The 45,724-nt window shown below is 71.4% G+C and carries 45 protein-coding genes and 1 riboswitch (1 of these 46 only partly in view); of the genes, 5 read left to right on the top strand and 40 right to left on the bottom strand.

The annotated features are described in order from the left end of the window. Positions 1-413 precede the first annotated feature (413 nt). Positions 414-1,673: a tyrosine--tRNA ligase gene (gene tyrS / locus KV100_RS19000; protein WP_301021520.1), complete on the bottom strand. Its 1,260-nt coding sequence runs from the start codon at positions 1,671-1,673 to the stop codon at positions 414-416. A 205-nt stretch (positions 1,674-1,878) separates the two neighbouring features. Between tyrS and KV100_RS18995 the strand changes: the two genes are divergently transcribed. Continuing rightward, complete coding sequence (locus KV100_RS18995; protein ID WP_220344692.1) at positions 1,879-5,256, top strand: BTAD domain-containing putative transcriptional regulator; 3,378 nt, start codon at positions 1,879-1,881, stop codon at positions 5,254-5,256. 13 nt (positions 5,257-5,269) lie between these two features. Here KV100_RS18995 and KV100_RS18990 read toward each other — a convergent pair whose 3' ends face one another. From KV100_RS18990 to KV100_RS18970, 5 genes are all read right to left on the bottom strand, one after another. Then, positions 5,270-5,638 carry a hypothetical protein gene (locus KV100_RS18990; protein WP_220344691.1) on the bottom strand — a complete coding sequence of 123 codons (369 nt, stop codon included), beginning with the start codon at positions 5,636-5,638 and terminating at the stop codon, positions 5,270-5,272. Next, positions 5,635-7,803 carry an MMPL family transporter gene (locus KV100_RS18985; protein WP_220344690.1) on the bottom strand — a complete coding sequence of 723 codons (2,169 nt, stop codon included), beginning with the start codon at positions 7,801-7,803 and terminating at the stop codon, positions 5,635-5,637. Before KV100_RS18985 ends, KV100_RS18990 begins: the two co-directional genes overlap by 4 nt. 129 nt (positions 7,804-7,932) lie before the next feature. After that, positions 7,933-9,162, bottom strand: coding sequence for a sugar ABC transporter permease (locus KV100_RS18980; protein WP_220344689.1), 1,230 nt, complete (start codon positions 9,160-9,162; stop codon positions 7,933-7,935). After that, a complete protein-coding gene (locus KV100_RS18975; protein ID WP_220344688.1) occupies positions 9,159-10,040 on the bottom strand; it encodes an ATP-binding cassette domain-containing protein in 882 nt (293 codons plus the stop codon). The genes KV100_RS18980 and KV100_RS18975 overlap by 4 nt, the downstream gene beginning before the upstream one ends. A gap of 81 nt (positions 10,041-10,121) precedes the next feature. Next, a complete protein-coding gene (locus tag KV100_RS18970) occupies positions 10,122-11,180 on the bottom strand; it encodes a sugar ABC transporter substrate-binding protein (RefSeq protein WP_301021524.1) in 1,059 nt (352 codons plus the stop codon). A 168-nt stretch (positions 11,181-11,348) separates the two neighbouring features. On the opposite strand from KV100_RS18970, the gene KV100_RS18965 reads away from it, so the two are divergent. Next, entirely contained in the window at positions 11,349-12,482 is a 1,134-nt protein-coding gene (locus KV100_RS18965; protein ID WP_220344687.1) for an ROK family transcriptional regulator, read from the top strand. A gap of 24 nt (positions 12,483-12,506) precedes the next feature. Here the strand turns inward: KV100_RS18965 and KV100_RS18960 are convergent, their stop codons facing one another. From KV100_RS18960 to infC, 21 genes are all read right to left on the bottom strand, one after another. After that, complete coding sequence (locus tag KV100_RS18960; protein WP_220344686.1) at positions 12,507-13,193, bottom strand: thioredoxin domain-containing protein; 687 nt, start codon at positions 13,191-13,193, stop codon at positions 12,507-12,509. Positions 13,194-13,203: 10 nt separating this feature from the next. Beyond that, the gene (locus KV100_RS18955) at positions 13,204-13,782 is read right to left on the bottom strand and encodes a DNA-3-methyladenine glycosylase (protein ID WP_220344685.1); all 579 of its coding nucleotides are present in this window, start codon (positions 13,780-13,782) and stop codon (positions 13,204-13,206) included. Continuing rightward, positions 13,779-14,189 carry a universal stress protein gene (locus KV100_RS18950; protein ID WP_220344684.1) on the bottom strand — a complete coding sequence of 137 codons (411 nt, stop codon included), beginning with the start codon at positions 14,187-14,189 and terminating at the stop codon, positions 13,779-13,781. The genes KV100_RS18955 and KV100_RS18950 overlap by 4 nt, the downstream gene beginning before the upstream one ends. After that, positions 14,186-15,703: a tripartite tricarboxylate transporter permease gene (locus KV100_RS18945; protein WP_220344683.1), complete on the bottom strand. Its 1,518-nt coding sequence runs from the start codon at positions 15,701-15,703 to the stop codon at positions 14,186-14,188. The genes KV100_RS18950 and KV100_RS18945 overlap by 4 nt, the downstream gene beginning before the upstream one ends. Then, complete coding sequence (locus tag KV100_RS18940; RefSeq protein WP_220344682.1) at positions 15,703-16,218, bottom strand: tripartite tricarboxylate transporter TctB family protein; 516 nt, start codon at positions 16,216-16,218, stop codon at positions 15,703-15,705. The genes KV100_RS18945 and KV100_RS18940 overlap by 1 nt, the downstream gene beginning before the upstream one ends. Beyond that, positions 16,215-17,225: a tripartite tricarboxylate transporter substrate binding protein gene (locus tag KV100_RS18935; RefSeq protein WP_255566306.1), complete on the bottom strand. Its 1,011-nt coding sequence runs from the start codon at positions 17,223-17,225 to the stop codon at positions 16,215-16,217. The genes KV100_RS18940 and KV100_RS18935 overlap by 4 nt, the downstream gene beginning before the upstream one ends. A gap of 108 nt (positions 17,226-17,333) precedes the next feature. Beyond that, positions 17,334-18,707: an argininosuccinate lyase gene (argH, locus tag KV100_RS18930; RefSeq protein WP_220344761.1), complete on the bottom strand. Its 1,374-nt coding sequence runs from the start codon at positions 18,705-18,707 to the stop codon at positions 17,334-17,336. Positions 18,708-18,778: 71 nt separating this feature from the next. Then, a complete protein-coding gene (locus tag KV100_RS18925; protein WP_220344760.1) occupies positions 18,779-19,987 on the bottom strand; it encodes an argininosuccinate synthase in 1,209 nt (402 codons plus the stop codon). Beyond that, positions 19,981-20,535 (bottom strand): arginine repressor, encoded by a 555-nt coding sequence (locus tag KV100_RS18920; RefSeq protein ID WP_220344681.1) that lies wholly within the window; start codon positions 20,533-20,535, stop codon positions 19,981-19,983. The genes KV100_RS18925 and KV100_RS18920 overlap by 7 nt, the downstream gene beginning before the upstream one ends. Continuing rightward, complete coding sequence (argF, locus tag KV100_RS18915; RefSeq protein ID WP_220344680.1) at positions 20,532-21,464, bottom strand: ornithine carbamoyltransferase; 933 nt, start codon at positions 21,462-21,464, stop codon at positions 20,532-20,534. The genes KV100_RS18920 and argF overlap by 4 nt, the downstream gene beginning before the upstream one ends. Next, a complete protein-coding gene (locus KV100_RS18910; RefSeq protein ID WP_220344679.1) occupies positions 21,461-22,660 on the bottom strand; it encodes an acetylornithine transaminase in 1,200 nt (399 codons plus the stop codon). The genes argF and KV100_RS18910 overlap by 4 nt, the downstream gene beginning before the upstream one ends. Then, positions 22,657-23,604, bottom strand: a complete 948-nt coding sequence (argB, locus tag KV100_RS18905; RefSeq protein WP_220344678.1) for an acetylglutamate kinase — start codon at positions 23,602-23,604, stop codon at positions 22,657-22,659. Before argB ends, KV100_RS18910 begins: the two co-directional genes overlap by 4 nt. Next, a complete protein-coding gene (argJ, locus tag KV100_RS18900) occupies positions 23,601-24,752 on the bottom strand; it encodes a bifunctional glutamate N-acetyltransferase/amino-acid acetyltransferase ArgJ (protein WP_220344677.1) in 1,152 nt (383 codons plus the stop codon). Before argJ ends, argB begins: the two co-directional genes overlap by 4 nt. Then, positions 24,749-25,786, bottom strand: coding sequence for an N-acetyl-gamma-glutamyl-phosphate reductase (gene argC, locus KV100_RS18895; RefSeq protein ID WP_220344676.1), 1,038 nt, complete (start codon positions 25,784-25,786; stop codon positions 24,749-24,751). Before argC ends, argJ begins: the two co-directional genes overlap by 4 nt. A gap of 76 nt (positions 25,787-25,862) precedes the next feature. Then, positions 25,863-28,358, bottom strand: coding sequence for a phenylalanine--tRNA ligase subunit beta (gene pheT / locus KV100_RS18890; protein ID WP_220344675.1), 2,496 nt, complete (start codon positions 28,356-28,358; stop codon positions 25,863-25,865). Next, the gene (gene pheS, locus KV100_RS18885; RefSeq protein WP_220344674.1) at positions 28,358-29,461 is read right to left on the bottom strand and encodes a phenylalanine--tRNA ligase subunit alpha; all 1,104 of its coding nucleotides are present in this window, start codon (positions 29,459-29,461) and stop codon (positions 28,358-28,360) included. The genes pheT and pheS overlap by 1 nt, the downstream gene beginning before the upstream one ends. 115 nt (positions 29,462-29,576) lie before the next feature. Next, positions 29,577-30,626 carry an ATP-binding protein gene (locus KV100_RS18880; RefSeq protein WP_220344673.1) on the bottom strand — a complete coding sequence of 350 codons (1,050 nt, stop codon included), beginning with the start codon at positions 30,624-30,626 and terminating at the stop codon, positions 29,577-29,579. Then, entirely contained in the window at positions 30,623-31,465 is an 843-nt protein-coding gene (locus tag KV100_RS18875; protein WP_220344672.1) for an RNA methyltransferase, read from the bottom strand. Before KV100_RS18875 ends, KV100_RS18880 begins: the two co-directional genes overlap by 4 nt. 22 nt (positions 31,466-31,487) lie before the next feature. Continuing rightward, positions 31,488-31,877: a 50S ribosomal protein L20 gene (rplT, locus tag KV100_RS18870; RefSeq protein WP_220344671.1), complete on the bottom strand. Its 390-nt coding sequence runs from the start codon at positions 31,875-31,877 to the stop codon at positions 31,488-31,490. A gap of 50 nt (positions 31,878-31,927) precedes the next feature. After that, positions 31,928-32,116 carry a 50S ribosomal protein L35 gene (locus KV100_RS18865; protein WP_255559395.1) on the bottom strand — a complete coding sequence of 63 codons (189 nt, stop codon included), beginning with the start codon at positions 32,114-32,116 and terminating at the stop codon, positions 31,928-31,930. A 10-nt stretch (positions 32,117-32,126) separates the two neighbouring features. Further along, on the bottom strand, positions 32,127-32,771 hold the full coding sequence (gene infC / locus KV100_RS18860) for a translation initiation factor IF-3 (protein WP_374106984.1): 645 nt from the start codon (positions 32,769-32,771) through the stop codon (positions 32,127-32,129). 389 nt (positions 32,772-33,160) lie between these two features. Between infC and KV100_RS18855 the strand changes: the two genes are divergently transcribed. Beyond that, a complete protein-coding gene (locus KV100_RS18855) occupies positions 33,161-33,454 on the top strand; it encodes a DUF4333 domain-containing protein (protein WP_220344669.1) in 294 nt (97 codons plus the stop codon). Between the two features lie 19 nt (positions 33,455-33,473). Here the strand turns inward: KV100_RS18855 and KV100_RS18850 are convergent, their stop codons facing one another. After that, the gene (locus KV100_RS18850; protein WP_308291482.1) at positions 33,474-33,947 is read right to left on the bottom strand and encodes an SseB family protein; all 474 of its coding nucleotides are present in this window, start codon (positions 33,945-33,947) and stop codon (positions 33,474-33,476) included. 65 nt (positions 33,948-34,012) lie between these two features. Here KV100_RS18850 and KV100_RS18845 point away from each other — a divergent pair, with 65 nt between their 5' ends. Continuing rightward, complete coding sequence (locus KV100_RS18845) at positions 34,013-34,477, top strand: hypothetical protein (protein WP_220344667.1); 465 nt, start codon at positions 34,013-34,015, stop codon at positions 34,475-34,477. A 47-nt stretch (positions 34,478-34,524) separates the two neighbouring features. Here KV100_RS18845 and KV100_RS20290 read toward each other — a convergent pair whose 3' ends face one another. The 11 genes from KV100_RS20290 to fmt form a co-directional block, all read right to left on the bottom strand. Further along, positions 34,525-34,941 (bottom strand): PH domain-containing protein, encoded by a 417-nt coding sequence (locus KV100_RS20290; protein ID WP_220344666.1) that lies wholly within the window; start codon positions 34,939-34,941, stop codon positions 34,525-34,527. Positions 34,942-34,979: 38 nt separating this feature from the next. Continuing rightward, on the bottom strand, positions 34,980-35,825 hold the full coding sequence (hisG, locus tag KV100_RS18835) for an ATP phosphoribosyltransferase (protein WP_220344665.1): 846 nt from the start codon (positions 35,823-35,825) through the stop codon (positions 34,980-34,982). Between the two features lie 99 nt (positions 35,826-35,924). Continuing rightward, complete coding sequence (locus KV100_RS18830) at positions 35,925-36,188, bottom strand: phosphoribosyl-ATP diphosphatase (protein ID WP_220344664.1); 264 nt, start codon at positions 36,186-36,188, stop codon at positions 35,925-35,927. A gap of 6 nt (positions 36,189-36,194) precedes the next feature. Continuing rightward, entirely contained in the window at positions 36,195-36,668 is a 474-nt protein-coding gene (gene ribH, locus KV100_RS18825; protein WP_220344663.1) for a 6,7-dimethyl-8-ribityllumazine synthase, read from the bottom strand. Then, positions 36,665-37,966 carry a bifunctional 3,4-dihydroxy-2-butanone-4-phosphate synthase/GTP cyclohydrolase II gene (locus KV100_RS18820; protein WP_220344662.1) on the bottom strand — a complete coding sequence of 434 codons (1,302 nt, stop codon included), beginning with the start codon at positions 37,964-37,966 and terminating at the stop codon, positions 36,665-36,667. Before KV100_RS18820 ends, ribH begins: the two co-directional genes overlap by 4 nt. Beyond that, positions 37,963-38,658, bottom strand: coding sequence for a nicotinamide riboside transporter PnuC (gene pnuC / locus KV100_RS18815; RefSeq protein WP_220344661.1), 696 nt, complete (start codon positions 38,656-38,658; stop codon positions 37,963-37,965). The genes KV100_RS18820 and pnuC overlap by 4 nt, the downstream gene beginning before the upstream one ends. Next, a complete protein-coding gene (locus KV100_RS18810; protein ID WP_220344660.1) occupies positions 38,655-39,272 on the bottom strand; it encodes a riboflavin synthase in 618 nt (205 codons plus the stop codon). The genes pnuC and KV100_RS18810 overlap by 4 nt, the downstream gene beginning before the upstream one ends. Then, on the bottom strand, positions 39,272-40,294 hold the full coding sequence (gene ribD, locus KV100_RS18805; RefSeq protein ID WP_220344758.1) for a bifunctional diaminohydroxyphosphoribosylaminopyrimidine deaminase/5-amino-6-(5-phosphoribosylamino)uracil reductase RibD: 1,023 nt from the start codon (positions 40,292-40,294) through the stop codon (positions 39,272-39,274). Before ribD ends, KV100_RS18810 begins: the two co-directional genes overlap by 1 nt. Before the next feature lie 117 nt (positions 40,295-40,411). Continuing rightward, a riboswitch (FMN riboswitch) is annotated at positions 40,412-40,542 on the bottom strand. Positions 40,543-40,639: 97 nt separating this feature from the next. Next, on the bottom strand, positions 40,640-41,311 hold the full coding sequence (gene rpe, locus KV100_RS18800; protein WP_220344659.1) for a ribulose-phosphate 3-epimerase: 672 nt from the start codon (positions 41,309-41,311) through the stop codon (positions 40,640-40,642). A gap of 300 nt (positions 41,312-41,611) precedes the next feature. Further along, positions 41,612-42,985 carry an RsmB/NOP family class I SAM-dependent RNA methyltransferase gene (locus tag KV100_RS18795; RefSeq protein ID WP_220344658.1) on the bottom strand — a complete coding sequence of 458 codons (1,374 nt, stop codon included), beginning with the start codon at positions 42,983-42,985 and terminating at the stop codon, positions 41,612-41,614. Continuing rightward, positions 42,978-43,901, bottom strand: coding sequence for a methionyl-tRNA formyltransferase (gene fmt / locus KV100_RS18790; RefSeq protein WP_220344657.1), 924 nt, complete (start codon positions 43,899-43,901; stop codon positions 42,978-42,980). Before fmt ends, KV100_RS18795 begins: the two co-directional genes overlap by 8 nt. A gap of 134 nt (positions 43,902-44,035) precedes the next feature. Between fmt and KV100_RS18785 the strand changes: the two genes are divergently transcribed. Next, positions 44,036-45,028: an LD-carboxypeptidase gene (locus tag KV100_RS18785; protein ID WP_308291480.1), complete on the top strand. Its 993-nt coding sequence runs from the start codon at positions 44,036-44,038 to the stop codon at positions 45,026-45,028. Between the two features lie 43 nt (positions 45,029-45,071). Here KV100_RS18785 and KV100_RS18780 read toward each other — a convergent pair whose 3' ends face one another. Further along, positions 45,072-45,724: the 3' end of a primosomal protein N' gene (locus KV100_RS18780; RefSeq protein WP_308291479.1), read on the bottom strand. Its footprint extends 1,369 nt past the window's final position; 653 of the gene's 2,022 nt are visible here — the last part of the coding sequence; its start codon lies beyond the right edge, outside the window; the stop codon is at positions 45,072-45,074.

The following is a 45,724-nucleotide window of genomic DNA, read 5'->3' as shown; positions in this document are numbered from 1 at the left end:
CATCATCAAGGTCGCTGATTATCTCGTCGACTTTTGACACACTGTTGAGTTCTCAAACATCAGACACACAAAACCCTCAACCCCACACAGGAGCATCAGACCAAGGCGCGACCCCCAAACCTACCAGAGCTTTGCTCGGCAGCCAAGATGGCCAGCCGGTCGGTGGTCTCAGAGAGAGGGGGGTGGTCACCAGGGCCGCGTGCCCGGCCTCTCGGCCTTGCCCGCCGCCGTCCCCGGCAACAAGAAGAACATTACGCGGCGGAAAACGGCCGGTCAAATCGGGGTCGTGTGGGCTGGCTCACAAACACTGTCTTCGCAGGTCAGGGGCGGTTTTGGGTCGGAAAGCCCGAGGCCCGGCGCCGCGTTGGGGTGCCGAGCCTCGGGGATCTCTCGGACAAGCCTGGACAGACCGGTCAGGCGCTGCTCACCTCGGCGCCTGCGACCGCCTTCTTGCCGCGCCGCAGGACCACCAGGCCCCCGTGCAGGCCGGCGTCGTCGAGCGTCGCCTCGGGATCCTCGGCGCGGACGTTGTTGACGTACGCCCCACCCTCGGTCACTGCTCGACGTGCCGCAGACCGGCTGTCGACAAGACCGGCGCTCACCAATGCGTCGACGACGGTGGTTCCCCGTGGGACGGCGACCAGGCCGGCCTCGCTCAGGGCTGCTCGCAGCGTCGACTCGGGCAGATCACCGAGCTCGGCCCGGCCGAAGAGTGCGGCAGAGGCCTGCTCGGCCGCCTTGACCTCGTCTGCTCCGTGCACCAGAGCCGTCACCTCGGCGGCGAGCCTGCGCTGGGCAATCCTCAACCCGGGCTTCTCGGCCGACTCCGCCGCGATCGCGTCGATCTCCTCGAGATCGAGGAACGTGAACTGCCGGAGGTACTCGACGACCTTCGTGTCCTCCGCCTGGATCCAGGTCTGGTAGAAGGCGTACGGCGAGAGCATCTCGGGATCGAGCCAGAGCGCTCCCCCGGTCGACTTGCCGAACTTGGTGCCGTCGGCCTTGGTGATCAGGGGCGTGGACAGTGCGTGGACCTTGGCACCCTCGGCGCGCCGCACCAGCTCCACGCCGGCCGTGATGTTGCCCCACTGGTCGCTGCCGCCGGTCTGCAACGAGGTGCCGTACCGGCGGTAGAGCTCGAGGTAGTCCATCGACTGGAGCAGTACATAGCTGAACTCGGTGTAGCTGATCCCCGACTCCAGCCGGCTCGCGACGACCTGGCGGTCGAGCATCCGGTTGACCGGGAAGTGCTTGCCGATGTCGCGCAGGAAGTCGATGACGTTGACGTCTTTCGTCCAGTCGAGGTTGTTGACGACGCGCGCGGCGTTGTCACCCTCGAAGGACACGAACTGCTCGACCTGCGCCTGGATCCGCTCGACCCATTCCGCGACGGTGTCGCGGCTGTTCATCGTGCGCTCCCCCACGTCACGGGGATCGCCGATCAGACCTGTCGAGCCGCCGACGAGGATCAGCGGCCGGTGTCCTGCCAGCTGGAGGCGCCGCGCGGTGAGCAGCTGGAGGAGGTTGCCCATGTGCAGGCTGGGCGCCGTCGGGTCGAAACCGACGTAGTACGTGACCGGCCCCGCGGACAGATCGGCGCGCAGGGCGTCTCGGTCCGTCGAGTGCGCGACGAGTCCGCGCGCCTCGAGGTCGTCCAGGACATGGGTGGTCACGTGATGTCTCCTCTGTCGGTGATCGCGGCCAGGAACGAGGCCGATCTCCCTGCAAGTCTGCCGCACGGCGCACGCAGCGCGCCGTGACGGCGCCCGACTCCGTGCCCCCGGTCGGCGGTCGCGGTGGTGGGACGATCCCTCGGGATCGGCTCGGCGTACGGGAGATCGCCGGTCCCGGGACCGGCACGCGCTTATGCTCAGGGCCATGTGGCTCGCTGTTCTCGGCCCGGTCGAGATGCACCGCGAGCAGGCCTCGTCGCCGGTCGCGCTCGGGACGCGCAAGCACCGCGTCCTGCTCGCCACGCTCGCGCTCGGCGCCGGGAGCGTCCAGAGCGTCGACACCCTGATCGACTACCTCTGGAGCGGCCATCCCCCCGCCGGTGCGCACGGCACGCTCCAGGCCTACGTCTCCGGCCTCCGCAGGGCGTTGGCGACCGTGGTGCCCGACGACGCGGACCCGCCGCTGCGGACCTCGAGCGGTGGGTACGTCCTCGACACGTCGAGCCTCGCGATCGACGCCGCCACCGCGAGCGACCTCATGCAGGAGGCCCACCGGCGGCTCGGTCCGCTCGTCCGGCACGCCATCCCCCGACCCGGTGTCACGACAGCCGACGTGCTGGAGCAGGCTGCGCGTGACCTCGACGCCGCCATCGGTCTGTGGCGCGGGCGTCCGTACGACGAGCTCGGCGAGCACCCTCAGGCCGTCGCCGAGCGTGCCCGTCTCGACGAGCTGCGTCTGGTCGCGTGCGAGGACCGCGCCGCCGTGCGACTCGCGCAGGGCGAGCACGCGACGGTCGCGGCCGAGCTCGAGTCGCTGACGACGCAGCACCCCCTCCGTGAACGGCTCTGGACGCTGCGCGCGGTGGCCCTGGCGCGCAGCGGACGTCAGGCTGACGCGCTCCAGGCCGTCCGGGTGCTCACCTCGACGCTCGACGAGGATCTCGGTATCCAGCCCGGGACCCAGGTGCAGGAGGTACAGGCGGCGATCCTGCGGCAGGACCCGGCGATCACCTGGACCGAGACGACTCCGTCGTCACCCTCGACGGCGACGGCCGCGCCGCAGACGGCGCCCGCTCCCCCTCGAAGTCTTCCCCCTCGAGGGCCTCAGCCCCGACTGCCGCAGCTGCCTGCGTGGCCGATGGTCGGCCGCGACCGCGAGCTGGCCGTCCTCCTGGACCGGTACGAGGTGGCCGAGACCGGGCGCCCGCAGTTCGCCTGCCTCGTGGGTGAGCCGGGGATCGGCAAGTCGCGCCTCGTCGCCGAGGTGCTGGCGCGCGCCCGCGAGCGCGGAGCGCGCGTCCTCGTCGGACGCTGCTCCCAGGACAGCGGCGCGCCGCCGCTGTGGCCGTGGGAAGCCGTTCTCGAAGGGCTGGGTGGCGACGTCCCGACCGCCGTGGGCGGCGACCCGGACAGCGAGAGGTTCGCCGCGTGGGAGCAGATCTGCCGGCAGGTGCTCGACGCCGCGGACGAGCAGCCGCTGGTCGTCGCGCTCGACGACCTCCAGTGGGCCGACCCGTCCTCGTTGGGCGTTCTGCGCCACCTCTGCGCCGTCGCCGACGAGGGCCGGTTGCTCCTGATGGTGACGATGCGCACCCACGCCGAGCAGGACGGGGCCGTCGCGGAGACGCTCGAGGCGCTCGCGCGCAGGCACGCGGTGTCAGTGGCGCTGACGGGTCTCTCCGCGGCGGAGACCGGGGAAGTCTTGACGGCCCTCTCCTCGCACCCCGTCGCCCCTGCGACGGCCCGGGTGATGCAGGAGCGTACGGACGGCAACCCCTTCTTCGTGGTCGAGTACGCCCGGCTCCTCGACGAGGCGGGTGGCGACGTGGCGCTCGAGCCGCCGACCGCCGTCACCGACGTCGTACGGCGCCGACTGGCCGCGGTGCCCGACGGCACGCTCGACGTGCTCCGTCACGCCGCCGTCGTGGGACGACGTTTCGACCTGCCCACCGTCGTGAGCAGCACAGGGCTCGACGACCTCACGGTCCTCGACCGCCTCGAGCCCGCGACCTCCGCGGGGATGGTGCGCGACGAGGGGGACGACCGGTTCCGCTTCTCGCACGCGCTCGTGCGGGACGCGGTGTACGCGACGCTGTCGCCGTCGCGCCGCCAGCGCATGCACGCCCGGATCGCCGAGGCGCTCCGGCTCGACCAGCGCGCCTCCAGCCGGACCGCGGAGATCGCGCGGCACTGGGCCGATGCGGGTGAGGACCATGCCGCGCAGGCGTGGACGTCGGCGTACCGGGCCGCGCTCGCCGCGCAGCGCCGCCACGGCCACGAGGAGGCCGCCGAGCTCCTGGCCCTGGCCCTCAGCCGCATCGACCTCGACCCCGATGCCACCCTCTCCGACCGGTACGAGCTCCTGCTGGCGCGCGCCGACGCGACGCGTTGGGCGGCCCGCTGGGACGACCTGACCGACGCCGTCGAGGAGGCGATCACGGTGGCGGACAAGCTCGGCGACCCCGAGCTGCTCGCCCGGGCCGCGGTCGCGACGACGCGCGGCGCGCTGTGGCAGAGCCCGACCTTCGGCGAGACGAAGGAGACCATCGTCGGCGCCCAGCGGCGCGCTCTCGCCGCGCTGCCGGGCGGGGACTCGCCCCTGCGGTGCACGCTGCTGATCAGCCTGGCCAACGAGGTGTACTACAGCGCCACGGAGTCCGAGTGCCAGCTGCTCGTCGCCGAAGGACTCGAGATGGCGCGACGGCTCGGTGACGACGCGCTCCTGATGGAGATGTGCTCCGCGGCGTTCCTGGCGGTCTGGCGTCCGTGGACGGCCGTTCAACGGCTGGCACTCGCCGACGAGGCGGTCGCGATCGCCCGCCGGCTCAGCGATGCCCGGGGTGAGGCGATGGCGCTCGCGCAGCGGGCCGCGGTCCACGGCGAACTCGGTCATGTCGAGGACCTCGAGCGTGACCTGGCGGAGGCCGACGGTCTCGCGGACGATCTCCAGCTGACCTACGTCCGGTGGTTCCTGGACTGTATGCGCCTGCCGTGGCTCGCGATGCGCGGCGAGCTCGAGGAGGCCCGAGCGACCCTGGACGGCCTCATGACGCTCGTCGACACCATCGCCGTGCCCCACAAGTACGACGCCGTCGGCGGCCTGATGCTCGTGCTCGCGATCTGGGGTGGTCTCGACGACCGCGAGGACGGCGTCCTCGATGAGCTGGTGGCGGCAGCGCGGGTGCCGATCCACATGGCCGCGACCGGCTTCCTGCTGCGACTCGGTCGTACGGACGCGGCCCGGGAGCTCTTCGAGACCTCACGGCCGACGCTCGACGACGAGAGCTGGATCGCTCCGTTGATCTGGGGGTTCGGGGCCGAGGTCGGGCTTGCTCTCGGCGACCGCGACCTCGCGGTGGCCGCCTACGATCGGCTCGCCCCGATGCGAGGTGGCGTCCTGAGCGCCGGCTCGACGATCGCCATGGGACCGGTCGACGCGTTCCTCGCGCTCGCCGCCGCTGCCGACGACGACATCGGGCTCGCGACGCGGCACGCCGACGACGCCGTACGGCTGATGCAGACGTGGCAGATCCCGTTGGCGGAGCAGTGGTTCCTCCGTCAACGGGACCTGCACGGCTTCTGAGCCTCGGCGGCGCTCAGGGCGTCACGGTGCCGCTGCCCGCGAGCAGACAGTCGATCCGCCGCCCGGTCTGCACGAGCCTGACGAGAAGCGCCGCCCGGATGTCGCGGTCTCCGTTGCCGGCCATCCACGCGAGCCCATCCCCGCACACCGCCATGGTCTCTGCCAGATCGGTCTCCTGGCGCATCAAAGCCTCGGTCTGCGGCGCGACGCTGAGCCGGCCCCAGCGGCGGTGCAGGCGTGCCCACGCCAGCCGGTCGCCGAGCGGCGTCGTCCGTGCGGCCTCGACGACCGCCGCGACCTCGTGCTGGAGGGTGTGCTCGCGCGTCGTGCCGTTCATGTCGTTCGTGCCGTTCATGTCGTTCGTGCCCTTCATGCCGTTCATGCCGGAGCCTGCTCTCTCTCGTCGGTCGCACCAGGACCGGACGGCGCCGGTGCGGTGACTGCGCCGGCGTCCAGCTCGGCGCTTACGTGCGGGAGCCGCCGGTCGATCCAGGGCGGCAGCCACCAGTTCGCGCGACCGAGCAGCGTCATCGTGGCCGGGACGAGCACGAGGCGGACCAGGGTCGCGTCGAGTGCGACGGCCACCGCCATCCCGAGTCCCAGCATCTTGACGAGGACGGTGTCCTCGGTCGCGAACCCGAGGAAGACCGCCACCATGATCGCCGCCGCACTCGAGATCACCCGTGCGCTCGCGCTGAGGCCGGTGACCACCGATCCCCGCGCGTCCCCCGTCCGCAACCAGGCCTCGCGGATCCGTGACAGCAGGAACACCTCGTAGTCCATCGAGAGCCCGAACAGGATCGCGAACATCAGGATCGGTACCCAGCTCGAGACAGGGACAGCGCGGTCCATCCCGAGCAGGGACGAGCCCCACCCGTGCTGGAAGACGAGGGTCACGACCCCGTACGCGGCACCGATCGACAGCAGGTTCATCGTGGCGGCCTTGAGCGGGATGATGACCGACCGGAACATCATCGCGAGCAGGAGCATCGAGACGAGGACCACGAAGCCGACGACCACCCACATCCGCTCGGACAGCATGGTCGAGATGTCGGCGAGGATCACCGTCGTGCCCGTCAGCTCGACGCCGTCAGGGAGCCCATCGGTCCGTAGAGACGCGATGAGGTCGCTGGTGCGCTCGTCCTGCGGACCCGTCGCCGGTTGGGCGTCGAAGACGGTGATCGCCCCGTCTCGCGACGTGGTCGCGGGACCGACCGACGTGATGCGGGGGTCGTCGAGGAGGTCGGAGCGGAGGCGCTCGGTGTCGGTGGGGTCGACCGCACCGGTGTCGCTCACGAAGGTCAACGGCCCGTTGGCGCCGTGGCCGAACTCCGCGGCGACGAGGTCGTAGGCCTGGCGGGTCGTGAACGAGGCAGGGTCCGCGCTGGCGTCCTGCGGGAAGGTCCGCATGCCGAGCGCGGGTGCAGCCAGGGCGATCAGGACGACGAGTGCCGCGAGCGCCCACGGGAGCGGTCGTTCGCAGACCTGGCGCGCCCACCGTCCCGTGAGGGTCCGGCGCACGCTGCGCGGGCCACCGTTCTCGTAGGGACGCCCACGGTCTTTCCGCGCCACGAGGCGATGGCCGGCGAGACCGCAGAGCGCGGGCACCAGCGTCAGCGCGGTCGCCATGACCGAGGCGACCGCGATCGCGGTCGCCGCCCCGAACGCCGAGTACGTCGGCAGACCGGCAAGGCCCAGGCCCGTCAACGACACGAGCACCGTGAGGCCCGCGAACACCACGGAGCGGCCGGCGGTCGCCACCGCGGTCCCTGCGGCGTCGACCCTGGACCGGCCGCGGCGGAGCTCCTCGACGAAGCGAGTCACGAGCAGCAGCGCGTAGTCGATGCCGACGCCCAGCCCCACCATCGTCGCGACGGTCGGGGCGGTCGAGCTGACGTCGATCACCGCGGCAAGCAGCGTGACCCCTGCGCTCCCGACCGCGAGACCCACGAGGGCGACCGCGAGTGGCAGACCTGCTGCCACGACGGAGCCGAACGTGAGCACGAGGATGACCAGAGCGACGCTCACGCCGATCAGCTCGCCACGGCCGCTCATCTCCATCGCCGACCCGGGGACCTCTCCCCCGTACTCGACGTCGAGTCCGTCGACCCCCGCGGCCGAGACCGCGTCCTCCAATGGTTCGAGCGCGCCCATGACGTCGTGGTGGGTGACCGGCACGTCGTAGCGCAGGGTGAGCAGTGCCGTGTCGGAGTCGGCCGACAGCCGCGGGGGCGAGACCTGGGCGACGTGCGGGACGTCCTCCAGCGTGCCGGCGATCCGGGACAGGTCGGCTCGGACGAGCGCGCCTCCGTCAGGGTCGTGGACGGCGACCAGTGCGCTCGCGCCACCGGACTCCGGGAGGTGGGTGCGGAGGGCGTCGAGGCCGACCTGGCCCTCGGCGCCGGGCACGTCCCAGTCGTCTTGGGTCGTGCCTCCGGCGCTCGCGGCGAGCGCGAGCACCCCGACGACCACGACGAGCCATGCGCTGACCGTGCGCCACGGGTGCGCCGCGGTCGCTCGACCGAGGCGGTACAACATGCTGGACATCACCAGTGCTCCTTGTCATCCGGTCTGGATGACAACGAGCCTCACGCGAGCCGCTTGCGGATCCCTTGGGAAAGCCTTGGGGCGTCGCCGCAGCAGCGACGACGCCCCGTTGAGACTCCCGGACGAGGGCTAAGCGGTGCCGGAGCTCCGGCGCGCCCGTCTCGACAGGGAGTCGATCGTGACGGCGAGCAGCAGGACCGCGCCGGTGACGATGTAGCGAACCTCGGCCTCCACGCCGATGAGGTTCAGACCGCTGGTGATCGACTGGAGCACGAGCATCCCGAAGAGCGCCGCGTACGCCGAGCCGCGACCCCCGAACAGGCTGGTCCCGCCGATGACCGCGGCCGCGATCGCCATCAGGTTGGTGTCGGTGCCACCGCTGGACTGGGCGACCGACTGCAGCCGGCCGGCGGCGAGGATCCCGCCGAGGACGGCGAACGTCGAGGCTGCGGCGAACACGGTGATGTAGACCCTGTTCACCGGCACGCCGGCGCGCCGGGCTGCCTCCTCGTTGCCGCCGACCGCGTAGACCGACCGTCCGAAGCGCGTCTTGCGGAGGATCAGGTCGACCGCCACGATCATCGCCACCCAGAACAACGGCATGTAGCCGACGCCGCGGTCCTGGTTGAGGTACCAGGCGCCGAAGAGAATCGCGGCCACCATCAGCACCGTCCGGATCACCGCGCCCCGCAGGGACGGCGCCGACAGGTTCGCCGCACGGCGGCGACGGATCGTGCGCAGCCGCAGCGCGAGATAGACGGCACCGATCGCGACGGCCAGGGCGTACGACACCGGGTCGGGCAGATAGGAGAAGTTGGCGAACTCGATGATCCACGAGTCGATCGGGAGGTTGACCGTGCCGCGGCTCCCGAGCACCCACAGCTGGACCCCGAGGAACGCGAGGAGTCCGGCCAGGGTGATCACGAAGCTCGGCACACCGAACTGCGTGAAGAGCAGGCCGTAGAACGTGCCGATCGCGACACCCACGGCGAGCGCGAGGAGGATCGCCGTCAGCAGCGGCCACCCCTGATAGACCAGCAGCACGGCCATGATCGAGCCGCCGACGCCGCTCACCGAGCCGACCGAGAGGTCGATCTCGCCGAGGAGCAGGACGAGCACGATCCCCAGCGAGATCATGCCGATCGTCGCGGAGTCGAGGCTGAGGTTGACGAGGTTGCGCGAGGAGAGGAACCGGTCGTTCTGGAGGAAGAAGATCAGCCAGATCAGGACCAGGCCGATGATGACCGGGGCCATGCCGAGGTCGCCCGACCGGATCCGTCGCCCGAAGCCGCTGAGGACGGCGCGGGGCGACTCGCTCTCGAGGAGCCGCTCGTCGGTCTTGTCGTAGGTCGTGGTCATGCGTCGCGCTCCTGGTCGGGGTCGGGGCTCACGTGCCCCGGCCCGCCGGCGCCGTCCGGCAGGACGGCGTACGGGTCGATGGCGTCCGGCGTGATCGGGGACCCCGAGCGGTCGCGGGCCGCACGCTCGGCCACAACGTTGTCGGAGGCGCCGGTGATGGCAGCGACGAGCTGCTCCGTCGTGACCTCGCCGATCGCGAACTCGGCGCTGTTGCGTCCGAGCCGGAGGACGTAGATCCGGTCCGCGACAGCCTGGACGTCGGCCATGTTGTGCGTGATGAGCACGACGCCGAGCCCACGCTTGCGCAACCGCTCGATCAGGTTGAGGACCTCGGCCGTCTGGGCCACACCCAGCGCCGCGGTCGGCTCGTCGAGCATGACGACCTTGGGCTCACCGACGAGGCTGCGGGCGATGGCGACCGTCTGGCGCTGTCCGCCGGACAGCGAGGCGATCGGGATGCGCACGGACGGGATCTTGGCCGAGAGCTGCTGCAGGAGCTCCCACGAGTGGCGTTCCATCTCCACCTCGTCCAGCACTCCGGCCTTGGTGCGCTCGTGGCCGAGGAAGAGGTTCGCGACGACGTCGAGGTTGTCGCACAGAGCAAGGTCCTGGAAGACCGTCGCGATGCCGAGGGCCTGCGAGGCCTTCGGCCCGTTGATCGTGACGGGGCGTCCGTCGAAGACGATCTCGCCGCCGTCGGGCTGGTACACGCCCGACATGATCTTGACGAGGGTCGACTTGCCGGCGCCGTTGTCGCCGACCAGGGCGACCACTTCACCGGGGCGCACGTCGACGGAGACGTCGCTGAGGGCTTGCACGGCGCCGAAGCGCTTGTCGATGCCGCGCAGCGAGAGGATCGGCTGGCTGCCGTCGTTCATGATGTCCTTCGCTGATGGTGAGGAACGGGAACAGCCCGGGTGGTCACGACGCGCGTGACCACCCGGACCCCGAAGGCTTGATCAGCTGAGGCCCGCAGCCTTGCACGCGTCGGCGTACTCGGGGGTGCAGATGTCCTCGACCGTGTAGAACCCGTCAGCCACGACCGTGTCCTTGATGTTGTCCTTGGTGACGACCGCCGGGTCGAAGATGAACGAGTCGACACCCTCGTAGTCGGTGGTCTCGCCGACGTCGTCGCCGTTGACGATGGCGACCGCCACCTCGGCGGCCTTCTCGGCCTCGGTCTTGATCGACTTGTAGATCGTCATGTACTGGTCGCCGCTGACGATGCGCTGGATCGCGGCGAGCTCGGCGTCCTGACCGGTGACCGGCGGGAACTTCGTCATGCCGTCGGCGCGGAGGGCAGCGATCACGCCACCGGCCTGGCCGTCGTTGGCGGCGTACACGCCGGCGAGCGCGGCGCCGTCGACGTTGTTGAGCTGCGACGTGACGAACTTCTGAGCGTTGTCAGGGCTCCAGTCGGGGTTGTCGTACTCCGCCGCGACGGTCAGTCCGCTGGCGTCGATGGCCTTGTGCGCGCCCTTCTTGAACTGGGCGGCGTTCGGGTCGGTGGGCGAACCGTTGAGCATCAGGATGTCGCCGGAGCCACCGGTGGCCTCGACCAGCGCCTGACCCTGGAGCTCGCCGACCTTCTCGTTGTCGAAGGACAGGTAGTAGTCCGCGCCCTCCATGAACCGGTCGTAGGCCACGACCGGGACCTTGGACGACTGCGCCGACTTCACGGCGCCGGCCGCGGCGTCGCCGTCGACCGGGTCGAACACCAGCACGGCGGCACCGTCGGTGATCGCCGACTCGGCCTGCTGCTGCTGCTTCGCCGAGTCCTGGTCGGCGTTGAGGTACTTGACGTCGCAGTCGTCGCAGAGCTCCTTGACCTTGGCCTCGAACAGCGGCTTGTCGAACGCCTCGTAACGGGTGGTCTTCGTCTCGGGGAGCAGCAGCGCGATCGTCTTGCTGTCGCTGCCACCTCCGTCGCCGTCGTCGTCTCCGCCGCAAGCGCCCAGTGCGGCCGTGAGAACCACGACCGACGCCGCCCCTACGACGGTGCGCGCAAACTTGTTCACGATGTCCTCCCAGATGATGTGGTGCGGACAGCTGCAGGTCCGCCGCCGACAGTCTTGGGACCTTCCGCGTAATCGTCAAGTCATGAACGAATGAGCGTTGCAGAATCGAAACATATCTGTGAAATGTTCACCTCTTGACGACTCACGAGATCTGATTAGGTTGTGCCCATGCCTCCCACCGGCTCGCCCTCGGCGCTGCGCTCTGCCAACCTCGAGCGCATCGTGGGAGTCCTCCGCACCGCCACGGAGGTGTCCCAGGCCGAGATAGCCCGCCGCACCGATCTCGCGCCCGCGACCGTGTCCAACATCGTCCGCCAGCTCGTCGCCACCGGGCTCGTCGAGACCTCCGGCGGAGCCGGCCGTCGAGGCCTCACGGTCCAGATCTCCCGTCGCGCCGGACTCGTCGCAGGACTCGACTTCGGTCACTCCCACCTCGAGGTCGCGCTCGGCGACCTCGCCGGCCGCCCGCTGGTCGGCGTACGCCGCCCGCTGGACAACGATCACCGGTACGCAGACGGCCTCGCGCTGGCGGAGGAGCTCCTCGACGACCTGCTCGCCGAGCTCGGGGAGAGCCGCGACGCCGTGCGCGCCGGAGGCCTCGGGCTCCCCGCGCCGATCACGAAGGACGGCCGCATCACGGCCGGCTCGATCCTCCCGGGCTGGGTCGGCGTGGCCGCGGCCGACGTGGCCTCGGCCGTGCTCGGCATCCCGATCCTGGTCGACAACGACGCCAACCTCGGTGCGCTCGCCGAGCACCACCACGATCCCGGGGTGACGACCCTGGCCTACCTCAAGGCCTCCTCCGGCATCGGCTGCGGACTGGTGCTGGACGGCCGCCTCTATCGCGGCGGGCTCGGCACCGCCGGTGAGCTCGGCCACGTGACGCTCGACGAGAGCGGACCCTTGTGCCGGTGCGGCAGCCGTGGGTGCCTCGAGGCGTACGCCGGGGGTAGCGGACTGATCGAGCAGCTGCGTGGACGGGCCCCGGACCTGGCCGTCCACGACCTGGCCGACCTCGCCGTCTCAGGAGACGCGGGCGCCCGGCGCCTCCTCGAGGACGCCGGCCGGGCGCTCGGGCAAGGGTCGGCGATCCTCGCGAACCTGCTCAGCCCTGAGGTGATCGTGGTGGGCGGGGACCTGGCCTGCGAGATCCTCGTCGACGGCATCCGTGACGGTCTGCGCCGTCACGCGGTCGACGGGCTCGAGGGAGCGATCGAGGTGCGGTTGTCCACGCTGGGCGACAAGGCCTCGGTCGTCGGAGCCCTCGTGACCGCGCTCGACGCGGTGGCGCTGACCGGGTGACGTCCCCGGCGCCCGACCATCCGCTCAGACCGTCGTACGGCCGAGCAGCGCGGTGAGCTCTACCGTCGTCGGCGTGCTCGTCAGCATGGTGCCGTCGACCTCGACGGCCGGTGTCCCGTCGATCTTGCCCATCGCGTCCTCGGTGAGCTCAGGGACCAGCCCGGCGTGCTGCCCGGTCTCGATGCAGGACCTCGCGTCAGCGGCGCCCACCTCGTCGGCGAGTCCGACGAGGTCGGTGTCGGACAGACCGCCCGGGCGCTGATGCTCCAGGAGAGCGGCGACGAACGCGGCGTACTCCGCCGCCCCCTCGGCGGCGGCGACGCACAATCCGGCGTTGACGCTCCGCGCGGAGGCGCGGTCGGTGCTGCCGTTGTCGAGGAACGACACCAACCGGTACTCGAGCGTGATCGCGCCCTCCGCGAGCCGCGCCTCGAGCAGCCGCCCCTGGTCAGCGGCAAACGCCTTGCAGTGCGGGCACAGCGGCTCGACGTAGACGGCCACCGCGGTCGCCTGCTCGGGGAACGAGCCCGCGGGGTCGAGGTCGCGGGCGGTGACGACCACGCCGCCGCCGTCGGTGAGCGTCGGGACGGCCGCCCCGGCACCGGCTGGTCCTGAGCGACCCGTCGCGACATCGGCGGCGCTGCCGCACCCGGCGAGGACGCACGACACGAGGCACACCATGAGTCCGGTCACGAGCCAGGAGCGAGTCATGCCGCCATCCTCACAGAGGCTCCGCGTCGCCGGCCCGGGGGCTGCGGCGGTAGGCCGAGACCGTCGGGTCGTTGGTCACCCAGAACCGCCACGGGACGTCGGCCGCCCGTGAGACCCCCACCCGGGGCCCGGCGCTGACGGCCTCGGCCGGGATCGGCGCGTCGCGGTGCAGCACGACCTGAGGTCCGTCCAGCGTGGCCCCGTTCTGCTCGATGGTGATCCCGAGCGCCGAGGTCAGGTTGGCAGGGCCTCGAGCGAGTCGGACGTCGGGCACTCCCCCACGCCGGTCACGGGCTGTCTCGACGCCCCGCACCACCTCACCGGCCCGCAGCAGCACGGCCGACGCGTCACCGTCGGCCCCCACAACCACGTTCGCGCAGTAGTGCATCCCGTACGAGAGGTAGACGTAGAGCACGTCGGGCGGTCCGAACATGATCCCGCTGCGCGGCGTCGGTCCACGGAAGGCGTGCGACGCCGGGTCGCCCGTCCCGCCGTACGCCTCGACCTCGGTGATCCGCACGGTCACGTCACCACGTGTCAGGGTCGCTCCCAGCAGGTGCCGCGCCTGCGTCTCGATCTCGTCCGTCACACTGCCGAGTGTGCCGGGCCGTCCGGCTTCACCGCGAGGACGGGGACGGGAGAGTCGAGGAGGAGTCGCTGGGCGACGCTCCCGGCGATCATCTTCCCGACCGGGGACCGGTGACGGATCCCGATGACGAGCTCGTCGGCACCCACCTCCGCGACGACGGCGAGCACCGCGCCGGCGACGTCGGGGTCGATCGGCTGACGGACGACCGCGTCGACGCCCAGCCGCACGAGCTCCTCACGGAGGTGGTCGGCCGCGCTGCCGGCGGCGAACCGCCGGTCGACGTAGGAGTCCCCGCGGGTCGCGTTGACGACCACGAGGTCGGTGTCCCGCAGCCTCGCCTCCGCCACACCGTGGGCGAGGGCGGCGCGTCCCTGGTCGTCCTCGCTGTAGGCCACGACGACGGTCATGGGCGGACCTCCTTCTCCAGGTCGTCGAGCTCCTTCTCCAGCGGGTCGGTGCCGCCACCGCGCAACCGGGCGACGAGAGGGACCAGCACGATCAGCGCGATCACCACGTACGCGACGACGGCGACCGGCTCGGAGAGCAGCGTGGTCCAGTCTCCCTCGGAGAGCTGGAGCGCCTGCCCGAGCTGGTACTCCAGCTGGGGACCGAGGATGACGCCGATGATGAGAGGCAGCACCGGCAGCGCGAACCGTCGCATCGCGAGGCCGAGGAGCCCGAACGCGAGCAGCACCAGCAGGTCGAACCACTGGAAGTTGACGCTGTAGGCGCCGAGCGAGGCAAAGAAGAGGATCCCGGCGTACAGGTACGGCCGCGGCGTGCGCAGCAGCTTCGCCCACACCGGCGCGAGCGGGAGGTTGAGCACGAGCAGCAGGGTGTTGGCGACGAAGAGGCTGGCGAGCAGGCCCCACACGAGCTCCGGCTCGTTGTCGAAGAGGCCGGGTCCCGGCTGCAGGCCGTAGCTCTGCATGGAGGCCAGGATCACCGCCGCGGTCGCGGTGGTGGGCAGCCCCAGGGCGAGCAGCGGCACCATGGTCCCGGCGGCGGAGGCGTTGTTGGCCGCCTCCGGACCGGCGACGCCCTCGATCGCGCCGTGGCCGAACTCCTCGGGGTGCTTCGAGAGCCTGCGTTCGGTGATGTAGGACAAGAACGTCGGCATCTCGGCGCCACCGGCCGGGAGCGCGCCGAACGGGAAGCCGTACGCGGTGCCACGCAGCCACGGCCTCCAGGAGCGCGACCAGTCCGCCCGCCCCATCCACGGCCGACCGACCGGCGTGATCTCGAGCGGGCGACGCCGCAGGTGCGCCGCCACCCACAGCGCCTCCCCGATCGCGAAGATGGCGACCGCCACGACCACGATGTCGATGCCGTCAGCCAGCAGCGAGTTGCCGAACGTGAGACGCGGCTGACCCGTCGACGTCCCGACCAGGCCGATCGACAGACCCAGCGACAACGAGATGAACCCGCGCAGCTTGGAGTCGCCGAGGACGGCGGTGACCGCCACGAGGGCGAGCAGCATGATCGCGAAGTACGACGGAGCACCGAGGTTCACGACCCAGTCGGCGACGCTCGGCGCGAGCGCCACGAGGAGCACGGTCCCGATGGTGCCGGCGACGAACGAGCCGATCGCCGCGGTGGCGAGCGCCTGGGCCGCGCGGCCCGCCTTCGCCATCTTGTTGCCCTCGATCGCGGTGATCACCGACGACGACTCCCCTGGCGTGTTGAGCAGGATCGAGGTCGTCGAGCCGCCGTACATCCCGCCGTAGTAGATCCCCGCGAACATGATCAGGGCGCCCTCGGGCGAGACGTTGTAGGTCACCGGCAGCAGCAGCGCCACGGTCATCGCCGGGCCGATGCCGGGCAGGACTCCGACCGACGTGCCGAGCAGCACGCCGATGCAGGCGTAGAGGAGGTTGATCGGGGTCAGCGCGGTCGCGAAGCCGTCGAGGAGCATGTCCATCAGAGCACCCCGTCCAGGATCCCGGCCGGGATCGGGATGCCCAGCCCGACGTAGAACCCGTACCAGGTGCCGACCGACATGACGGCGCCGATCGCGAGGTCGCGCACGTGCGTCCGGCTGCCCAGGACCCAGGTGCAGCCGGCGAACAGGAGTGCGCCGGTGATCGCCCAGCTCAGCAGGTCGATGAGGACGATGTTGACGACGAAGACGCCCACGAGCTTGGCGACGGTGAGCCAGTCGGCGCCCTCGGTCAGGTCGACGTCCTCGCCGGCCTCCGCCTCCGGCACGTCGCCTCGGGCGGTGACGACGGCCAGCAGCACCGCGAGCACGACGAGGGCGCTCCCGACGACGTAGGGGAACGCCGCCGGTGACAGCACCTGGTCGGAGAACCCGGCGCTCAGGGTCGCGGCGTCGTACAGCACGTAGGCGCCCACCACGGCGAGAAACGCCGCGAGGGCGTACTGGGCGCGGTCGACGACCCGCGTCGACGGCTCGTCCGCCTTCGCCACGCTCATACCAGCCCCAGCTCCTTCAGGGTGTCCTCGACCCGCGCGTCCTGCGAGACCAGGAATTCCTCGAACTCGGCCCCGGTCTGGAAGGCGTCCGTCCAACCGTTGCGCTCGAGCTCGTCACGCCATGCGTCCGTGTCCTGCATCTCCTCGAGCAGCGTCACCAAGGCGTCGCGCTGCTCGTCGCTGATCCCCGGCGGCGCGAGCACACCACGCCAGTTGCTGAAGGCGAAGTCAACACCGGACTCCTTGAGGGTGGGTGCGTCGACGGTCTCCAGCCGCTCCTCCCCCGACACCGCGAGGACCCGCAGGCTGCCTTCGGCGATCTGGCCCTCGAACTCACCGAGACCCGACGTCCCGACGTCGATCTTGGCGCCGAGGAGAGCCGTCGTCAGCGGGCCGCCGCCGTCGTACGCGACGTAGTTCACCTCTCGCGGGTCGACGCCGACCGCCTGGGCGAGCTGCATCGGGAAGAGGTGGTCGGGTCCCCCGGGCGAGGAACCGCCGCCGATCGACACGCTGCCGGGATCGGCCTTCCATGCCTTCACGAAGTCCTCGACCGTCGTGAATGGCGAGTCCGACGGCACGAGGAGGCCCTCGGACTCCTCGACGAGGCGCGCCAGCGGCGTCGCTCTGTCGACGGTGGCGTCGGACCGGTTGGTGTAGACCGCACCGACCACGCCGAGCCCCATCGTCAGCATGAGGTCGTCGGCCTCTCTCTCGTTGAGGAGGCGCTGCATCGCGACGGTGCCGCTGGCGCCGATCACGTTGGTGATCTCGAATCGGCCGGTCAGGCCGTCGTCCTCCATCACCCGCGCGGCGGCACGTCCGGTGAGGTCGTAGCCGCCCCCGGGGCTGTTGGGGATCATCATGCGGAGGCGTCGGTTGTCGGCCTCGTCGGCGCCGCGGGTCACCCCGCAGGCGGCGACGACGGCCGTCAGCACCGTGACCAGCACCGCGACCCAGGCGGCACGCGCCCGCCGCGAGCCTGGGTCCCTCACGTCAGTCGGCATCGTCCCTCGTTCCGTCGCGCGCGCCCGTACGGCACGTCCGTCCCCTGCGAGGATGGACCATCCCGTGGTCTACGTCACGTCGAGCCGACCACCGGCCGGTGTGCCGGCTCAGCCCAGCCGGGTCCGAAGCTCCGCCAGCTGCTCGGCGACGCGCACCGGTGCCGTACCCCCGCGGGCGTCCCGCGACGCGATCGATCCCTCGACGCTGAGCACGTCGCGGACCTCCGGCCTGAGATGCGGCGAGACGGCCGCGAGCTCGTCGTCGCCGAGATCCCACAGCTCCTTGCACTGAGACTCCGCGACGCGGACGCACGCTCCCGAGATCTCGTGCGCCTCGCGGAAGGGCACGCCCTCGCGCACGAGCCACTCGGCGATGTCGGTCGCGAGGGCGAAGCCCTGCGGCGCCAGCGACTCGAGCCGCTCGGTGTGGAAGGTCAGGGTGGCGATCATCCCGGTGAACGCCGGGAGCAGGACCTCCAGCGTGTCGACGGTGTCGAAGACCGGCTCCTTGTCCTCCTGGAGGTCGCGGTTGTAGGCGAGCGGGAGCGCCTTCAACGTCGCCATCAGGCCGGTGAGGTTGCCGATGACCCGTCCGGCCTTGCCGCGGGCCAGCTCCGCGATGTCGGGATTCTTCTTCTGCGGCATGATGCTGGAGCCGGTCGAGAAGCCGTCGTCGAGCGTGACGAAGCCGAACTCTTTGGTGTTCCAGAGGATGATCTCCTCGGCGAGGCGCGAGACGTCCACGCTGATCATCGCCGCGACGAACGCGAACTCGGCGACGTAGTCGCGCGCCGCGGTCCCGTCGATCGAGTTCGGGGCCGACCCGGTGAACCCCAGGTCGGAGGCCACCTGCTCGGGATCCAGCCCGAGCGACGACCCGGCGAGGGCGCCCGACCCGTAGGGCGACCCGGAGGCCACGCGCGCATCCCAGTCGGCGAGCCGGTCGAGGTCGCGGACCAGCGGCCACGCGTGGGCCAGCAGGTGGTGGCTCAGCAGCACCGGCTGCGCGTGCTGGAGGTGGGTGCGTCCCGGCATCGCGACGCCGAGATGCCGCTCGGCCTGGTCCGCGAGCGCGGCGACCAGCGCTCGCACCAGTCGGCCGATCTCGGCGGCGTGGTCCCGCAGGTAGAGCAGGCCGAGTGTCGCGATCTGGTCGTTGCGCGAACGGCCGGCGCGCAGCCGCCCTCCGAGCTCCGGGCCGAGTCGGTCGACGAGCCCTCGCTCGAGGGCGGTGTGCACGTCCTCGTCACCGGGCGCGGGAACGAACGAGCCCGAGGCGACGTCGGCCTCCAGCGCGTCGATGCCGGCCAGCAACGCCGTGAGGTCGTCCTCGCTCAGCAGCCCCGCGCGCCGAAGCACCCGGGCATGGGCACGCGAGCCCGCGAGGTCGTACGGCGCGAGGCGCCAGTCGAAGTGCGTCGAGCGCGACAGCGCCTCGAGCTCGGGCGAGGGGCCCGACGAGAACCTGCTGCCCCACAGCACGCTCCGCTTCGCCGCCTCCCCGCCCGCTGCGTCGACCGGCTCGTCTCCCGCGACGTGCTCACCGGTCACGGTCACTCCCCCGCCAACGCCCGGTCGCGCTTGCTGGCCAGCGTGCTCGACATGCCGAAGATCTCGATGAAGCCCTTGGCCATGCTCTGGTCGAACGTGTCGCCCTCGTCGTACGTCGCGAGGTTGAAGTCGTACAGGCTGGTGGCGGAGCGGCGACCGGTCACCGTGGCCTTGCCGGCGTGCAGCGTCATCCGGACCTCACCGGTCACCGCCTCCTGCGACGACGCGATGAAGGCGTCCAACGAGTCCTTGAGCGGCGAGAACCACAGCCCGTCGTAGGCCAGCTCTCCCCAACGCTGGTCGACACCGCGCTTGAAGCGGGCGAGCTCGCGCTCGACGGTCACGTTCTCGAGCTCCATGTGGGCCGCGATCAGGGCCGCCGCGCCGGGCGCCTCGTAGATCTCACGGCTCTTGATGCCCACGAGCCGGTCCTCGACCATGTCGATCCGGCCGACGCCCTGCGCGCCGGCACGGATGTTGAGCTGCTGGATCGCCTGGAGCATCGTCACCGGCTTGCCGTCGAGCGTGACCGGTGCTCCGGCCTCGAAGCCGATGACGACCTCGTCGGCGTCCCGCGGCTGCGCCGGGTCGGAGGTGTAGGAGTAGAGGTCCTCGATCGGACCGTTCCAGATGTCCTCGAGGAAGCCCGTCTCGACGGCGCGACCCCAGACGTTCTGGTCGATCGAGTACGGCGACTTCTTGGTGACGTCGATCGGGAGGTTGTGCTCGTCGGCGTAGGCGATGGCCTTCTCCCGCGTCCACGCGTAGTCGCGGACCGGGGCGATGACCTGGAGGTGCGGGGCGAGCGCCTTGGCGCCGACCTCGAAGCGCACCTGGTCGTTGCCCTTGCCGGTGCAGCCGTGCGAGATCGTCGTCGCACCGTGGTAGGTCGCCGCCTCCACGAGGTGCTTGACGATGAGCGGGCGCGAGAGCGCCGAGACCAGCGGGTAGCGGTCCTGGTAGAGCGCGTTGGCCCGGACCGCCGGAAGGCAGTAGTCCTCGGCGAACTCGTCCTTCGCATCGATCACGATCGACTCGACGGCGCCGCACGCCAGGGCGCGCTCGCGGACCACGTCCATGTCCTCGCCGCCCTGACCGACGTCGACGGCGACCGCGATCACCTCCGCGTCGGCCTCCTGGCCGAGCCAGCCGATCGCGACCGAGGTGTCGAGTCCGCCCGAGTAGGCGAGTACGACCCGTTCGCTCATGATGTCTCCTTGTTCTTCGCCGAGACACCGGTCTCGGCCGAGGTGAGTGTGTCGGGGCTTGCCAGGGCGCGGAACTCCTCCGCGACCTCCGGTCCCCCGATCGGGTTCTTGCAGATCACCAGCACGCTGTCGTCCCCCGCGATCGTGCCGAGCAGGGCGCCCAGCGCCGCGTGGTCGATGGCCGAGGCCAAGAACTGCGCCGCGCCGGGCGGTGTTCGGAGGACGACCAGGTTGGCCGAGCCCTCCGCCGACACCAGCAGCTCGTTGCACAACCGGGCCAGCCGCGCGTTCGCCGAGACCGGCTCGACGGCCGGGCGGGGCGTACGGTCTCCGCCCTCTCCCGGGACGGCGTAGACGAGGCCGCCGCCCGGGTGCCGCACTCGCACGGCGTCCAGCTCGACGAGGTCGCGCGAGAGCGTCGACGGGTTGACCAGCACGCCGTCCTCGGCGAGGAGGTCGGCCAGGTCGGTCTGGGACCGGACGACGCGCGTCCGCAGGAGCTCGACGACTCTCTGCTGCCGCGCCGCCTTCGTGGCCGGGATCGTCGTCACGAGGCACCGCCCGTACGAGCCAGCAGCCACACGAGGAGGGCCTTTTGCGCGTGGAGACGGTTCTCGGCCTCGTCCCAGACGACGCTCTGCGGTCCGTCGATGACGTCGGCGGCGATCTCGAGCCCTCGGTAGGCCGGCAGGCAGTGCAGGACGATCGCGTCGTCGGCGGCGCGCGCGAGCAGGTCCGCAGTGATGCCGTACCGGCTGAAGGTCGCAACCCGCTGCGCCTTCTCGTCCTCCTGGCCCATCGACACCCAGGTGTCGGTCGCCAGGACGTCGGCGCCCGACGCCGCCTCGACCGGGTCGGTGAGGACGGCGACGGAACCACCCGTGGAGGCGGCGATCCGGGCGGCGTCGTCGAGGACGTCGCCTCGGGGCGCATAGTCGTCCGGAGCACCGACCCGTACGTGCATCCCGGCGGTGGCACCGGCGAGGAGGTAGGAGTGCGCCATGTTGTTGGCGCCGTCACCGAGGTAGGTGAGGGTGAGCCCCGCCAGCGTGCCCTTGTGCTCGCGGACCGTCAGGAGGTCGGCGAGGAGCTGGCACGGGTGGAAGTCGTCGCTGAGCGCGTTCACCACCGGCACGCCGCTGACGGCAGCCATCTCGTCCAAGCCGGACTGGGCGAAGGTGCGCCACACGATCGCCGACACCATCCGCTCGAGCACCTTCGTGGTGTCCGCGACGCTCTCGCCCCGTCCCATCTGGCTGCTGCTTGCGTCGATGACCAGGGGACTGCCCCCGAGCGCCGCGACGCCCACGGCGAACGAGACGCGCGTCCGGGTGGAGGCCTTGTCGAAGATCACCGCGACCGTCTGCGGCCCGTCGAGCGGCCGCTGGGAGTACGGCGCCGCCTTGAGGGCGTCGGCCAGGTCCAGGACCTCGGTCTGCTCGGCAGGTGTCAGGTCGTCGTCCCGCAGGAAGTGCCTCATCCGTTCTCCCCCTCGCTGGCGTGCGTGTCGAGCACGCGCATGATCACCGCGACGGCCTCGTCGGCCTGCTCCGCGGTCAGGATCAACGGCGGCACGAGCCGCAGCCGTCGAGGAGTGGCGGCGTTGATCACGACGCCGCGCTCGAGAACTGCGGCCTGCACCTGCGGCGCCACCGGAGCGTGCAGCCCGATGCCGACGAGAAGGCCGGCGCCCGAGACATCGGTGACCATCGGGTGATCGGCCAGCGCGGCGCGCAGCCTCTCCCCTGTCGCGGTCGCCTGCGCCAGGAGCCCTTCACCCTCGATCGTGTCCAGCACGGCGTGGGCCGCCGCTGCGGCGACCGGGTTGCCGCCGAACGTCGTACCGTGGTTGCCGGGTTGGAGCAGCTCACCAGCCTCACCGACGGCGATGCAGGCGCCGATGGGGATCCCGCCGCCGAGGCCCTTCGCGAGCGTCACGACGTCGGGCACGATGCCTTCGGTGCTGTGCGCGAACCACGCGCCCGTGCGACCGATGCCGGTCTGCACCTCGTCGAGCCACAGCAGGGCTCCGTGGCTGCTCGTGATCTCGCGCGCGGCGGCCAGGTAGCCGGCACCGGGCACCACCGCTCCGGCCTCGCCCTGGATGGGCTCCAGCACGACCGCGGCCACGGTGTCGTCCACCGCTGCCCGCAGCGCCTCCACGTCACCGTAGGGAACGAACGTGACCTCGCCCGGGAGCGGCTCGAACGGCGCCCGGTAGGCCTCCTTGCTGGTGAGCGCGAGCGCACCCATGGTGCGTCCGTGGAAGCCGCCGGCGGCCGCCACGAGGCGGGTGCGACCGGTCCGCCGTGTCAGCTTGAACGCGGCCTCGTTGGCCTCGGTGCCCGAGTTGGTGAAGAACACCCTGCCGTCGGTCCCGAGCAGTGCCAGGAGCCGCTCGGCCAGGCTCACCTGGGGCTCGCTGGCAAAGAAGTTGGAGATGTGACCGAGGGTGCCGATCTGCGCGGTCACCGCCTTGACCACCGCAGGGTGGGCGTGCCCCAGCACGTTGACGGCAATGCCTGCGAGCAGGTCGAGGTAGCGGTTGCCGTCGGCGTCCCAGACGTACGCGCCCTCGCCACGCACGAGAACGCGCTGCGGAGGACCGAAGGTGTTCATGACTGCGCCGGAGTAGCGCTCGAGCCACTCCTGCTGGTTGGTGCGCTCGGCACTCACGCCTGCCTCCTCAACGCGGTCCGTACCTTGGTCTCCGCCTCGGGGAGGACCTGCGTCCCGACACCCTCGTCGGTGAAGATCTCCAGCAGCACGGCATGCGGCTCCCGGCCGTCGACGACCGTTGCTCGTGGCACTCCCCCTCGTACGGCCTGGGCGCACGCGCCCATCTTGGGGACCATGCCGGAGGCGAGGCTCGGCATCAGGTCCTCCAGTGCGTCCACGCCGATCTCACCGATCACGTCGTCGCTGTCGGGCCAGTCGCGGTAGAGGCCTTCGACGTCGGTCAGGACGAGCAGCTTCTCGGCACCGAGCGCGACCGCGAGCGCGGCGGCGGCGGTGTCGGCGTTGACGTTGTGGACCTGGCCCGACGCGTCTGGGGCCACCGACGAGACCACCGGGACGCGTCCGGCCTCGATCAGGTCGAGAACCGCCTCCGGACGCACCTCGCTCACGGTGCCTACGAGTCCGAGGTCGACCTCCTCGCCGTCGACGACGGCGCCGGTCGCGACCGCGGTGAAGAGTCCGGCGTCCTCGCCCGACAATCCGACGGCGACAGGTCCATGGGCGTTGAGGAGCCCGACGAGCTCACGGCCGACCTGGCCGACGAGCACCATGCGGACCACCTCCATCGCCTCGGGCGTGGTCACCCGCAGCCCGCCCCGGAACTCCGAGCGGATGTCGAGCCGGTCGAGCATCGTCGAGATCTGCGGCCCACCGCCGTGGACCACCACCGGCCGGAAGCCGGCGTAGCGCAGGAACATCACGTCCTCGGCGAACGCCCGCTTGAGCTCGTCGTCGACCATGGCGTTGCCGCCGTACTTCACGACGATGATCTTGCCGTGGTACTTCATCAGCCACGGCAGCGCATCGGCCAGGATCGCGGCCTTCTCGGTCTTCCGCTTCCAGTGGGCCGGGACGTTGGTCGTCAGGTCGGTGCCGCTCATGAGGAGTACGCCGAGTTCTCGTGGACGTAGGAGTGCGTGAGGTCGTTGGTCCAGATCGTCCCCGCGGCGGACCCGGCCTTCAGGTCGATCGTGACCGTGACCGCCCTCGGCTCCAGGTCGACCTTCTCCCGCGGGTCTCCTGGGCCACTGTTCCGGCAGACCCAGACCCCGTTGATCGCAACGTCGAGGTCGGCGGGATCGAACGCCGCTGCGGTGGTGCCGACCGAGGCGAGGATGCGCCCCCAGTTGGGGTCCCGGCCGAAGATCGCGGCCTTGAACAAGGCACTGCGCGAGACGGCCCTGCCCACCTCCAGCGCGTCGGCCTCCGAGGCCGCGTTGACCACGTCGATCGCGATGTCGTGGTCGGCGCCCTCGGCGTCGGAGAGCAGCTGGAGCGCGAGGTCGCGGCACAGCGTCTCCAGCTGGCCCTGGACCTCGGCGAGGTCCGGCTCTACGCCGGACGCGCCGTTGGCCATCAGGAGGACGGTGTCGTTGGTGGACTGGCAGCCGTCGGAGTCGAGCCGGTCGAAGCTGCGTGCGGTGGCGTGCCGGAGGACGGTGTCGCACTCCTCGGAGCTCAGGACGGCGTCGGTGGTGATGACGACGAGCATCGTCGCCAGAGACGGGGCGAGCATGCCTGCGCCCTTGGCCATCGCTCCGAAGGTGTATCCCGCACCCTCGAGCACGACCTGCTTCGGGCGGGTGTCGGTCGTCATGATCGCCCGCGCCGCGTCGGGCCCGGCCTCGGCGTCGAGGGACGCGACGGCCGTCCGGACCCCGGCGAGCAGGTCGTCGCGGTCGTTGAGCAGACCGATCAGGCCGGTCGAGGCCACCTGGACCTCGATCGGCGCGATCCCGAGCAGCCCGGCGGCCGTCTCGGCGGTCAGGTGGGTCGTCGCGAACCCTTCCGTCCCGGTGTAGCAGTTGGCTCCCCCGGAGTTGATGACGACCGCACGGGCGCTCCCGGCCTTGATCGCCTGCTCGCTCCAGAGGACGGGGTTGGCCTTGCAGCGGTTGGCCGTGAAGACGGCGGCGGCACCGGCGCGAGGGCCGTCGTTGACCACGACGGCGATGTCGGGCTCACCGGTCGACTTGAGACCGGCGACGACGCCGGCGGCACGGAAGCCTTGAGGTGCGGTCACGCTCACGGCGCCACCCCGACGACCGGCAGACCGAGCGTCTCGGGAAGCCCGAGCGCGAGGTTCATGGACTGGATCGCCGTGCCGGCCGTCCCCTTGGTCAGGTTGTCGATCGCCCCGACCGCGACGACCCTCCCGACCCTGGTGTCGACCGCGACCTGGACGTGGACGCTGTTGGACCCGAGCACGGCCTTGGTGGCCGGCCACTGCCCCTCGGGGAGCAGGTGGACGAAGGGCTCGTCGGCGTAGGCCTTCTCGTACGCCACCCGGACCGCGTCGACGTCGACTCCCGCTGCTAGCGGAGCGCTCGCCGTGGCGAGGATCCCCCGCGACATCGGGGCGAGGACGGGAGTGAAGGAGACGCGTGCGTCGGCGGCACCGGCGCGCCGCAGATTCTGCTCGATCTCCGGCGTGTGCCGGTGAACTCCCCCGACGCCGTAGACCGAGGCCTGCCCCATCACCTCCGATCCCAGGAGGTGCGGCTTGAGCGACCTGCCCGCGCCCGAGGTACCCGTGGCCGCGACAACGACCACCTCGGGCTCGACAAGGCTCTCGGCGACCGCCGGCAGGATGCTGAGCGTAGTGACGGCCGGGAAGCAGCCCGGCGCGGCGATCCGACGTGCGCCCGCCAGCCGGTCGCGCTGACCGGGAAGCTCGGGCAGGCCGTACGGCCACGTGCCGGCGTGCTCGCCGCCGTAGAACGCGGTCCACTCGTCGGGGTCGTCCAGCCGGAAGTCGGCGCCGCAGTCGACCACGAGGACGTCGTCGCCCAGCTCCCCCGCGAGCGCGGCGGACGCGCCGTGCGGGAGGCCGAGGAACACGACGTCGTGACCGGCGAGGGTCTCAGGCGTGGTGTCAACGAGCGTGCGTCCGGCGAGCGGGGTCAGGTGCGGGTGGTGGGCACCGAGCGCGGTCCCGGCGCTCGATCCGGCGGTGAGGGCCCCGATCTCGACCTCGGGATGGGCGAGGAGCAGCCGGAGGACCTCGCCACCGGCGTACCCGCTCGCTCCTGCGACGGCGATCGTGAGGGAAGCCATGTGCATAGTCTTGCAGTCGACTGCAAGGTCCTGCAAGGCGGGGTGGGGGTGGTGCCAGTCGTCCGGCCCCACCCCTCTCCCGTCAGGTGCGCTGAACCGCTCCGGTGACCTCGCCGGCGCGGGCAACGGCCGCGTCTCGTACGGTCGCCGTCTCGGCCTCGGTCAGCGTGCGCTCGGGCGCCCGCATCCGCAGCGCGAAGGCCAGGGACTTGTGCCCCGCGGGCACCTGCTCGCCGGTGTAGACGTCGAAGAGTCGCACCGACTCCACCAGGTCGCCGCCACCCTCGAGGAGGGCGTCGGCCACGTCCTGGCTGGGGACGGACTCCGCGACGACGAGGGCCACGTCCTCCTTGGCGACGGGATACGTCGAGAAGGAGGGCCGCGGGCCGAGCTCCGGCGCCGCACCCAGGATCGCGTCGAGATCGACCTCGGCCGCGACGGTGCGGGCCGGGACGCCGTAGGCGCGACAGACACGGGGGTGCAGCTCCCCGGCGAACCCGACCGGCGCACCGTCGACGCGCAGGACAGCCGTACGGCCGGGGTGCCATGGCGCAGGCACCTCACCGCCGCCGACCGCCAGGTCGACGTGCACCGCGGACGCCACGCGGCGGACGGCCTCGACGGCGTCGGCCCACTGCACGCGACGGCCGTCCCCCCACCAGCCGGCCCGCTCGCGACGACCGGTCGCCGCCAGCACCAGGTGCAGAGGCTGGTCGGGCAGAGCCTCGTCGAAGGCGGCGTACTCCTCCGCGCTCGGCGCCCGGTCGACGCCGTAGACCGGGGCCTCCGGTGCGGACTCCTTGGGCAGGAAGACGCGGCCGGTCTCGAAGATCGCCACGTCGTCGTGCCCGCGCCCGACGTTGAGGGCGAGGGCCTTCATGGCGCCCGTCATCAGGGTGGTCGTCAGGCCGGGCTCCTCCGCGGAGAGCGGGTTCTCGAGGAGGACCTGGTCGCGCCGAGGATCGTCCTCGGGGATGCCGAGCTGGTCGAAGTCAGCAGGCCCCGCGAACGGGAACGTCTTGACCTCGACGTAACCGGCTCCGGCGAGCACCAGCCCAGCACGCCGTCGCAGACGCTGCTGGGTGCTCAGCCCGCGGCCGGCCGGGGCGTGCGGCAGCACGGACGGGACCTTGTCATAGCCCACGTAGCGCAGCACCTCCTCCACGACGTCGTACGGGTCGGTGAGGTCCAGGCGCCACGAGGGTGGCACGACGTGGAGGGTGCCCGCCTCGTGCTCGACCGTGCACGCGTTGGCCTCTAGGGCACGCACCGCCGTCTCGGCATCGACGTCGACACCGGAGATCCGGGCCGGAAGATCGTCGGCGAGCGAGATCTGGGGCGCTGCAGGCGGCGTCCCGACCGATGTGAGGCCGTCGGAGATCCGACCTCCGCCGTGCTCCACGAGCAGCTCGGCCACCCGCTGGGCGGCGTACGGCGGCAGTGCCGGGTCGACCCCGCGCTCGAACCGACGGGACGCCTCGCTGCCGAGGCGCTGCAGCCGGGCCGTGCGCGCGATCGTCGGGGGGTCGAAGTGCGCCGCCTCGATGACGATGTCCGTCGTGCCGGCAGCGAGCTCTGTCGTCTGACCACCCATCACCCCGGCCAGACCGATCGGGCCGGAGTCGTCGGTGATCAACAGGTCGTCCGGCGTCACGTCGCGCACCACGTCGTCGAGGGTCGTGACCTTCTCCCCCGGACGTCCGCGGCGCACGGTGATCGGACCCGTCAACGCGCTGCGGTCGTAGCCGTGGATCGGCTGACCCAGCTCGAGCATGACGTAGTTGGTGACGTCGACCGCCAGCGAGATGGGACGCATGCCCATCAGCTCCAGCCGGCGTGCCATCCAGCGAGGGGTGGGCCGCGTCGGGTCGAAACCCGTGACCGTCCGGGTGACGAAGACCGGACAGGCGAGCGGGTCCTCGACGACGACCGGGTACGCGTCGGACCCGTCGCTCGGGACCTCGATCGCCGCCGGGTCGCGGAAGCCGACCTCGTAGCCCATCGCGGCGTCACGGGCGACGCCACGCAACGACAGCGCGTACGCACGGTCGGGGTTGACCTCCAGGTCGAGCACGTCCTCGCGGAGGCCGAGCAGCGCGATCGCGTCGTCACCGACCTCGGCGGAACCCTCGGGCAGCACGATGATCCCGTCGGGGTCACCCGCCGTCCCCAGCTCGGCACCCGAGCAGATCATGCCGTCCGAGACGTGGCCGTACGTCTTGCGCGAGCTGATCGCGAACGGTCCGGGCAGCACCGACCCCGGGAGGGCGACGACGACCAGGTCACCGGGACCGAAGTTGTGGGCGCCGCAGACGATGCCACGGGGCGCGCCGTCGGCGGCGTTGTGGTCCGGGCCGACGTCGACCGAGCACCAGTTGATCGTCTTGCCGTTCTTCTGCGGCTCGGGCTCGGCCGACAGCACCCGACCGACGACGATCGGACCCGAGATGTCGGCGCCGACGGCGTCGATCTCCTCGAGCTTGAGGTCGAGCATGGTGAGCCGGTCGGCCAGTGCGGCAGTGCTCAGGTCGATCGGCAGGTCGGCGTACTCCCTCAGCCACGAGACTGGGACGCGCATCAGATCTCCACTCCGAACGGTTCGGTGAACCGGACGTCTCCGTCGAACAGGTCGCGCAGGTCGGCGATGTCGTACCGGCCGGTGATCGTCCGGTCGAGCCCGATCCCGAAGGCGAAGCCGGTGTAGCGCTCGGGGTCCACGCCGTTGGCGATCAGCACCCGCGGGTTCACGACGCCGCAGCCGCCCCACTCGACCCAGCCCTCGCCCTTGCACGTCCGGCAGTCGGCGACCGTGGCGGGATCGTTGTGGCAGACGTAGCAGAGCAGGTCCATCTCGGCGCTCGGCTCGGTGAACGGGAAGTAGGAAGGACGGAACCGCGTCGTCATGCCCTCGCCGTAGATCGCCTGCGCGAAGTGGTCGAGGGTGCCCTTGAGGTGGGCCATCGACAGACCCTCGTCGATCGCGAGGCCCTCGACCTGGTGGAACACCGGCGAGTGCGTGGCGTCGAGCTCGTCGGTGCGGAAGACCCGCCCCGGCACCACGACGTAGATCGGCGGCTTCCGGGTGAGCATGGTCCGCGCCTGCACGGGCGAGGTGTGCGTGCGCAGCACCATCGCGGCCTTGTGCGGGGCGACCCAGAACGTGTCCTGCATCGTACGAGCGGGGTGGTCCGGTCCCAGGTTGAGCGCGTCGAAGTTGAGCCACTCGGCCTCGACCTCGGGTCCCTCGGCAACCTCCCAGCCCATCGCCACGAAGATGTCGGCGACGCGCTCCTGGATGGTCGTCAACGGGTGACGCGCACCGACGGGCTCTCGGTCGGTCGGCAGCGTGACGTCGACCGTCTCCTCGGCGAGCATGCGCGCCTCGGCCTCGACCTCGAGCACGGCCGTACGCTCGGCGATCGCCTCCGCGAGGGCCTTGCGGGCCTGGCCGACACGCATGCCGGCGTCCTTGCGGGCCTGCGGCGGGAGCGCGCCGATCTCGCGGTTGGCGAGCGCCAGCGGCGAACGGTCTCCGGCGTGGTCGAGGCGCACCTGCTTGAGCGCCTCGAGCGAGTCTGCGGCCGCGACCGCAGCGAGAGCCGCGTCACGCATCGCCGCGACCTCCTCAGGCTGCAGCGGCGAGACCTCGACCGGGTCGTAGTCGCTGTTGGGTCCGGACATGGTCACCTTTCTTCGGCACGGGACGTCGGCCCCGGCGCTGCTCGCGCGGCACCGAACACGTCCTCGGCTCCTGCGTCGTCCCGTCTGGTCAAGTCTAGGGAGGTTGTCGAACCCGTTATCCCCGCGGGCCGTCGCGGAGCACCTCGGGCACGTTCTCGGGGAACCAGACCCCCACGCACGCGCCTCCCTTGTCACCGTCGCAGACCTCGATCTCGCCCCCGTGGGCGTCGACCACGCCCTTGACGATGTAGAGGCCGAGGCCCGTGCCGCCCCGGTCGCCCGAGCGCCAGAAGCGGGTGAACATCCGCGCGCGGATCTCCTCGGGGATCCCGGGTCCGAAGTCGAAGATCTCGAACGCCACTCCGTCGGGGAAGCGCGACGGGCGCCTCACGACGATCTCTCGGACACCCATCCCGTGCCGCTGGGCGTTCTCCACCAGGTTGGTCACGACCTGCGCGAACCGGTCGGGGTCGACCCACACCTTGGGCAGGTCCTCGTCGGCGGTCACCTCGAGCGTGAGGCCGCTCCCGGCCGCGACGTTCTCCAGGATCCGTCGTGTCTCCTCGGCCAGGTCGACCGGCTGCGGGCGCAGCGTGAGCCGCCCGGAGTCGATCCGTGCGGCGTCGAGAAGGTCGGTGATCAGACGCGAGAGGCGGTCGGCGTCGGAGTCGACGGTCTCGAGCATCAGCTGACGCTGCTCGTCTGAGAAGCGGTCCCAGTTGTTGAGGAGCGTGGCCGTGAACCCCTTGACGCCGGTCAACGGCGAGCGCAGCTCGTGGGCCACCGTCGCGACGAGGTCGGATCGTGCGCGGTCACGGTGGGCTCGTGCCTTCGCGGTGCGCAGGCACACGACGACCTCGCGGACGGGCTGGCGCGGGGCGTCGCGGTGGAGCGTCGCGGTCACGAGGATCTCGACCCCGGACTGGGTGTGCCAGCTGGACTCCGAGAGCCGGGTGCGCGTCGACAGCCCGGTGTAGGGGCGCATGCAGTCGAACCAGCAGTTGCCGGCCAGGTCGTCGAGCGGGAGGGCGTCGGAGAGGTGGAGCCCGATCAGCTCCTCGGCGCTGCGCTGGAGCATCCGGGACGCCGCCGCGTTGACACGGAACACCGTGCCGTCGGCGTCGGCGAGCACGACCCCGTCGGGAAGCAGGTCGACGTCGATCATGGCCGCCGTCCCTCGGCCGGGGTCGTACGACCGGCGCGGGCGGAGGCGTACAGGCAGACCGCGGCGGCGGTGGCCAGGTTGAGGCTCTCGGCGCGGCCGAAGATCGGCACCGCGACGACCGTGTCGGCGAGCGCGCGGGTGGCGGCGGGCAGCCCCCAAGCCTCGTTGCCGAACAGCCACGCCGTCGGGCCGTCGAGCAGGCCGCTCTGCTCGGCGGCGAAGAGATCGACGTCGGCGACCCCGTCTGCGGCGAGGACTCGGAGTCCGACGGCCTGCAGCGCCGACACGGCCGCGGCCGTGTCGCGCTCCACCACCACGTCGAGGTGGAAGAGGCTGCCGACGCTGGCGCGGACCGCCTTGGGATTGTAGGGGTCGACCGAGTCGCCCAGCAGGATCACCGCGTCGGCACCAGCGGCGTCCGCGCACCGTACGACCGCGCCGGCGTTGCCGGGGTCGCGAACCTCCGCGCAGACCGCGACCAGGCGCGGGGAACGCTCGAGCACCGAGGAGAGCGGGACGTCGAGGTAGTCACAGACCGCGACCACGCCCTGCGGCGACACCGTCTCGCTGATCGCCGCGACCACCTGGTCGTCGACGACCTGCCAGCGGGATCCCGCAGCTGCGACCAGCTCGGGGTAGCGGGCGGTGACGTCCGGGGTCGCGTAGACCTCGCGGACCTGGCCGGCCTCTCGCGTCCCGGCGTCGAGCGCCTCGCGGACGGCCTGCGGCCCCTCGGCGAGGAAGGCCCGCTCCTTCTCCCGGAAACGCCGCGTGGCGAGCCTGCGGGCAGCCTTCACCCTCCCCGTACGGGGGGTGAGGACGTGCTCGGGACTCGCCACGTTGCGTACGCAGAAGCCTGAATCAGGCCGCGGCGTCCTTCGGCTTGTTGACGTCGTCGGGGAGGCTGGCCTTCGCCGACTCGACCAGAGCCGCGAAGGCGCCCGGATCGCTGATCGCCAGGTCGGCGAGGATCTTGCGGTCGACCTCGATGCCGGCCAGGCGAAGACCCTGGATGAAGCGGTTGTAGGTCAGGCCGTGCTGACGGACACCGGCGTTGATGCGGGTGATCCAGAGGCGACGGAAGTCGCCCTTCTTGGCGCGGCGGTCACGGTAGCTGTAGACCAGCGAGTGGGTGACCTGCTCCTTGGCCTTGCGGTACAGGCGCGAACGCTGTCCGCGGTAGCCGGATGCGCGCTCCAGCGTCTCGCGGCGCTTCTTGGCTGCGTTGACGGAACGCTTGACGCGTGCCATGGGTTACTCCTCGTTCGGTGTGACTCGGGTGCGGCGTGCGAGGTCTCGGCTCAGAGGCCGAGCATCTTCTTCACGCGGGGGACGTCAGCCTTCGCGATCGGCTGGTCGCCGCTCTCGAGGCGGGTGCGCGCCGTGTTGGACTTCTGCATCAGGTGGGTACGACGACGGCCGTGCTTGTGCACGAGCTTGCCGGTGCCCGTCACCTTGACGCGCTTCTTCATGCCCGAGTTGCGCTTCATCTTCGGCATCTCATGCCTCCATGTCGGGGTCGATGTTCTCCGAGCGCTTGCGCGGCTTCTTGGCCGACACAGGCTGCTCGCTCGCGTCACGCTGCGCCTTGTCGAACTCTCGGTCGGCGTCGCGCTCGGCTGCCCGCTCGGCTGCGAGACGATCCTTCGCCTCCTTGGCCTCCACACGGGCTTCGGACTTCTTCTTGTGCGGTGCCACGACCATCGTCATGTTGCGGCCGTCCTGACGAGGGGACGCCTCGACGAAGCCGAGCTCCTCGATGTCGCCGGCGAGGCGCTGGAGGAGACGGAAGCCGAGCTCGGGCCGGCTCTGCTCGCGACCGCGGAACATGATCGTGATCTTGACCTTGTCGCCCTGCTTGAGGAACCGCTCGACGTGACCCTTCTTGGTGTCGTAGTCGTGCTGGTCGATCTTGGGGCGCAGCTTCATCTCTTTGATGATGGTGTGCGTCTGGTTGCGCCGGGACTCGCGTGCCTTCTGGGCGGTCTCGTACTTGAACTTGCCGTAGTCCATCAGGCGGCAGACCGGCGGGCGGGCCGTCGGAGCGACCTCGACCAGGTCGAGGTCGGACTCCTGAGCCAGCCGCAGGGCATCGTCGAGTCGGACGATGCCGACCTGTTCGCCGTTGGGTCCGACGAGACGCACCTCGTTGGCGCGAATGCGGTCGTTGACGCGCAGTTCTGTGGTGATGGGTCCTCCTGAGTTCGTACCGGTCGGTTCGTCGTGCGACGACCACCGTGAACGAAAAAATGGCCTTCGCTTGCGAAGCGAAGGCCAGGGTCCCCACGCATGAGATGCGCGCTGTCTCCTCGACGGTCCGGAGGACGTCTCGGTGACGAAGAACCCGACGATCCGAAGATCGCCCAGGTGGGAGTGGTCTCCACTTCGACGGCCCACAGTAGCAGACGGTCCGAACCGACCGAAATCCGACGGGGATCGTGCCGAGCACCACCGTCCAGGGTCAGAGCCTGCGACAGATTTGTTAGGCTTCCGCGCGTCCCCGGCCCTCCCCGGGACATGACCGAGGAGCAGTCGTGAGGATCCCCCTGCGTGTCGTGGCCGCCTGCGGCGCAGCCGCCCTGCTCTCCGCCTGCGGGAGCGAGCCGATCGACGCCGACCGCCTCGAGCAACGCATCAGGACAGGGTACGAGCGCCAGGTCGAAGGGACCACGGTGAAGTCCGTCACGTGCCCCAGCTCGCTCAAGCGGGAGCCCGGCGTCACCGCCACCTGCCGCCTCACGCTCTCGACGGGTGTGTCCGGGACGGTCGACATCCGTGTGCGTGACGACAAGAAGATCGAGTGGAAGGTCGCCGGCGCCGCGGGCTGAGGCCAGGGACCCGGTCGGGCTAGGAGTGCCGGGTCCAGCCCCACGAGCCGCCGACCAGGACCAGCTCGTCGCCGGCGGCGAGGTGCTCGAGGTCGTCGGTCTCCACCACCACCGGCACGGTCCCGGCGAGGTCGAGAAGCAGCGCCGTGGCGCCCTCTGCGAGCGCGGCGCGTGCCGCCTCGCGGGCCCACACCGGCACCGGACGCGCCTCGGGGCGCCAGCGCCGGAGGGTCTCGAGCGCGCTGAACGCGAGGAGACCCTTGCGGCCGTCCGCCCCCGTGAGCATGACCGTCGCCATGTCGGCTTCCTTGTCGCCGTCGGTGGCCGTCTCACCCCGTACGGCGACGACCGGGACCAGCACCCGGGCGCGGGCGAGGGCGACCAGGACAGGCCCGAGGTCACCCTCGGCGTCATACGCCGTCAACGCCGCAGCGAGGCCCGGATCGACCGAGCCGTCGTCGCCCGGGAACGCGGGTTCAGCCAGAGATGCCACACCCACCACGCTAACCGGTGGGCACGACCGCGCCTGCTCCGAGGTCGGTGCGGCAGACTGGGGGCATGACCGCCGATGCCGTCACCCTGCTCCCCTGGGCAGCCCTGCTGTCCGCGATCGCCGTCTTCTTCGCGTGGCGGGCGTGGAAGGCAGGCGACCGTGCCGCCGTGGTCCGGCGCGTCGGATGGGCGCTGGTGCCATGGGCGCTCTGGCTCGTAGGGGCGCTCAAGCTCGTCGTACGCATCGGGTCCGCCGTCGCCGACTGGGCGGCCGGGTTCGTCTTCCGGCCCTCCGTCTGGCTCGGCATCGCCCTCGCGATCGTCGCGGTGCTGTTGATCGTCGCGGGGTCGCGGGGCCGCGGCAAGAGTCGTGCCGTCGAGGGCGGTGCGCCCACGAGGGACGCCCCGGCGGTGGGGGCCGCGCCGAGCACGCGCCGGAAGAAGGGCAGCCCGAAGAAGAGCGGCGCCACGGCGCAGGACGACGACCTCGCCGAGATCGAGGACATCCTGCGACGGCACGGCATCGAGTAGCCGTCGCAGGTCGCCCTCACCGGTGCGTTCGCGTGAGCGTCGGCGGCTCAGCGCCCGGCGTCGAGGATCCGCTCGCGCAGGTACCAGACCGCGTCCCGTGCCCGCGGGCCGTCCGACGCCGGGATGCCCATCATCATGATGCGCCGGTCGTCCCGGGTCGCCAGCACGGGCCACGGGGCACCGGACGAGTAGGCGACATCGACGATCTCCGACCACCGGAGGTCGTGGTTCCGATAGCCGTTGCGGACGTGCAGCCCGTCGTTGTCGGCGATCACGCGACTGCGCCCGATCCCCCACATCGCGGCGTCGAACGCCAGAAGGAACAGGGCTAGCGTCGCCGTCTGCGGCCAGGTGAACTGCGCGCGGACCTCGGCGGGCAGGGTCAGCGCGATCGCGAAGAACAGCACCCACAGGCACACGATGGCCACGATCCCGACGACGCGGGGTCCGACAGGTCGGAACACCCGTCGACCGTCAGCCGCCGCGCCGGACGTCTCGCCGCTCACAGCCGGCACGCCAGGATGTCGGTGACGAGCGTGCCGCGTGCGCCGAGGGTCCACAGCTCGTCCATGACCTTCTGGGCAGCGTCGCGACGCACCATCGAACGGACCGCGACCCACCCTTCGCGATGAAGCGGCGACACCGTCGGCGACTCGATCCCGGGGGTGAGCGCCACGGCGGCCTCGACCTGCTCGACCCGGATGTCGTAGTCCATCATCACGTACGACCGGGCGACCAGGACGCCCTGGAGACGACGCTCGAACACCGCGAAGCCGTCCGGCTCCGGGCGGTCCTTCGGACGGATGACGACGGCCTCGGAGGTGAGGATCGGCTCACCGACCACCTCGAGGCCCGCCTGTCGCAGGGTCGAACCGGTCTCGACCACGTCGGCGATCACGTCGGCCACGCCGAGGCGTACCGACGACTCGACCGCACCGTCGAGGCGGATGACCTTGGCGTCGAGTCCTCGTTCCTCCAGCCAGGCGCGCACGATGCCCGGGTACGAGGTGGCGATGGTGCGACCGCCGATCGCATCGAGGCTCGGCAGCTGACCCAGCGGTGCTGCGAAGTGGAAGCTGGATCCGCCGAAGCCCAACGACACCACCTCGTCGGCTGCCGCCCCGGAGTCGAGGAGCAGGTCGCGGCCCGTGACTCCGACGTCGAGCGTGCCCTCGCCGACGTAGATCGCGATGTCACGCGGACGGAGGTAGAAGAACTCCACGTCGTTGTCGACGTCGAGGGTGACGAGGTCCCTGGTGCTGCGGCGCTGGCGGTATCCCGCCTCGACGAGCATCTGGGCGGCGGACTCGGACAGCGAGCCCTTGTTGGGTACGGCGACTCTCAACATGGCGGTCTTCCCGATCGGTTCTGGTGCTCGCCGGACCCGGAGGCACGGCGGTCGTCTGCAGGCGAAGGCACGGGCAAGGGTGACGTGGCAGCTTGCCCGTCACAGATGCGCGTAGACGTCGTCCAGCGTCAGTCCCTTGGCGAGCATCATCACCTGCACGTGGTAGAGCAGCTGGCTGATCTCCTCGGCCGTCCGCTCACGGGTCTCGTGCTCAGCCGCCATCCACGACTCGGCGGCTTCTTCGACCAGCTTCTTGCCGATCGTGTGCACGCCGCCGTCGAGCTCGACGACGGTGCGCGAGCCCTCGGGGCGGTTCACCGCCTTGTCGCTCAGCTCGGCGAAGAGTGCGTCGAAGGTCTTCATCGAGGCCTAGCGTACCGAGGCGAGGACGCGCGCCGTCGCGACGGCTGCCTGCGCCGCCTCCCGACCCTTGTCCTCCCTGCTGTGGGGCAGGCCGGCACGGTCCAGCGCCTGCGCCTCGTCGTCACAGGTCAGCAAGCCGAACCCGACCGGGACCCCGGTCTCGAGGGCGACACGGGACAGGCCGTCCGTCGCGGCCTGGCAGACGTAGTCGAAGTGCGGCGTGCCACCTCGGATCACGACGCCGAGCGCGACGACCGCGTCGTACCCGCTGCGGGCGTAGGCCTGGACGACGGGTGGGAGCTCGAACGAGCCGGGAACCCGTACGAGGACAGGCTCGGCGCAGCCCATCGCCGAGAGCGCGTCCTTCGCGCCGGCGATCAGTCCGTCCATCACCACGGTGTGCCACGACGACGCGACGATCGCGATCTTCAGGCCGTGTCCGTCGGCGCTGCTCAGGTCGGGCGACCCCTGTCCGCTCATCGTGCGTTCTCCTCCATGTCGGCAGCCTTCTCCTCGATCTCGACCAGGTCCGGAAGGTGGTGTCCCATCCGCTCGGCTTTGGTCTGCAGATAGCGCAGGTTGTCCTCGGTCGGGTTGATCGCCAGCGGGACACGCTCGGTGACGGCGACCCCGAAGCGCTCCAGCGCCGCGACCTTGTCCGGGTTGTTGGTGAGCAGCCGCACCGAGGACACGCCCAGGTCGCGCAGGATCTGCGCTCCGTCGGCGTAGTGCCGGGCGTCGATGGGCAGCCCGAGCGCCAGGTTGGCGTCGACGGTGTCCTGACCGTCGTCCTGGAGCGCGTACGCCCGCAGCTTGGCGAGCAGTCCGATCCCCCGTCCCTCGTGCCCCCGCAGATAGACGATGACGCCGGCACCGTGCTCGGTCACTGCGGCCATCGACGCCTGCAGCTGCGGGCCGCAGTCGCAGCGCTGGGACCCCAGCACGTCCCCGGTCAGGCACTCGGAGTGGACCCGGACCAGCACGTCGTTCCCGTCACCCAGGTCGCCGTGGACCAGCGCGACCTGCTCGTTGCCGTCGACGACGTTGCGGTAGCCGTACGCGGTGAACGTGCCGAACTCGGTGGGCAGACGCGTCTCGACCTCCCGCGCCATCTGCGACTCGTGCCGCCGGCGGTAGGTGATGAGGTCCTCGATCGAGATCATCGCCAGGTCGTGCTCGTCGGCGAACTCCCGCAGGCGCGGCGCCCGCATCAGGCTGCCGTCGTCGTTGATGAGCTCGCCGATGACACCGGCAGGTGTCAGGCCCGCGAGGCGGGTGAGGTCGACCGCCGCCTCCGTGTGCCCGGCTCGCGCCAGGACGCCGCCGGGCTTGGCGCGCAGCGGAAGGATGTGGCCGGGCTGCACGAGCTCACGCGGCTCGGTCGCGGAGTCGGCGAGGACTCTGACGGTGCGTGCCCGGTCGGCGGCAGAGATGCCGGTGGTCACGCCGTCGCGGGCGTCGACGGAGATCGTGTACGCCGTCTTGAGCCGGTCGCGGTTGTGCGGCGTCATCAGCGCGATCCCGAGCCGGTCGAGGATCTCGCCGGTCACCGGCGCGCACACGTACCCGCTGGAGTAGCGGACCATGAGCCCCATCAGCGCCGGGGTCGCCTTGCTGGCCGCGAAGATCAGGTCGCCCTCGTTCTCGCGTCCCGGGTCGTCCACGACCACGACCGCCTTGCCGGCCGCGATGTCGGCGACCGCCCGCTCGACCGTGTCCAGGCGTACGGCGTCCAGCGCCTCGTACGGGTCGGGATCCTGCTTCGCCGCAGTCCTCATGCCACCGCCTCCGCTCGCGGGTCGTCGATCCTCGGTGCCTCGTCGCGTGCCGCCCGCCGCCACACCACGAAGCCCCAGACGACGAAGCCCGCGTAGACCGCGTAGAGCACCGCCGACGGGTAGTACTGGAAATAGATGAGCTCGGGGACGCCGACCAGGTCGACGGCGATCCACACGAGCCAGAAGTCCACCCACCCTCGGGCCATCGCGAAGGTGGCGAGGATGGAGCCGACGAAGATCCACGCGTCGGCGACGTAGTACCAGCCCGGAGCCGGCCAGCCGGCGCCGATCTGGGTGAACAGCCACGCGCAGAAGACGACGGCGATCGCGCCGGCGAGCAGGTACGCCGTCCGCTCGCGGCGGGTCGCCCAGCGCGGGACCACGGCCGGCGCATCGGGCTCGGTCCGGCTGCTCCGCCAGCGGTACCAGCCGTAGACCGAGACGGCGACGAAGAACACCTGGCGCGCGGCCTGCCCGAAGAGCGGCGCACCGTAGCCGCCGAGCGCGGTCCCGAGGAACACGGTGAACAGCAGCACGTTGCCGACGATCCCGACCGGCCACGCCCAGACCTTGCGGCGCATGCCCCCGATCGCGGACGCCAGCCCGAACCCGTTGCCCGCGATCTCGCGCCACGCGATCGGGTGCCCGCCGATCGTCAGGTGGGCGTCGTAGAGGTCGATGAGGACGCTCATGAGCGCGGTTCCCCCTCGGTCGCGCGGCCAGAGACGAGCAGACGCTCGACGTACTTCGCGAGCACGTCGACCTCGAGGTTCACCGGGTCGCCCGGCTGCTTCGTGCCGAGCGTCGTCGCCGCCAGCGTGGTCGGGATCAGCGAGATCGTGAAGGTCTCGTCGTCGACGTCGACGACCGTGAGCGACGTGCCGTCGACGGTGACGGAGCCCTTAGGAACGAGGTAGCGACCGAGCTCGCGGGGATAGGCGACCGCGACGACCTCCCAGTGCTCGCTCGCCGTCCGCGACGCGATGGTCCCGGTACCGTCGACGTGTCCCTGGACCACGTGACCGCCGAAGCGTCCGTCGGCTCGCATCGCACGCTCGAGGTTCACCGGGTCGCCGACCGCCAGCGCACCGAGCGAGGTCTTGTCGAGCGACTCCTTCATCACGTCCACGGTGAAGGTGTCGGCATCCTGGTCGGTCACGGTCAGGCAGCAGCCGTTGACGGCGATCGAGTCGCCGTGGCCGGCGTCGGAGACCACCAGCGGACCGCGGAGGGTGAGCCGGATCGCGTCGTCCTGCTCCTCGATGCCGGCGACGCTGCCGAGCTCCTCGACGATTCCTGTGAACATCAGGCGCCTACTTTCCGGGTGGATCCGGCCCGCTGAGGGCGGGCGGTCAGCCTCAGGTCGGGGCCGATTCGGGTGATGTCGGTGACGTCGAGCCGTACGGTGTCCGCGATCGTGTCGATGCCGGTCCCCCGCAGGGCGTTCGGGCCGGCGCCGAGGAGGGCGGGTGCGAGGTAGGCCACCACCTCGTCGACGAGTCCAGCAGCGATGAACGCACCGGCGAGCACCGGGCCGCCCTCGAGCCACACGTGGCGGATCTCCCGCTCGGCGAGCGCAGCCATGGCGTCGTCGACGTCGCGGGTCCGCAGGTGCAGGAACGGTGCCTCGTCGTCGCGGACTCGCGCGTCGGCCGGGACGGAGCGCTCACCGATCACGACCCGCGCCGGCTGCTCGTCGTACGGCAGGGGCGCGTCCTCGTCGTCGCGGAGGGTGAGTCGCGGGTCGTCGGTGATCACGGTCCCCGTGCCGACGACGATCGCGTCGCACACGCTGCGCAGACGCTGCACGTCCAGACGCGCGGCCGACCCGGTGATCCACCGGCTGGTGCCGTCGGCGGCAGCGCTGCGCCCGTCGAGGGTCGCGGCGAACTTCCAGGTCACGAACGGCCGGCCGGTGCGTACGGCGTGGGCCCACGCTGTGTTCAGCGCCTCAGCCTCGTGGGCCAGCACTCCGCCCTCGACGTCGACGCCCGCCGTACGGAGCCGATCGGCACCGCCGGCACCGATCGGATTCGGGTCGTCCATCCCGTAGACCACCCTGACGACCCCTGCGGCGATCAGCGCCTCCGAGCACGGACCCGTGCGGCCGGTGTGATTGCACGGCTCCTGCGTGACGACGACCGTCGCCCCGCGAGCCGCCTCACCGGCGTGCGTCAGCGCATCGACCTCGGCGTGCGGCGTCCCCGCACCTCGGTGGGCGCCCACGGCGATGACGGCTCCGGACGGGTCCAGGATCACGCAGCCCACGCGCGGGTTGGGCAGCGCCGTGTGCACCGCGTCTCGGGCGGCGGCGAGCGCGCGCCGCATCGCCGTTTGCTCGTGATCGTCTGCCACCGGTCCGCCCTCTCGTCTACTGACGCGGGCTCCGGGGTCGTCGAACGGACGCCTCTGCGTGCGGACCCACGGGTCCCACGTCAGAGGTGTCTGCGTGATCCTCCCATCCGGACTTTCACCGTCGGTCCTGGAGTTCCACCAGGTCAACCAGTCGCCCGGAGGCTTCTGGGTCGCGGACTGTTACCGCCGGCTCGGAATTACACCGACCCCGGAGCACGCAATGCTCTGGAGCCAGTGTACGAGAGGCCCCGCGACACCCGCACCATCCCGCCGGTCGGTGAGACGTACGCCACGCGCCCAGGGGTGAGCCGGGGCTCCTCAGGCGTGACGGTGGTTCGCGGCCGCGGCCTGCTCCCGCAGCTGGTCGACCATCGCCGCCGGGTCGTCCGCGCCGAAGACCGCGGAGCCGGCGACGAACGTGTCCGCACCGGCCTCGGCGCACCGCTCGATCGTCGTCGCGGAGACTCCGCCGTCGACCTGGAGCCAGATGTCGCCGCCGTGCTTGTCCAGCAGCGCCCGGGTGCGCCGGATCTTGGGGAGCATGATGTCGAGGAACGCCTGCCCACCGAATCCCGGCTCGACGGTCATCAGCAGCACCATGTCGAGCTCGGGGAGAAGATCCTCGTACGGCTCGATGGGTGTGGCGGGCTTGAGCGCCATCGACGCCCGTGCGCCACGCGCGCGCAGCTCGCGGGCGAGGCGTACGGGCGCGGCCGCCGCCTCGACGTGGAACGTCACGCTGCCCGCCCCGGCCTCGGCGTACGCAGGCGCCCAGCGGTCGGGGTCCTCGATCATCAGGTGCACGTCGATCGGGGTCTCGGTGACCTTGCCGATCGCCTCGACCACGGGCAGGCCGAGCGTGAGGTTGGGGACGAAGTGGTTGTCCATGACGTCCACGTGCAGCCAGTCGGCGTTCGCGATCCGCGTCACCTCGCTCTCGAGGTTGGCGAAGTCGGCGGAGAGGATGCTCGGCGAGATGCGCAGGCCCATGGCGTCAGGCTAGCCGGACCCGCCGATGTGCCCGACACGTGAGTCCCCGTCCCCTGCCGCTCGCGGGTCACCGTCGCGCACTCGCGGGTCACCGCCGCGCGCTCGCGGGTCACCGCCGCGTGCTCGCGGGTCACTCTCTGGCGCTCGCGGGTCACCGCCGCGTGCTCGCGGGTCACTCTCTGGCGCTCGCGGGTCACCATCCGCGCGGAGAGTGACCCGCGGACCCCAGAGACCGACCCGCGGACGCCAGAAACTGACCCGCGGGCGCCAGAGGGTGACCCGCGAGCGGAGAGGAAGGGGTCAGCGGGTGCGGCGCAGGGCCGCGACGAACATCGCGTCGGTCCCGTGCAGGTGCGGCCAGAGCTGGACGTACGGCTCCGAACGCTCGAGGTGGGGCACACCGGCGAGCACGCTGGTCGCGTCGACGAGCTCGACGTCGTCACGTGCGGCGAGCACGGCCTCCACGACCTCGCGGGTCTCGCGCCGGTGCGGCGAGCAGGTCGCGTAGGTCACCACCCCGCCAGGTCGCGCAAGGTCCACCGCATGGTTCAGCAGGTCTCGCTGGAGCACCGTCAGGTCGTCGAGGTCCGACTGCTGCCGGCGCCACCGCGCCTCGGGCCGCCGCCGCAGCGCCCCGAGACCGGTGCAGGGCGCGTCCACGACCACACGGTCGTATGCGGTGCCGGTCTCCAGCGTGCGTCCGTCCTCGACCGACACATCGACGTTGTCGAGCAGCCGCACGGCCGATCGGACGAGCTCCGCACGGTGCGGCGTGACCTCGTTGGCGAGCACGTGCGCGTCACGTCCGCCGGCGATGGCGCCGAGCAGGGCCGCCTTGCCGCCGGGGCCGGCGCAGAGGTCGAGCCAGTGCTCGTCGGCCCCGTCGACGGCGAACGACGCGGCGGCGATCGCGACCAGCTGCGACCCCTCGTCCTGGACGCCGATCCGACCCTCGCGCACGGCAGGCACGGCGCCCGGGTCGCCGCCGGCGAGCCGGAACGCGTACGGCGACCACTCCCCCGCCTCGCCCTCGAGACCCTCGAGGTCTTCGGGCTCGGCGAGTCCCGGGCGAGCCACCAGCGTGACCCGCGGAGGTGCGTTGTCAGCCGCCAGCAGCGCCGCGAGCTCCTCCGGCGCGGCGTCGCCGAGCGCATCGCGGAACGCCTCGACCACCCATCGCGGGTGTGCGTGGACGACCGCCAGGTGGCCGACCGGGTCGTCGTCGTACGGCGGGGCGACGCACGACACCCACGTGTCCAGGTCAGCGGCGGCGACCTTGCGCAGCACCGCGTTGACGAACGAGGCGGGCCGGTGCCCGATCACGGCGCGGGTCAGGTCGACGCTGGTCGAGACCGCCGCGTGGCTCGGCACCCGCATGGCGAGGAGCTGGTGGACCCCCAGCCGCAGGACGTCACGCACCGGGGCGTCGATCCCCTTGGGAGCGAGCCGGTCGAGCACCGCGTCATAGGTGCGGGACCTCCGGATCGTGCCGTGGGTCAGCTCGGTGGTGAAGGCCGCGTCCCGTCCCGTGATGCCGTTCTCGCGCAGGAGGCCGGGCAGCAGGAGGTTGACGTAGGCGTCCTGCTCCTCGACCGCGCGCAGCACCTCCCACGCGACCCGGCGGGTGGGGTCGACGCGCTGGCGTGTCTGCGGACGGTCGCGGCGCTCAGCCAAGGCGGGTCCCCGACTCGAGACGGGCGCCTCGCGCCCAGTCCGCGGCCGGCATCGCCTTCTTGCCGTGCGGCTGGACGTCGCCGAGCACCACGTCGGTGGTGCCGGTGCCGACCCGGACCTCCGTCTTCGAGACACCGAGCGCGCCCGGCTTCAGCTCGGCGCTGTCGAGCACCGTGACCGGCCCGACCTTGAGGCGCTCGTCGGCGTAGGTCGTCCACGCGCCCGGGGCGGGAGTGCAGCCGCGGATCCGCCGGTCGACCCCGAGGGCGGGCGCGGACCAGTCAACCCTCGCGTCCTCGGTGGTGAGCTTCGGCGCGTACGACAGCCCGTCCTCCGGCTGGGGGCGCGCCTCGATGTCACCGAGGGCGAGATGGTCGAGCACGTCGACGAGCAGGCCTGACCCCACGTCGGCCAGCCGCGCCAGCAGCGTCCCCGCGGTGTCCTCGGGCCGGATGCGCTCGGTCAGCAGCCCGAAGACCGGACCGGCGTCGAGCTCGGGGACCAACGAGAACACCGACGCGCCCGTGACCTCGTCCCCGGCGATGAGTGCGTGCTGCACAGGTGCGGCTCCACGCCAGGCGGGCAAGACGGAGAAATGGAGGTTGACCCAGCCCAGGCGCGGGATCGCGAGCACGTCGGCCGGGATCAGCCCGCCGTAGGCGACGACGGGTGCGCAGTCCGGAGCGATCTCGCCCAGGCGCGCCACGAAGTCGGGATCGCTCGGACGCGGCGGCCGCAGGACCTCGATCCCGAGGTCGAGCGCCCTCGCGGCCACCGGAGACGGGCGCAGCGTACGGCCGCGGCCGGCGCGCGCGTCGGGTCGGGTGACGACAGCGGCCACCTCGTGGTCGCTCTCGACGAGGGCATCCAGGGCAGGCAGCGCGACCTCGGGGGTCCCGGCGAAGACGAGTCTCACAGGACCAGCGTAGGGGGCGCCTCCTGCCGAAATCCGGTCGCTCCGCGCCACCGGCGTGATGGGGTGGAGATATGACTCAGCAGCCGCACCCCGTCGTCCATCCCCCGAAGCCCCGACAAGGCGACCGTGTCGCGGTGCTCTCCCCCTCCTTCGCGGCCCCCGCGCACTTCCCCGCCGTCCACGAGCAGGCGATGGTCCGGTTGCGCGAGGTGACCGGTCTGGAGCCGGTCGAGTACGCAACGACACGGGCCGACTCCTCCGCAGAGGCACGGGCGAGCGACATCAACGCCGCATTCGCCGATCCCGACATCCGCGCGATCCTCGCCACGGTCGGCGGCGACGATCAGATCACGGTCGTCCGCCACCTCGACCCCGCCCTCGCCCGCGCCGACCCCAAGCCCTTCCTCGGCTACAGCGACAACACCAATCTCCTCAACTGGCTCTGGGTGAACGGCGTCGCCGGCTTCTACGGCGGATCGACGCAGGTCCACCTCGGGGCGGGACCCGGCGTGGACGCGATCCACGCGGCCTCGTTGCGCGCGGCGTTGCTGTCCGGCGGCACCCTCGAGCTCAGCGAACCCGGGGAGTCCGAGGACACCGGGAGGCCGTGGGACGACCCGACCGCGCTGACCGCGTACGGCGAGCGCGAGGCCACGGAGCCGTGGACCTGGCACGGCCCGGCACGCTCGGTCACGGGCCGCACCTGGGGCGGGTGCCTGGAGGTCCTCGAGTGGATCCTCACCGCCGACAGATTCCCTTTCCCGCCGAGAGTGCTCGACGGGGGTGTGCTGCTCGTGGAGACCTCCGAGGAGCTGCCCTCGGCACAGACGGTGGGTCGCATCCTCCGGTCGATCGGCGAGCGCGGGCTGCTCTCGGCCGTCGACGCGGTCCTCGTCGCGCGCCCACCGACGTCCGACCTGGAGCACCGACCCCCGACCGACGAGCGTCGACGCCTCCGCGACGCCCAGCGAGACGTGGTCACAGCGACCGTCGCGACCTACAACCCGGAGGCGGTCGTCGTCGTCGGCATCCCCTTCGGACACACGCGTCCCCAGTGGATCGTGCCCTACGGCGGCACGATGACCGTCGATGGCGAGCGGCAACGGGTGGTGGCCGACTACTCGTGACACCGCCTGCTCACCGGGGTCCGCCTCACCGGGCCGCAGCCTGTCAGCCGAGAGCCTGGGGATCGATCGCGATGCGGTACGGGCGAGCCTTGTGCACCGCCCGCTCCGACTGCGCCACCTGCAACCGGCGCGCGAGGGCAGCACCCTCCGTACGGGGCACTGCCACGATCAGCCGACCCCACGGGTGGTCCTCGTCCTCCCCTGCCGGCCGGAGCTCCACAGGCCCGAGGACCTGAGCGTGCTCCGGCCACGGTCCACCCGCGAGCTCGCGGAGGGCGGGCAGCTCGCCCTCGACGGCTGCGAGCCGGGCCGCGGGCGGGAGCCGGGTCTCGATCCGGGCGACCAGCTCTCGCTCGGCGTGGCCGACGGGATCGGCCCGCACCAACGCCTGGAGCACGGGCAGCCCGGGATCTCCGACGGCGACGACCTGGCCGCCGTCGGTCGACGACCGCACCAGCGCGGAGGCGTTGAGCCAGCGGCGCAGCGACTCCTCGTGCGTCCGCAGGTCGGGTCGGGAGAGGGAGGCGGCGGTGTCGAGGAGCAGCGCGGCAGCGTATCCGCGCTCGGCGCGCGGCTCCGCCCCCGGCGTCGCGACGACGATCGCCGGCTCGTCGGGCACCTCGCGCAGCACCGCGTCACCGGCGGAGCTGCGGACCCGCACGCCGGGGAAGGCGCGCCCGAGCTCTTCTGCGGTAC

This window comes from Mumia sp. zg.B21 (assembly GCF_019550855.1).
GTDB lineage: Bacteria > Actinomycetota > Actinomycetes > Propionibacteriales > Nocardioidaceae > Mumia.
This window is presented reverse-complemented; position numbering and strand designations above follow the sequence as displayed.

Bases quoted from the DNA above. Each gene is read 5' to 3' on its own strand.
- argC (WP_220344676.1), bottom strand. From the start codon at position 25,786: ATGCACATGGCTTCCCTCACGATCGCCGTCGCAGGAGCGAGCGGGTAC.
- KV100_RS18810 (WP_220344660.1), bottom strand. From the start codon at position 39,272: ATGTTCACAGGAATCGTCGAGGAGCTCGGCAGCGTCGCCGGCATCGAG.
- KV100_RS18960 (WP_220344686.1), bottom strand. From the start codon at position 13,193: ATGACTCGCTCCTGGCTCGTGACCGGACTCATGGTGTGCCTCGTGTCG.
- KV100_RS18965 (WP_220344687.1), top strand. From the start codon at position 11,349: ATGCCTCCCACCGGCTCGCCCTCGGCGCTGCGCTCTGCCAACCTCGAG.
- KV100_RS18820 (WP_220344662.1), bottom strand. From the start codon at position 37,966: ATGAGGACTGCGGCGAAGCAGGATCCCGACCCGTACGAGGCGCTGGAC.
- KV100_RS18845 (WP_220344667.1), top strand. From the start codon at position 34,013: ATGACCGCCGATGCCGTCACCCTGCTCCCCTGGGCAGCCCTGCTGTCC.
- KV100_RS18935 (WP_255566306.1), bottom strand. From the start codon at position 17,225: ATGCCGACTGACGTGAGGGACCCAGGCTCGCGGCGGGCGCGTGCCGCC.
- pheT (WP_220344675.1), bottom strand. From the start codon at position 28,358: ATGCGCGTCCCAGTCTCGTGGCTGAGGGAGTACGCCGACCTGCCGATC.
- KV100_RS18975 (WP_220344688.1), bottom strand. From the start codon at position 10,040: ATGAACGACGGCAGCCAGCCGATCCTCTCGCTGCGCGGCATCGACAAG.
- ribD (WP_220344758.1), bottom strand. From the start codon at position 40,294: ATGCGGCGCGCGCTCGCCGCCGCCCGAGACGCGGTGCACACGGCGCTG.
- KV100_RS18950 (WP_220344684.1), bottom strand. From the start codon at position 14,189: ATGACCGTCGTCGTGGCCTACAGCGAGGACGACCAGGGACGCGCCGCC.
- KV100_RS18945 (WP_220344683.1), bottom strand. From the start codon at position 15,703: ATGGACATGCTCCTCGACGGCTTCGCGACCGCGCTGACCCCGATCAAC.
- ribH (WP_220344663.1), bottom strand. From the start codon at position 36,668: ATGAGCGGACAGGGGTCGCCCGACCTGAGCAGCGCCGACGGACACGGC.
- hisG (WP_220344665.1), bottom strand. From the start codon at position 35,825: ATGTTGAGAGTCGCCGTACCCAACAAGGGCTCGCTGTCCGAGTCCGCC.
- KV100_RS18940 (WP_220344682.1), bottom strand. From the start codon at position 16,218: ATGAGCGTGGCGAAGGCGGACGAGCCGTCGACGCGGGTCGTCGACCGC.
- KV100_RS18995 (WP_220344692.1), top strand. From the start codon at position 1,879: ATGTGGCTCGCTGTTCTCGGCCCGGTCGAGATGCACCGCGAGCAGGCC.
- argB (WP_220344678.1), bottom strand. From the start codon at position 23,604: ATGAGCGGCACCGACCTGACGACCAACGTCCCGGCCCACTGGAAGCGG.
- pnuC (WP_220344661.1), bottom strand. From the start codon at position 38,658: ATGAGCGTCCTCATCGACCTCTACGACGCCCACCTGACGATCGGCGGG.
- KV100_RS18865 (WP_255559395.1), bottom strand. From the start codon at position 32,116: ATGAAGCGCAACTCGGGCATGAAGAAGCGCGTCAAGGTGACGGGCACC.
- KV100_RS18985 (WP_220344690.1), bottom strand. From the start codon at position 7,803: ATGTCCAGCATGTTGTACCGCCTCGGTCGAGCGACCGCGGCGCACCCG.
- pheS (WP_220344674.1), bottom strand. From the start codon at position 29,461: ATGTCCGGACCCAACAGCGACTACGACCCGGTCGAGGTCTCGCCGCTG.
- rplT (WP_220344671.1), bottom strand. From the start codon at position 31,877: ATGGCACGCGTCAAGCGTTCCGTCAACGCAGCCAAGAAGCGCCGCGAG.
- KV100_RS18830 (WP_220344664.1), bottom strand. From the start codon at position 36,188: ATGAAGACCTTCGACGCACTCTTCGCCGAGCTGAGCGACAAGGCGGTG.
- KV100_RS18990 (WP_220344691.1), bottom strand. From the start codon at position 5,638: ATGAACGGCATGAAGGGCACGAACGACATGAACGGCACGAACGACATG.
- KV100_RS18880 (WP_220344673.1), bottom strand. From the start codon at position 30,626: ATGATCGACGTCGACCTGCTTCCCGACGGGGTCGTGCTCGCCGACGCC.
- rpe (WP_220344659.1), bottom strand. From the start codon at position 41,311: ATGGGCCTGCGCATCTCGCCGAGCATCCTCTCCGCCGACTTCGCCAAC.
- KV100_RS18980 (WP_220344689.1), bottom strand. From the start codon at position 9,162: ATGACCACGACCTACGACAAGACCGACGAGCGGCTCCTCGAGAGCGAG.
- argF (WP_220344680.1), bottom strand. From the start codon at position 21,464: ATGAGGCACTTCCTGCGGGACGACGACCTGACACCTGCCGAGCAGACC.